54 protein-coding genes (2 of these 54 running past the window's edge) are annotated in these 56,827 nt (G+C 72.0%); 43 read left to right on the top strand and 11 right to left on the bottom strand.

Going from position 1 to position 56,827, the window contains the following annotated elements; translation table 11 throughout:
* Together ACZ3IG_RS24465 and ACZ3IG_RS24460 are read left to right on the top strand one after the other, a co-directional pair.
* Window positions 1-60: the 3' end of a tRNA (adenine-N1)-methyltransferase gene (locus ACZ3IG_RS24465; RefSeq protein ID WP_467434650.1), read on the top strand. It extends 843 nt beyond the left edge of the window; the window shows 60 of its 903 coding nt (coding positions 844-903); its start codon lies beyond the left edge, outside the window; the stop codon is at window positions 58-60.
* A 229-nt stretch (window positions 61-289) separates the two neighbouring features.
* Window positions 290-865, top strand: a complete 576-nt coding sequence (locus tag ACZ3IG_RS24460; RefSeq protein WP_467434649.1) for a hypothetical protein — start codon at window positions 290-292, stop codon at window positions 863-865.
* 73 nt (window positions 866-938) lie between these two features.
* Here the strand turns inward: ACZ3IG_RS24460 and ACZ3IG_RS24455 are convergent, their stop codons facing one another.
* Window positions 939-1,238 (bottom strand): ferredoxin, encoded by a 300-nt coding sequence (locus ACZ3IG_RS24455; RefSeq protein WP_215170744.1) that lies wholly within the window; start codon window positions 1,236-1,238, stop codon window positions 939-941.
* Window positions 1,239-1,486: 248 nt separating this feature from the next.
* Between ACZ3IG_RS24455 and arc the strand changes: the two genes are divergently transcribed.
* The 6 genes from arc to prcA all read left to right on the top strand — a co-directional run bounded on the left by arc (window position 1,487) and on the right by prcA (window position 7,658).
* Window positions 1,487-3,253 (top strand): proteasome ATPase, encoded by a 1,767-nt coding sequence (gene arc, locus ACZ3IG_RS24450; RefSeq protein ID WP_215170745.1) that lies wholly within the window; start codon window positions 1,487-1,489, stop codon window positions 3,251-3,253.
* Window positions 3,254-3,489: 236 nt separating this feature from the next.
* Window positions 3,490-5,001, top strand: a complete 1,512-nt coding sequence (gene dop / locus ACZ3IG_RS24445) for a depupylase/deamidase Dop (RefSeq protein WP_374198418.1) — start codon at window positions 3,490-3,492, stop codon at window positions 4,999-5,001.
* A gap of 211 nt (window positions 5,002-5,212) precedes the next feature.
* On the top strand, window positions 5,213-5,431 hold the full coding sequence (locus tag ACZ3IG_RS24440; RefSeq protein WP_011027899.1) for a ubiquitin-like protein Pup: 219 nt from the start codon (window positions 5,213-5,215) through the stop codon (window positions 5,429-5,431).
* Between the two features lie 33 nt (window positions 5,432-5,464).
* A complete protein-coding gene (locus ACZ3IG_RS24435; RefSeq protein ID WP_467434647.1) occupies window positions 5,465-6,058 on the top strand; it encodes an endonuclease VII domain-containing protein in 594 nt (197 codons plus the stop codon).
* Window positions 6,010-6,855: a proteasome subunit beta gene (gene prcB / locus ACZ3IG_RS24430; RefSeq protein ID WP_215170747.1), complete on the top strand. Its 846-nt coding sequence runs from the start codon at window positions 6,010-6,012 to the stop codon at window positions 6,853-6,855. Before ACZ3IG_RS24435 ends, prcB begins: the two co-directional genes overlap by 49 nt.
* A 65-nt stretch (window positions 6,856-6,920) precedes the next feature.
* Entirely contained in the window at window positions 6,921-7,658 is a 738-nt protein-coding gene (gene prcA, locus ACZ3IG_RS24425; protein ID WP_467434645.1) for a proteasome subunit alpha, read from the top strand.
* Between the two features lie 309 nt (window positions 7,659-7,967).
* Here the strand turns inward: prcA and ACZ3IG_RS24420 are convergent, their stop codons facing one another.
* The gene (locus ACZ3IG_RS24420; protein ID WP_467434644.1) at window positions 7,968-8,978 is read right to left on the bottom strand and encodes a LacI family DNA-binding transcriptional regulator; all 1,011 of its coding nucleotides are present in this window, start codon (window positions 8,976-8,978) and stop codon (window positions 7,968-7,970) included.
* Window positions 8,979-9,082: 104 nt separating this feature from the next.
* Between ACZ3IG_RS24420 and ACZ3IG_RS24415 the strand changes: the two genes are divergently transcribed.
* From ACZ3IG_RS24415 to ACZ3IG_RS24340, 16 genes are all read left to right on the top strand, one after another.
* On the top strand, window positions 9,083-10,342 hold the full coding sequence (locus ACZ3IG_RS24415) for an MFS transporter (RefSeq protein WP_467434643.1): 1,260 nt from the start codon (window positions 9,083-9,085) through the stop codon (window positions 10,340-10,342).
* Between the two features lie 9 nt (window positions 10,343-10,351).
* Window positions 10,352-11,713, top strand: coding sequence for a Pup--protein ligase (pafA, locus tag ACZ3IG_RS24410; protein WP_467434641.1), 1,362 nt, complete (start codon window positions 10,352-10,354; stop codon window positions 11,711-11,713).
* Window positions 11,714-11,836: 123 nt separating this feature from the next.
* Entirely contained in the window at window positions 11,837-12,832 is a 996-nt protein-coding gene (locus ACZ3IG_RS24405; RefSeq protein WP_467434640.1) for an FKBP-type peptidyl-prolyl cis-trans isomerase, read from the top strand.
* 60 nt (window positions 12,833-12,892) lie between these two features.
* Window positions 12,893-13,264, top strand: coding sequence for an FKBP-type peptidyl-prolyl cis-trans isomerase (locus ACZ3IG_RS24400; RefSeq protein WP_215170757.1), 372 nt, complete (start codon window positions 12,893-12,895; stop codon window positions 13,262-13,264).
* Window positions 13,265-13,418: 154 nt separating this feature from the next.
* Window positions 13,419-14,396 (top strand): helix-turn-helix transcriptional regulator, encoded by a 978-nt coding sequence (locus ACZ3IG_RS24395; protein ID WP_215170759.1) that lies wholly within the window; start codon window positions 13,419-13,421, stop codon window positions 14,394-14,396.
* Between the two features lie 18 nt (window positions 14,397-14,414).
* Window positions 14,415-15,473: a helix-turn-helix transcriptional regulator gene (locus ACZ3IG_RS24390; protein WP_467434638.1), complete on the top strand. Its 1,059-nt coding sequence runs from the start codon at window positions 14,415-14,417 to the stop codon at window positions 15,471-15,473.
* 35 nt (window positions 15,474-15,508) lie between these two features.
* The gene (locus ACZ3IG_RS24385; RefSeq protein ID WP_215170798.1) at window positions 15,509-15,769 is read left to right on the top strand and encodes a hypothetical protein; all 261 of its coding nucleotides are present in this window, start codon (window positions 15,509-15,511) and stop codon (window positions 15,767-15,769) included.
* Between the two features lie 33 nt (window positions 15,770-15,802).
* A complete protein-coding gene (locus tag ACZ3IG_RS24380; protein WP_215170763.1) occupies window positions 15,803-15,997 on the top strand; it encodes a hypothetical protein in 195 nt (64 codons plus the stop codon).
* Between the two features lie 291 nt (window positions 15,998-16,288).
* Entirely contained in the window at window positions 16,289-16,573 is a 285-nt protein-coding gene (gene tatA, locus ACZ3IG_RS24375; RefSeq protein ID WP_403541029.1) for a Sec-independent protein translocase subunit TatA, read from the top strand.
* A gap of 47 nt (window positions 16,574-16,620) precedes the next feature.
* A complete protein-coding gene (gene tatC / locus ACZ3IG_RS24370) occupies window positions 16,621-17,568 on the top strand; it encodes a twin-arginine translocase subunit TatC (protein ID WP_467434637.1) in 948 nt (315 codons plus the stop codon).
* A gap of 95 nt (window positions 17,569-17,663) precedes the next feature.
* Window positions 17,664-20,516 (top strand): DEAD/DEAH box helicase, encoded by a 2,853-nt coding sequence (locus ACZ3IG_RS24365; RefSeq protein WP_215170768.1) that lies wholly within the window; start codon window positions 17,664-17,666, stop codon window positions 20,514-20,516.
* Window positions 20,517-20,881: 365 nt separating this feature from the next.
* Window positions 20,882-22,498, top strand: coding sequence for a sensor histidine kinase (locus tag ACZ3IG_RS24360; RefSeq protein ID WP_467434636.1), 1,617 nt, complete (start codon window positions 20,882-20,884; stop codon window positions 22,496-22,498).
* A 26-nt stretch (window positions 22,499-22,524) separates the two neighbouring features.
* Complete coding sequence (locus ACZ3IG_RS24355) at window positions 22,525-22,902, top strand: roadblock/LC7 domain-containing protein (RefSeq protein WP_467434672.1); 378 nt, start codon at window positions 22,525-22,527, stop codon at window positions 22,900-22,902.
* Window positions 22,899-23,318, top strand: coding sequence for a DUF742 domain-containing protein (locus tag ACZ3IG_RS24350; RefSeq protein ID WP_467434635.1), 420 nt, complete (start codon window positions 22,899-22,901; stop codon window positions 23,316-23,318). The genes ACZ3IG_RS24355 and ACZ3IG_RS24350 overlap by 4 nt, the downstream gene beginning before the upstream one ends.
* Window positions 23,299-23,919 carry a GTP-binding protein gene (locus tag ACZ3IG_RS24345; RefSeq protein WP_215170775.1) on the top strand — a complete coding sequence of 207 codons (621 nt, stop codon included), beginning with the start codon at window positions 23,299-23,301 and terminating at the stop codon, window positions 23,917-23,919. Before ACZ3IG_RS24350 ends, ACZ3IG_RS24345 begins: the two co-directional genes overlap by 20 nt.
* A 58-nt stretch (window positions 23,920-23,977) precedes the next feature.
* Window positions 23,978-25,501, top strand: a complete 1,524-nt coding sequence (locus ACZ3IG_RS24340; protein ID WP_467434633.1) for a cytochrome P450 — start codon at window positions 23,978-23,980, stop codon at window positions 25,499-25,501.
* Here ACZ3IG_RS24340 and ACZ3IG_RS24335 read toward each other — a convergent pair.
* Window positions 25,495-26,487, bottom strand: coding sequence for an RluA family pseudouridine synthase (locus ACZ3IG_RS24335; RefSeq protein WP_467434632.1), 993 nt, complete (start codon window positions 26,485-26,487; stop codon window positions 25,495-25,497). The two genes, ACZ3IG_RS24340 and ACZ3IG_RS24335, sit on opposite strands and share 7 nt — an antisense overlap.
* 161 nt (window positions 26,488-26,648) lie before the next feature.
* Between ACZ3IG_RS24335 and ACZ3IG_RS24330 the strand changes: the two genes are divergently transcribed.
* Entirely contained in the window at window positions 26,649-27,230 is a 582-nt protein-coding gene (locus tag ACZ3IG_RS24330) for a GNAT family N-acetyltransferase (RefSeq protein WP_467434631.1), read from the top strand.
* Window positions 27,231-27,479: 249 nt separating this feature from the next.
* Here ACZ3IG_RS24330 and ACZ3IG_RS24325 read toward each other — a convergent pair whose 3' ends face one another.
* Together ACZ3IG_RS24325 and ACZ3IG_RS24320 are read right to left on the bottom strand one after the other, a co-directional pair.
* The gene (locus tag ACZ3IG_RS24325; protein WP_467434630.1) at window positions 27,480-28,331 is read right to left on the bottom strand and encodes a siderophore-interacting protein; all 852 of its coding nucleotides are present in this window, start codon (window positions 28,329-28,331) and stop codon (window positions 27,480-27,482) included.
* A gap of 142 nt (window positions 28,332-28,473) precedes the next feature.
* Window positions 28,474-29,403: a 5'-3' exonuclease gene (locus ACZ3IG_RS24320; protein ID WP_467434671.1), complete on the bottom strand. Its 930-nt coding sequence runs from the start codon at window positions 29,401-29,403 to the stop codon at window positions 28,474-28,476.
* Between the two features lie 219 nt (window positions 29,404-29,622).
* On the opposite strand from ACZ3IG_RS24320, the gene ACZ3IG_RS24315 reads away from it, so the two are divergent.
* The 3 genes from ACZ3IG_RS24315 to ACZ3IG_RS24305 all read left to right on the top strand — a co-directional run bounded on the left by ACZ3IG_RS24315 (window position 29,623) and on the right by ACZ3IG_RS24305 (window position 34,308).
* A complete protein-coding gene (locus ACZ3IG_RS24315) occupies window positions 29,623-30,711 on the top strand; it encodes a quaternary amine ABC transporter ATP-binding protein (protein WP_467434629.1) in 1,089 nt (362 codons plus the stop codon).
* Window positions 30,704-33,319: an ABC transporter permease/substrate binding protein gene (locus ACZ3IG_RS24310; RefSeq protein ID WP_467434627.1), complete on the top strand. Its 2,616-nt coding sequence runs from the start codon at window positions 30,704-30,706 to the stop codon at window positions 33,317-33,319. The genes ACZ3IG_RS24315 and ACZ3IG_RS24310 overlap by 8 nt, the downstream gene beginning before the upstream one ends.
* A 419-nt stretch (window positions 33,320-33,738) precedes the next feature.
* Window positions 33,739-34,308: a helix-turn-helix domain-containing protein gene (locus tag ACZ3IG_RS24305; protein WP_467434626.1), complete on the top strand. Its 570-nt coding sequence runs from the start codon at window positions 33,739-33,741 to the stop codon at window positions 34,306-34,308.
* Window positions 34,309-34,344: 36 nt separating this feature from the next.
* Here the strand turns inward: ACZ3IG_RS24305 and ACZ3IG_RS24300 are convergent, their stop codons facing one another.
* Window positions 34,345-35,460: a TDT family transporter gene (locus ACZ3IG_RS24300; protein WP_467434625.1), complete on the bottom strand. Its 1,116-nt coding sequence runs from the start codon at window positions 35,458-35,460 to the stop codon at window positions 34,345-34,347.
* Between the two features lie 70 nt (window positions 35,461-35,530).
* Here ACZ3IG_RS24300 and ACZ3IG_RS24295 point away from each other — a divergent pair, with 70 nt between their 5' ends.
* The gene (locus tag ACZ3IG_RS24295) at window positions 35,531-36,475 is read left to right on the top strand and encodes a LysR family transcriptional regulator (protein WP_467434624.1); all 945 of its coding nucleotides are present in this window, start codon (window positions 35,531-35,533) and stop codon (window positions 36,473-36,475) included.
* Between the two features lie 372 nt (window positions 36,476-36,847).
* Here ACZ3IG_RS24295 and ACZ3IG_RS24290 read toward each other — a convergent pair whose 3' ends face one another.
* Window positions 36,848-37,546 (bottom strand): gamma-glutamyl-gamma-aminobutyrate hydrolase family protein, encoded by a 699-nt coding sequence (locus ACZ3IG_RS24290; protein ID WP_467434622.1) that lies wholly within the window; start codon window positions 37,544-37,546, stop codon window positions 36,848-36,850.
* Between the two features lie 46 nt (window positions 37,547-37,592).
* The gene (locus ACZ3IG_RS24285) at window positions 37,593-38,342 is read right to left on the bottom strand and encodes a FadR/GntR family transcriptional regulator (RefSeq protein WP_467434621.1); all 750 of its coding nucleotides are present in this window, start codon (window positions 38,340-38,342) and stop codon (window positions 37,593-37,595) included.
* Between the two features lie 84 nt (window positions 38,343-38,426).
* Here ACZ3IG_RS24285 and ACZ3IG_RS24280 point away from each other — a divergent pair, with 84 nt between their 5' ends.
* From ACZ3IG_RS24280 to ACZ3IG_RS24270, 3 genes are read left to right on the top strand one after another with little or no spacing between them, the layout of a single operon-like run.
* The gene (locus ACZ3IG_RS24280; RefSeq protein WP_467434620.1) at window positions 38,427-39,788 is read left to right on the top strand and encodes a glutamine synthetase family protein; all 1,362 of its coding nucleotides are present in this window, start codon (window positions 38,427-38,429) and stop codon (window positions 39,786-39,788) included.
* An 8-nt stretch (window positions 39,789-39,796) separates the two neighbouring features.
* A complete protein-coding gene (locus ACZ3IG_RS24275; protein WP_467434618.1) occupies window positions 39,797-41,179 on the top strand; it encodes an aldehyde dehydrogenase family protein in 1,383 nt (460 codons plus the stop codon).
* Entirely contained in the window at window positions 41,176-41,958 is a 783-nt protein-coding gene (locus ACZ3IG_RS24270) for a 3-oxoacyl-ACP reductase (RefSeq protein ID WP_467434617.1), read from the top strand. The genes ACZ3IG_RS24275 and ACZ3IG_RS24270 overlap by 4 nt, the downstream gene beginning before the upstream one ends.
* A gap of 1 nt (window position 41,959) precedes the next feature.
* Here the strand turns inward: ACZ3IG_RS24270 and ACZ3IG_RS24265 are convergent, their stop codons facing one another.
* A complete protein-coding gene (locus ACZ3IG_RS24265) occupies window positions 41,960-43,162 on the bottom strand; it encodes an amino acid deaminase/aldolase (protein ID WP_467434616.1) in 1,203 nt (400 codons plus the stop codon).
* 864 nt (window positions 43,163-44,026) lie between these two features.
* On the opposite strand from ACZ3IG_RS24265, the gene ACZ3IG_RS24260 reads away from it, so the two are divergent.
* On the top strand, window positions 44,027-45,409 hold the full coding sequence (locus ACZ3IG_RS24260; protein ID WP_467434615.1) for a hypothetical protein: 1,383 nt from the start codon (window positions 44,027-44,029) through the stop codon (window positions 45,407-45,409).
* A gap of 11 nt (window positions 45,410-45,420) precedes the next feature.
* The gene (gene mycP / locus ACZ3IG_RS24255; protein WP_467434670.1) at window positions 45,421-46,593 is read left to right on the top strand and encodes a type VII secretion-associated serine protease mycosin; all 1,173 of its coding nucleotides are present in this window, start codon (window positions 45,421-45,423) and stop codon (window positions 46,591-46,593) included.
* Here the strand turns inward: mycP and ACZ3IG_RS24250 are convergent.
* On the bottom strand, window positions 46,578-47,543 hold the full coding sequence (locus ACZ3IG_RS24250) for a serine hydrolase (protein ID WP_467434613.1): 966 nt from the start codon (window positions 47,541-47,543) through the stop codon (window positions 46,578-46,580). The genes mycP and ACZ3IG_RS24250 overlap by 16 nt on opposite strands.
* Before the next feature lie 128 nt (window positions 47,544-47,671).
* Between ACZ3IG_RS24250 and ACZ3IG_RS24245 the strand changes: the two genes are divergently transcribed.
* Window positions 47,672-48,418, top strand: coding sequence for an SseB family protein (locus tag ACZ3IG_RS24245; RefSeq protein WP_467434612.1), 747 nt, complete (start codon window positions 47,672-47,674; stop codon window positions 48,416-48,418).
* On the opposite strand, the gene ACZ3IG_RS24240 is transcribed toward ACZ3IG_RS24245, so the two are convergent.
* Window positions 48,409-48,774, bottom strand: a complete 366-nt coding sequence (locus ACZ3IG_RS24240) for a DUF1844 domain-containing protein (protein WP_215169722.1) — start codon at window positions 48,772-48,774, stop codon at window positions 48,409-48,411. The two genes, ACZ3IG_RS24245 and ACZ3IG_RS24240, sit on opposite strands and share 10 nt — an antisense overlap.
* A 385-nt stretch (window positions 48,775-49,159) precedes the next feature.
* Here ACZ3IG_RS24240 and infC point away from each other — a divergent pair, with 385 nt between their 5' ends.
* From infC to ACZ3IG_RS24200, 8 genes are all read left to right on the top strand, one after another.
* Window positions 49,160-49,813, top strand: coding sequence for a translation initiation factor IF-3 (infC, locus tag ACZ3IG_RS24235; RefSeq protein ID WP_215169806.1), 654 nt, complete (start codon window positions 49,160-49,162; stop codon window positions 49,811-49,813).
* A gap of 110 nt (window positions 49,814-49,923) precedes the next feature.
* Window positions 49,924-50,118: a 50S ribosomal protein L35 gene (rpmI, locus tag ACZ3IG_RS24230; protein ID WP_003977225.1), complete on the top strand. Its 195-nt coding sequence runs from the start codon at window positions 49,924-49,926 to the stop codon at window positions 50,116-50,118.
* A 97-nt stretch (window positions 50,119-50,215) separates the two neighbouring features.
* Window positions 50,216-50,599, top strand: a complete 384-nt coding sequence (gene rplT, locus ACZ3IG_RS24225; protein WP_006141703.1) for a 50S ribosomal protein L20 — start codon at window positions 50,216-50,218, stop codon at window positions 50,597-50,599.
* Between the two features lie 142 nt (window positions 50,600-50,741).
* Window positions 50,742-51,587, top strand: a complete 846-nt coding sequence (locus ACZ3IG_RS24220) for a TrmH family RNA methyltransferase (RefSeq protein ID WP_467434611.1) — start codon at window positions 50,742-50,744, stop codon at window positions 51,585-51,587.
* A gap of 50 nt (window positions 51,588-51,637) precedes the next feature.
* Complete coding sequence (locus tag ACZ3IG_RS24215; RefSeq protein ID WP_467434609.1) at window positions 51,638-52,783, top strand: sensor histidine kinase; 1,146 nt, start codon at window positions 51,638-51,640, stop codon at window positions 52,781-52,783.
* Between the two features lie 138 nt (window positions 52,784-52,921).
* The gene (gene pheS / locus ACZ3IG_RS24210; protein WP_467434608.1) at window positions 52,922-54,043 is read left to right on the top strand and encodes a phenylalanine--tRNA ligase subunit alpha; all 1,122 of its coding nucleotides are present in this window, start codon (window positions 52,922-52,924) and stop codon (window positions 54,041-54,043) included.
* Entirely contained in the window at window positions 54,043-56,556 is a 2,514-nt protein-coding gene (gene pheT / locus ACZ3IG_RS24205) for a phenylalanine--tRNA ligase subunit beta (RefSeq protein ID WP_467434607.1), read from the top strand. Before pheS ends, pheT begins: the two co-directional genes overlap by 1 nt.
* Before the next feature lie 225 nt (window positions 56,557-56,781).
* Window positions 56,782-56,827: the 5' portion of a PP2C family protein-serine/threonine phosphatase gene (locus ACZ3IG_RS24200; protein ID WP_467434606.1), read on the top strand. 1,001 nt of this gene lie beyond the right edge of the window; 46 of the gene's 1,047 nt are visible here — the first part of the coding sequence; its start codon is at window positions 56,782-56,784; the stop codon falls past the right edge of the window.

Below are 56,827 nucleotides of genomic sequence, written 5' to 3'. Positions count from 1 at the left end.
AAGGGCGCCTACGGCGAGGACTACACCGGCCCCAACGCCGACGGAGGCACCGGCCGCTGACCCGGCCCCGTCACCCGTACCAACGCGACGACGCCGTGGTCCCGTTCCCGCACGAACCGGGGAACTGGACCACGGCGTCCTCGCGTTGACAGGTCACCATCACGCGCCCCGCGCGCGGCCGGCCGCGGCGGAACGAACGCGGGTACCCACCCCGCCGTTCCCCCGCACTGTGACGTGTGGCACGATGCTGGGCACCCCACCGGCACAGCCCTCACAGGAGACGCTCCTCGTGCAGCACCCCGCCGTCCCGGAACTGGCACACACGCGTACCCGCCCGATCCACTGGGTCGCCACCGCAACCGCCGTCGCCGCCGTGGTGGCCCTCTCCTCGGTCCTGCAGCCCGACGCCGCGACAGCGGCCCAGGCGGCGAGCCCCAAGGCCGAGCCGGCCCGGACCCAGGCCGCGCCGCCCGACCCCGCGAGCGTCACGTTCCCCCTGGACTGCGGCCCGGTGAAGGCCCTGGTCCAGAAGAAGGCGTCCGGCGACCTGGACGGCGACGGCCGTCCCGAGACGGTCGCCGCGGTGCACTGCGACGCCCCCATGGGCACCCCGCCCGACGGCGTCTACGTCCTGACCTCGGGCGGCGACGGCGAACCCAGGGTGGTCGCCACGCTGATCGACCCCGAGGAGCGCCGGACCGTCACCGGCCTCTCCGTCACCGACGGCGCCGTCCTCGCCACGTACCTCGGCTACTCGTCGGCCGACGTACCCAGTTGCTGCCCGGACGTCGAGGAGGACGCGAAGTGGCGCTGGAACAACGGCGCGTTCGTCCGCTCCACACCCGCGAAGGCCCACTCGGTGTGAGCGCGAACGACGCCCCGCGCATGTGAGCCATCAGACATCGGTCACGGACTGTACGCAACAGGTTGCGATTTGGTCACTCTGCGTCCGGTCCGTAGACCTCGACCCTGTCCGAAACCCGACGTACGTGGATGCACTCGCCCGGACACTCCTTCGCCGAGTCGACCACATCCGTGAGAAGCGGCAACGGCACGGGTGTTGTCGCCCCCTCGGCCTGCAGCAGCTCGTCGTCCGCCCCCTTGACGTAGGCGAGACCATCGATGTCCAGCTCGAACACCTCGGGCGCGTACTGGGCACAGATGCCGTCGCCGGTACACAGGTCCTGATCGATCCAGACCTCCAATGCCTCACCGGCGACTCCGGCCTCCTGCTGCACGATCGTGTCTCCTGCCGTTTCTGTGTCGAGCGGCGGGAATCCGGCCAGCTCTGACGGGTGTTGAACACTTCGAGCCTACCGCCGCCTGCTTTCCCGACGTGTTCCGTGGGTATTCCCCTGGCGTGAGGGAGAGCGCAAGGGTGAAGATCGGACACACCCCGACCGTCTTTGTGATCTAGGGGTTTCAATCGACACCCACCCAGGTAGGGTCTGGAAGCGTCCAGCTCCCCTTGGAGGAGGTGAGGACCGTGGCAGCCCACGACGACGACATGAACCGCGGCATCCGCCCGGGACGCGGGTCCGACGACCCGACCGGACAGATTGCCTATCTTGAGCAGGAGATCGCCGTCCTGCGACGCAAGCTCGCCGACTCTCCGCGGCACACGAGAATCCTCGAAGAGCGGATCGTCGAGCTGCAGACCAATCTGGCCGGCGTATCCGCGCAGAACGAGCGACTGGCCAATACACTCCGCGAGGCCCGCGACCAGATCGTGGCCCTCAAGGAGGAGGTCGACCGGTTGGCGCAGCCGCCGGCCGGCTTCGGTGTCTTCCTGCAGGCGAACGAGGACGGCACGGCCGACATCTTCACCGGGGGCCGCAAGCTCCGGGTGAACGTCAGCCCCAGCGTCGAGCTGGACGACCTGCGCCGCGGCCAGGAAGTCATGCTCAACGAGGCGCTCAACGTGGTCGAGGCCATGCAGTTCGAGAGCGTCGGCGACATCGTCACCCTCAAGGAAGTCCTGGAGGACGGCGAGCGCGCCCTGGTGCTGGGGCACACCGACGAGGAGCGCGTGGTCCGGCTCGCCGAGCCGCTGCGCGGCATCACCATCCGCGCCGGCGACGCCCTCCTGCTCGAACCCCGCTCCGGCTACGTCTACGAGGTCGTCCCCAAGAGCGAGGTCGAGGAACTCGTCCTCGAAGAGGTCCCCGACATCGGCTACGAGCAGATCGGCGGCCTCGGCGGGCAGATCGAGATGATCCGCGACGCGGTCGAGCTCCCGTATCTCTACCCCGACCTGTTCAAGGAGCACGAGCTGCGTCCGCCCAAGGGCGTCCTGCTCTACGGCCCGCCCGGGTGCGGCAAGACGCTCATCGCCAAGGCGGTCGCGAACTCGCTGGCCAAGAAGGTCGCCGAGGTCACCGGCCAGGCCGCGGGCAAGAGCTTCTTCCTGAACATCAAGGGCCCCGAGCTGCTGAACAAGTACGTCGGTGAGACCGAGCGGCAGATCCGCCTGGTCTTCCAGCGGGCCCGGGAGAAGGCCAGCGAGGGCACCCCCGTCATCGTCTTCTTCGACGAGATGGAGTCCCTCTTCCGCACCCGCGGCTCCGGTGTCAGCTCGGACGTGGAGAACACCATCGTCCCCCAGCTGCTCGCCGAGATCGACGGCGTGGAGGGCCTGCAGAACGTGGTCGTGATCGGTGCCTCCAACCGCGAGGACATGATCGACCCCGCCATCCTGCGGCCCGGCCGGCTCGACGTGAAGATCAAGATCGAGCGCCCGGACGCCGAGGCCGCCAAGGACATCTTCGGCAAGTACCTCACCGAGCGCCTCCCGCTCCACGAGGAAGACCTCAAGGAGCACGACAAGGACAAGGCGGCCACCGTCCAGAGCATGATCCAGACGGCGGTAGAACAGATGTACGCCGAATCCGAGGAGAACCGCTTCCTGGAGGTCACCTACGCCAATGGCGACAAGGAAGTCCTCTACTTCAAGGACTTCAATTCCGGCGCCATGATCGAGAACATCGTGGGCCGCGCCAAGAAAATGGCGATCAAGGACTTCCTGGAGAAGAACCAGAAGGGCCTGCGCGTCTCCCACCTCCTCCAGGCATGCGTGGACGAGTTCAAGGAGAACGAGGACCTGCCCAACACCACCAACCCGGACGACTGGGCCCGGATCTCCGGAAAGAAGGGCGAGCGGATCGTGTACATCCGTACGCTCGTCACCGGAAAGCAGGGCGCGGACACCGGACGCTCCATCGACACGGTGGCGAACACCGGTCAGTACCTGTAAAAAACCGGACGGCTGCGGGTGTCCCTCAGCGGGTACCCGCAGCCGACTGTTTTCCAGGGCCACGGCTGGAGCAAGGCAATGACGCAAATGATCTCCCCACCAGCGCAAAGGCGTTCTAGGCTCTTCCATACCGCCGAGTCGCGCAGTGCGGGGACGGGCACCGCACACGCACCGGAGCGCCAGCGGTACGTGAGCGGCGTCCACGACCGTGGGCACCGCCGGGCAAGGAGGGCCGCATGACCGTACGGCGAGTAATGGGCATCGAGACGGAGTACGGGATCTCCGTCCCCGGTCACCCCAACGCCAATGCCATGCTCACCTCGTCCCAGATCGTCAACGCCTACGCGGCGGCGATGCACCGGGCCCGCCGGGCCCGCTGGGACTTCGAGGAGGAGAACCCGCTGCGGGACGCGCGAGGCTTCGACCTCGCCCGGGAGGCCGCCGACTCCAGCCAGCTCACCGACGAGGACATCGGCCTGGCCAACGTGATCCTCACCAACGGTGCCCGGCTCTACGTCGACCACGCGCACCCCGAGTACAGCGCGCCCGAGGTCACCAATCCGCGGGACGCCGTGCTCTGGGACAAGGCGGGCGAGCGCATCATGGCCGAGGCGGCCGAGCGGGCCGCCCAGCTGCCCGGGGCCCAGCCGATCCACCTGTACAAGAACAACACCGACAACAAGGGCGCGTCCTACGGCACGCACGAGAACTACCTGATGAAGCGGGAGACCGCCTTCTCGGACATCGTGCGCCACCTGACGCCGTTCTTCGTGTCCCGGCAGGTCGTCACCGGCGCCGGCCGCGTCGGCATCGGCCAGGACGGCCACGAGCACGGCTTCCAGCTCAGCCAGCGGGCGGACTACTTCGAGGTCGAGGTCGGCCTGGAGACGACCCTGAAGCGCCCGATCATCAACACGCGCGACGAACCGCACGCGGACGCCGAGAAGTACCGCCGACTGCACGTGATCATCGGTGACGCGAACCTGTCGGAGATCTCGACGTACCTGAAACTGGGCACGACCGCCCTGGTGCTGTCGATGATCGAGGACGGCTTCATCGCCGTGGACCTGGCGGTCGACCAGCCGGTACGCACCCTCCACCAGGTCTCCCACGACCCCTCGCTGAAGCAGCTCGTCACGCTCCGCAGCGGACGGACGCTCACGGCGGTGCAGCTCCAGATGGAGTACTTCGAACTGTCCCGCAAGTACGTGGAGGAGCGGTACGGGGCCGACGCGGACGACCAGACCAAGGACGTCCTGACCCGCTGGGAGGACACCCTCAACCGTCTGGAGAACGACCCGATGAGCCTGGCCGGCGAGCTGGACTGGGTCGCCAAGCGGGAACTCATGGAGGGCTACCGGCGGCGCGACGGCGTGGACTGGGACGCGCCCCGGCTCCACCTGGTCGACCTCCAGTACGCGGACGTACGCCCCGAGAAGGGCCTGTACAACCGCCTGGCGGCCCGTGGCCGCATGAAGAGGCTGCTGGACGACGGGGAGGTCGAGCGGGCCCGTACGAAGCCGCCCGAGGACACCCGCGCGTACTTCCGCGGGCGCTGCCTCGAGCAGTACGCGGACGACGTGGCGGCGGCCTCCTGGGACTCGGTGATCTTCGATCTGCCGGGCCGGGACTCGCTGCAGCGCGTACCGACCCTGGAACCGCTTCGCGGAACGCGTAATCACGTCAAGGAGCTGCTGGACCGCTGCCGGACCGCGGAAGACCTGGTCAGGGTGTTGTCCGGAGGATGAACCGGGCGTGTTCCGGGCATGATCCGAGCATGATCCGGGGCCGTGGGTACCCGGCCGAAGTCAGCCGGGCCGGGGTGAAAATCCCCGGCCCGGGAATCATCGAGGTGGTCCCCGCGCGTTCTGTATTCCGCGGGGCCGATGTCAGAGCCGGCTTGTAGGGTCGGATCTTGACGAGCGAACTGTGTCGGGCGAACCGAGCGGGGTGAGGGTTATGGCGACCAAGGACACCGGCGGCGGGCAGCAGAAGGCCACGCGTTCCACCGAGGAGGTCGAGGAGCAGGCGCAGGACGCGCAGGCGTCGGAGGACCTCAAGGAACGGCAGGAGAAGCTGAGCGACGACGTCGACTCGGTGCTGGACGAGATCGACGATGTCTTGGAGGAGAACGCGGAGGATTTCGTTCGCTCGTTCGTTCAGAAGGGCGGCGAGTAGCCTTCGAAAGGAAGGTTGCAGTCGGGGGTTCGCTTGACGATCGAAGAATCTGGTAGGCGTTGCTCGCGGTGTAAGGACCACAAGCCGCGGGCAGCGTTTGCACGGAACAAGGCGATGCGTGACGGGTTGCAGGCCTATTGCCGGGAGTGTGCTGCGGCCTGTCACCAAGAACGCCAGGTGGCCAAGGGGTGCAACGTCCGTCCGCGAGTGGAGGTGCCCGACGGGCACAAGCTCTGCCGGACGTGCGGGGAGATCAAACCTCACAGTGAGTGGACCCGGAATCGCACAGCGTCCGATGGTCCGGCGACGCTCTGCAAGTCCTGCAAAGCGGCGCAGGGCCGCGCCGGTCATCTGAAGCGTCAGTACGGCATCACCGAAGCGGAACGCGACGAGCTGATCGCTTCTCAGGGAGGTGTCTGCTGCGTGTGTCTGGCGGCGCCCGCCGCACATGTGGATCACTGCCACGAGACAGGTAGGGTCCGTGGCGTACTGTGCTTCAGCTGCAACGCGGCGCTGGGGCAGTTCAAGGACAGGCCCGATGCCATAAGGCGGGCTGCCGCTTACGTGGAAGGAATCGCGTGGAAGCCAACACTCGTAGCACCGGGCGTCTACCAGCTGCCTTCCTGACGCCTGGGTCGTCCTCCTTCATGGACTTCCTGTCGGAGCACCAGCCGGAGATCCTCCCGGGCAACCGGCAGCTGCCGCCGACCCAGGGTGTCATCGAGGCCCCGCACGGCACGACGATCGTGGCCGTGACGTTCGCCGGCGGTGTCGTGCTGGCCGGTGACCGCCGGGCCACCATGGGCAACGTCATCGCGCAGCGGGACATCGAGAAGGTGTTCCCCGCCGACGAGTACTCGGCGGTGGGCATCGCCGGTACGGCGGGGCTGGCCGTGGAGATGGTGAAGCTGTTCCAGCTGGAGCTGGAGCACTTCGAGAAGGTCGAGGGCGCGCAGCTGTCCCTGGAGGGCAAGGCCAACCGGCTGTCGACGATGATCCGTTCCAACCTCGGCATGGCGATGCAGGGGCTTGCTGTCGTTCCGTTGTTCGCCGGGTACGACGTCGACCGCGGCAAGGGCCGCATCTTCTCGTACGACGTGACGGGCGGGCGGTCCGAGGAGCACAACTTCGCCGCCACGGGGTCGGGGTCGGTGTTCGCGCGCGGCGCGATGAAGAAGCTCTTCCGGGGCGACCTGAGCGAGGACGACGCCACCACGCTGGTGGTGCAGGCGCTGTACGACGCGGCCGACGACGACTCGGCGACCGGTGGGCCCGACGTCGCCCGGCGGATCTTCCCGATCGTCACCGTGATCACCGAGGACGGCTTCCGCCGGCTGACCGAGGACGAGTCGTCCGAGATCGCCCGCTCGGTGCTGGAGCGGCGGCTGGAGCAGCCCGACGGTCCGCGGGCGGCGCTGCTGTAGCGGCGGGCACGGTTGCTTTGTTGTCAGGTGATCCAGTGACTTCGACAGAAAGGGACGGTTGACCGGTGTCGACGCCGTTCTATGTCTCACCCCAGCAGGCCATGGCCGACCGGGCCGAGTACGCCCGCAAGGGCATCGCCCGTGGTCGCAGCCTGGTCGTGCTCCAGTATGCCGACGGCATCGTGTTCGTCGGTGAGAACCCGTCCCGTGCGCTGCACAAGTTCAGCGAGATCTATGACCGGATCGGTTTCGCGGCCGCCGGCAAGTACAACGAGTACGAGAACCTGCGGATCGGCGGCGTGCGCTACGCCGACCTGCGGGGTTACACCTATGACCGGGACGACGTGACGGCTCGGGGACTGGCCAACGTCTACGCCCAGACACTGGGCACGATCTTCTCGAGTGCGGCGGAGAAGCCGTACGAGGTGGAGTTGGTCGTCGCGGAGGTCGGGGAGACGCCCGAGGGCGACCAGATCTACCGGCTGCCGCACGACGGGTCGATCGTGGACGAGCACGGCTCGGTGGCGGTCGGCGGCAACGCGGAGCAGATCAGCTCGTACCTGGACCAGCGGCACCGGGACGGGATGACGCTGGCGGAGGCGCTGCGGCTGGCGGTGCAGGCGCTGTCGCGGGACACCAACGGCAGCGAGCGGGAGATTCCGGCGGAGCGGCTGGAAGTGGCGGTGCTGGACCGTACGCGGCCGCAGAAGCGGAAGTTCCGGCGCATTGTGGGGGGTCAGCTGTCGAGGCTGCTGGAGGCGTCTTCGACGTCCGAGGGGGCTGGGGCCGCCGAGGAAGAGTAGCGGTTGAGCGGGCGCGGGGTGCCTGCGGCGCCTGTGCGGGTTCGGTGGGGGTGCGCGTAGCGCCCACTCCGGTGCGGTGTGTGGGTCGGGGCCGGGGTGGGGGGTGTCCGTCCTCGGAACGGCGCGGAATCGGTCGCTTACGGGGGTGCGGCGGGTTGACGCGCCAACCGCTGCGGGCGGACACCCCCCACCCCGCCCCCTTCCCGCCGTACGCGACTGCGGGTACGGGCGCGTGACCACGGGCAGTCGTGCCGCCTGGGGCGATGGGGGAGGGTGGGCGCGGCGGCGCTCCGTCGGCGCCTGTGCCGTTCAGCGGGGCGGTGCCGTCGAGCCTCGTACGATCAGCTGTACGGGGATGTCGCCGCCTTGGGGCGCCCGGCCGTCCAGGACGTCCAGTAGCGCCCGCATGCCCCGTTCGCCGAAGAGTTCCGCGTCCAGGCGGACCGTCGTCAGCTCGGGGTCGATCGCCGTGGCGAGGGCGAGGTCGTCCAGGCCGGTGACGGAGAGGTCCTCGGGGACGCGCAGGCCCAGGCGGCGCAGCGCCTTGTAGGCACCGGCGGCGAGTTTGTCGTCGTCGCAGACCAGGGCGGTGGGGCGTGGACCGGGGCCGGTGAGGGCCGCCTCCGTGGCGGTCAGGGCGTCCTCGATGGAGAGGGGCGCGCGGGCCGTGCGGAGTTCGGTGCCGGGGACGGTGTCCAGGCGTGCCGCCAGTTCCCGGGCCCGTACCTCGAACGTCCAGGAGGCCACGTCCGCGGCGAGGTGCAGGAAGCGGCGGTGGCCCAGGGCCAGCAGGTGGTCCGCGACCTGGCGGACGCCGTCGGCGATGTCCAGGTTGACTGTCGCCGTGCCCGTGCTGCTCTCCGGGTCGCTGTCCAGCATCACGAGGGGCAGTTGGTCGCCGCGAATGGCGGTGAGGGCGTCGGCGGCCATGGAGGAGGCGATGACGCCGTCCAGGGCCGCCTGGGCGGAGGCGAACGGGTCTCTTGCCGGGCCGATGCCCTCCGGGGAGGGGTAGAGGACGACTCCGAAGCCGTGTTCCGCGGCGACGCGGGCGGCGCCCGTATAGACGCCCGCGAAGAACTCCGTGGTCAGAGCCGGTACGACGAGGAGGACCGTGCGGGTGCGGCCGAGGCGGAGGTTGCGGGCGGCCAGGTTGGGGCGGTAGCCGAGGTCGTGGGCGGCCCGGCGTACGCGTTCGGCCGTCGTCTCCGATACGCGTCCGCGCCATTTGTCGCCCATGACCAGGGAGACCGCGGCCTGGGAGACGCCGGCGGCCCGGGCGACGTCCCGGCTCGTCGGACGTGTGCTGCCTCGTGCCACCGTGGGCCCGCTCCTTCGTCTGGACTCCCGAACAGCGGTCATGGTACGTATGGGCGCGCATTAGTTATACGTAAAACGTCCGGTAGGGACGAGAGGAGTCGGTCGTGGGCGCGGGGTATCTGGAGATTCTGCGTGCGCGGCATGCCGTGCGGCTGCTGGCCGGCACGCTCGTGGGGCGGCTGCCCAACGCCACCGCGGCGATCGCCATCGTGCTGTTCGTGCGGGCCGAGGGCGGGTCCTACAGCCTGGCGGGGGCGCTCGCGGCCGTGTACGGGGTCGCCAACGCCGTGGGGCAGCCCGTGCTGGGGCGGCTCGTGGACCTGTTCGGGCAGCCGCGGGTGCAGCTTCCGGCGGCCGTGGTGTCGGGTCTGGCGATGGCCGTCTTCGCCTTCGCCGGCACCGACGCGGTCGTCGTCGCCTACGCGGCGGTGGCGGGCGCGGGGCTGTTCACGCCGCCGCTGGAGGGCGGGCTGCGGGCCCTGTGGCCCAGTGTGCTGGGCAAAGAAGGGCAGGTGCACACGGCGTACGCGATGGACGCCGTGGCGCAGGAGGTGATGTTCACCGTCGGGCCGCTGCTGGTGACGCTGTGCGCGTCCCTGTGGTCGGCGCAGGCCGCGCTGCTCGTGCTCAACGTGATCGGGGTGCTCGGAGCGCTGTCGGTCGTCGTGTCGCCGCCCTCGCGCGCGTGGCGGTCGGCTCCGCGCGAGGCGCACTGGCTGGGCGCCCTGCGCTCGCCGGGGCTGCTGGCGCTGCTCGCCGCCTTCCTGTTCGTCGGGATGGCGCTCGGGTCGATCACGGTGGCGGCCGTGTCGTACGCGGACGAGCACGGCGGCGACGCCGTGTACGGCTGGCTGATGGCCGCGCTGGGGCTCGGGGCGCTGGTGGGCGGTGCCGTGTACGGGGCGCGGCAGTGGGCCGGGGAACCGGCGCGGAGGCTGCGGATGCTCGTGGCGCTGCTGGCGGTGTGTTACCTGCCGTTGATGTCGATGCCGGGCGCGGTCGGCATGGTGCTGCTCACCGTGGTGGCCGGGATCTTCCTGGCGCCGGCCATCGCCTGTGCTTTCGTGCTCGTCGACCGGCACGCTCCCAGGGGTACCGTCACCGAAGCGTTCTCCTGGCTGGTGACGACGTTCACCGTGGGCGCGTCGGTCGGCACGGGGCTCGCCGGGCCGGTCGTCGAGGCGGGCGGGGCGCTGTGGGGCTTCGCCCTGCCCGGCGCCGCGGGGGCGGTCTCCCTGCTGGTGCTGACGGCTACCGGGCGGCTCCTCGCAGTTCCCGCCGGGCAGGCGGTGGTCGCGGCTTCATCGGAAAATGATCCAAACCGTGCCGTCGAACCCCGTTTCAGTTCAGGGGATCGGGCGTAATGTTCAGTCATGGACCGCCGCATTTTCGGGCTGGAGAACGAGTACGGCGTCACGTGCACGTTCAGGGGACAGCGCCGCCTGTCGCCTGACGAGGTGGCGCGGTACCTCTTCCGCCGTGTCGTGTCATGGGGCCGCAGCAGCAATGTGTTTCTGCGCAACGGCGCCCGCCTCTATCTCGATGTCGGGTCGCATCCGGAATACGCGACACCCGAATGTGACAACGTCACCGAGCTCGTCACGCATGACAAGGCGGGCGAGCGCATTCTCGAGGGACTGCTGGTGGACGCCGAACGACGCCTGCACGAGGAGGGAATCGCGGGCGACGTCTACCTCTTCAAGAACAACACCGATTCGGCGGGCAACTCCTACGGCTGTCACGAGAACTATCTGGTGGCCCGGCACGGGGAGTTCTCCCGGCTCGCGGACATCCTCATCCCGTTCCTGGTGACGAGGCAGCTGCTGTGCGGCGCGGGCAAGGTGCTGCAGACGCCGCGCGGTGCCGTGTACTGCGTCAGCCAGCGCGCCGAGCACATCTGGGAAGGCGTCTCCTCGGCGACGACCAGGTCCCGGCCGATCATCAACACCCGCGACGAGCCGCACGCCGACGCCGAGCGCTACCGCCGGCTGCACGTCATCGTGGGCGACTCGAACATGTCGGAGACGACCATGCTGCTCAAGGTCGGCGCCACCGACCTGGTGCTGCGCATGATCGAGGCCGGCACGGTGATGCGGGACCTGACCCTGGAGAACCCCATCCGGGCGATCCGCGAGGTCAGCCACGACATCACCGGACGGCGGAAGGTGCGCCTGGCCAGCGGCCGGGAGGCGTCCGCGCTGGAGGTGCAGCGGGAGTACTACGAGAAGGCCGTGGACTTCTGCGAGCGGCGCGGCATCCGCACCGGGACCGTCGAGCGGGTCCTGGAGCTGTGGGGCCGCACCCTGGACGCGATCGAGACCGAGGACCTCGACCGCATCGACACCGAGATCGACTGGGTCATGAAGTACAAGCTCATCGAGCGGTACCGGACCAAGCACAACATGACCATGTCGCATCCGCGGGTCGCGCAGATAGACCTCGCCTATCACGACATCCACCGCCGTCGTGGCCTGTACTACCTGCTGGAGAAGAAGGGCCAGGCCACCCGGGTCTGCAACGACTTGAAGATCTTCGAGGGCAAGTCCGTTCCCCCGCAGACGACTCGGGCCCGGCTGCGCGGCGACTTCATCCGGCGGGCCCAGGAACAGCGCCGTGATTTCACGGTCGACTGGGTCCACCTCAAGCTCAACGACCAGGCGCAGCGCACCGTGTTGTGCAAGGACCCGTTCCGTTCCGTCGACGACCGGGTGGAGAAGCTGATCGCGGGCATGTAGCGCTCCGCGTACACGGTCGGAACGCCACACGGGCGCCGTACGTTTCCCGTACGGCGCCCTTCTCACGCCGTAGAGTTGCGCGCACGCCATCAACCATGATCGACCGATTACGAGGCCCTCACCGTGCGCCGACGCTCACTTCTCATCGCCGTACCCGTTGGACTGACCACCCTCGCCGCGTGCGGCGACGACGGGGGCGAATCGAGCGACGCCGGTGAGACGCCCTCGGCGTCGGCCACGTCGGCGGCACCGGCCCCGAAGATCGTCGACGGTCCGCTGCCGGCGATCACGGCGGGTACGGAGTTCGGCGAGAAGCCGACGGTCGCCAAGGGCAGCGGCGACCCGTCCGAGCAGCTCGCGGTGAAGACGGCCGTCGCGGGCAGCGGCAGGACGGTCGCCGAGAACGACTTCGTGGTCGCGGACTACCTGGGCCAGATCTGGTCCTCCGCCAAGGTGCTCGGCAACTCCTACGACACCAAGAGCCCGCTGGTCTTCCAGCTCGCCCAGGGCAGCGTCATCGACGGCTGGCGGTACGCCCTCACGGGCAAGAAGACCGGCAGCCGCGTCCTCTTCGCCGTCCCGCCGGCCTGGGCCTACGGCGACCAGGGCAACGAGCAGCTCGGGGTGAAGAAGGACGACACCCTGGTGTTCGTCTTCGACCTCAAGGACAGCTACAACGCCAAGTCGTCGGCCAAGGGCGAGGAGGTCGCCCAGGACGACGCCGCGCTGCCCGAGGTCGGTACCAACACCGACGGCAAGGCGCCCTCCATCGAGGTGCCCGACGCCGAGGCGCCGAAGAAGCTCGTGGCGAACTACGTCATCGAGGGCGACGGCGCCGAGGTCGCGGCCGAGGACAGCGTCCTGGTGCAGTACAAGGGCGTGCTGTGGGACGGGGGCAAGGAGTTCGACTCGACGTACAAGCGGGGGCAGCTGACGTCCTTCGGCCTCCAGCAGGTCGTCAAGGGCTGGTCGCAGGGGCTGACCGGCAAGAAGGTCGGCAGCCGCGTCCTCATCGTCGTCCCGCCGAACCTGGGGTACGGCGACAGCCCCCCGGAGGGCAGCGGCATCAAGAAGGACTCGACGCTGGTCTTCTCGGTCGACATCCTCGCGAAGCTCTGACGCGGCGGGGATGAAACACTGGGACCGTTGCCTTTCCGCAGACAAGCAGGAGCTAGAGACGTGAGCATCGACAAGCCCGAGATCGACTTCCCCGGCGGCGAGCCCCCGGCGGACCTCGAGATCAAGGACATCTGGGAGGGCGACGGACCCGTTGCGCAGGCGGGCCAGACCGTCACCGTGCACTACGTGGGTGTCGCCTTCTCCACCGGCGAGGAGTTCGACGCCAGCTGGAACCGTGGCGCCCCGTTCCGCTTCCCGCTGGGCGGCGGCCGGGTCATCAAGGGCTGGGACCAGGGCGTGCAGGGCATGAAGGTCGGCGGCCGCCGCCAGCTGACCATCCCGGCCCACCTCGCCTACGGCAACCAGAGCCCGACCCCGCTGATCAAGCCCGGCGAGACGCTGATCTTCGTCGTCGACCTGCTCGGCGTCTGATCCGACCTCGTCGGGGCCCGATCGGTACGGATCCGACCGGACGCGACCGGCTCGGGGCCCATGCCCGTGGGGGCATGGGCCCTCGGCTTTTGCCAGGCCACCGCGGGGCGGTACGGTCATCGGCGTAGGCATCACAAGGAGGCGAAGGGCGTCGATGGCCATTGCCAAGGCCGAGCGGCTGATGAACCTGGCGCTGTGTCTGCTCGGCACCCGCCGGCCGCTCAGCAAGCGCGAGCTGCGCGAGTCCATCGAGGCCTATGTCGAGGCGTTCGGACCCGAGCACACCACGCCGGGCTCCGACGATGCCTTCAACCGCATGTTCGAGCGGGACAAGGACGACCTGCGCGAGCTGGGGCTGGTCATCGAGACCGTGGAGAGCCTGGACGGCGAGATCGGCTACCTCGCCCGCCGCGACAGCAACCGCCTGCCGGCCATCACCCTGGACGCCGAGGAGGCCGCCGCCCTGGGGCTGGCCGCCAAGGTCTGGCAGCAGGCCCGGCTGGCCGGCGCGGCCAGCGGCGCCCTGCAGAAGCTGCGCGCCGCCGGGCTGCCGGAGGACGTCGACCCCTACGAGGCGCACAGCGCGCTGGAGCCGCGCATCCCCGTCCACGAGGCCGCGTTCGAGCCGCTGATGCTGGCCTGCCGGGACCGCCGTCCGGTCGTCTTCGACTACCGCAAGGCCACCGCCGCCCGTCCCGAGACCCGGCACGTCGAGCCGTGGGCGCTGGAGTGCTGGCGCGGCCACTGGTACCTGGCGGGCTTCGACCGCGACCGCGGTGCCGAGCGGGTCTTCCGGCTCTCCCGGATCACCGGCAAGGTCCGCTCGCGCGGGGCGCGTTTCACCGCTCCCGTGCCGGACGTCGTCACCGTCCGCGAGACCGTCGCGAGCTGGGCGGGGGAGACCGCCGACCGCTCCGCGCTCATCCGGCTGCGTTCGGACGCCGGGTACCCCCTTCGGGCGAAGGCCACGGCGGTCCGGGAACTCGGGGACGGCTGGGACGAGTTGGAGATTCCGTACGGGCACGGCCTGGACGCCTGGCTGGTGGAGTTCGGACCGGACGTGGTGGTGCTGGAGCCGGCCGAGCTGCGGGCCGACGTGGTGGACCGGCTGCGCGCCGTCGCCAAGGGCTGAGGGGGAGCGGACAACACAGTGGCAGGCAAACCGGTCAGGCCCGTCAACGCCATCGACCAGACTCGGCGGATGCTGTCGTTGGTGACGTATCTGCGCGAGCGCCCCGGCGCCCGGGTCGAGGACGTGGCCCGCGCCTTCGGCATCACCGAGGACGAGCTGGTCTCCGACCTCGACGTGCTCCCCATGTGCGGCACCAGCTTCCGCGGCGGCGATCTGCTCGACATCGACACCGACGGCGAGCGCATCTGGTGGCACAACCCGGCCGCGCTGGGCGCGGACGCCGCCGAGCCGCTGCGCCTGGCCGCCGACGAGGCCACCGCGCTGCTGGTCGCCGCCCGCGCGGTGGCGACCCTGCCCGGGCTGCGCGAGAGCGACCGGCAGGCGCTGCTGCGGGCCACCGCCAAGGTGGAGGCCGCGGCCGGCGAGGCGGCCGGCGCCAGCTCCCGGCTGTCGGTCACCTTCGAGTCCGAGGGCGGCGTCTTCGCCGACGTCGACCGGGCCATCTCCGAGCGCCGCCGCCTGTGGATCCGCTACTACTCACCGGCCCGCGACGAGGTCACCGAGCGCGAGATCGACCCGATCCGCCTGGTCAGCGTCGGCCACACCTATGTCGAGGCGTGGTGCCGGCGCTCCGAGGCGCGGCGCACCTTCCGGCTGGACCGGGTCGCCGAGATCAAGATCCTGGACGAGCCGTCCGCGCCGCCCGAGATCGAGCCGCGCGACCTGTCCCAGGCGCTGGTGCAGCCGGCCGCCGAGGACCCCGAGGTGGTGGTGGAGGTCGGCCCCGGCGGACGCTGGGTCGCCGAGTACTACCCGCACGACAGCGCCGAGGAGCTGCCGGACGGCGGCCTGCGCATCACCCTGCGCACCCCCGACCCGGCGTCGCTCAGACGCCTGGCGCTGCGCCTCGGGCGGGACGGCCGGATCGTCGCGCCGAGTGAACTGGCCGACAGCGCCCGGCAGGCGGCGCGCGACGCGCTGGCGGCGTACGACGGGACCGGGACGGCCGACGCGTACGGGCCGTCTGCCGAGCGGGCGGCGGACGCGGTGCACGACGGGCAGGAGCGAGGACGTTGAGCGAGAGCGAGTCGGCGGGGTCCGGTGCGGTGGGCATGACGGTGGCGTCCGCGTTCGCCGGCATGAGAAGTGTGGCGCCGGTGGTGTTCCGGGCGGGCTGCCCGGACTGCCGGGGCCGCTTCGAGCTGACCGCGAGCGCCCTGCGCCTGGCCATCGGTGCCAGCAGCCGTACCACCTTCTACTCGTTCACCTGCCCGGACTGCGGGGTCACCGTCCGCAAGCCGGCGGGGGAGCGGATCGTGGAGCTGCTGACCGGCGGCGGGGTGCGGACCCTGCGCCTGCACTCCACCGTTTAGGACCAGGTCGCGGGACGGTTTAGGGTCGACGGCATGTTCTGGCCGATGTTCGCGGTTGCCATGGGGTTCCTGGGTCTCGCCGTCCTCGGGGTGCTCGCCGTACGGGTGTTCGTGGAGGCGCAGCGGCTGGGTCGGCAGGTGGCCGAGTCGGCCCGCCGGATCGGTGCGGCGGCGGAGGATCTGGAGCACGCCGCGGAGCGCGCGGGCCGTTCCGCGCAGGCGCTGTGAGAAGTACGCAAGGCACTTGTCGGGGTTTGTGAAGCGCCTGTACGTGAGGCAGCGGTCTCCTGTGACTTGCGTTCCGGGCCGCTTCGCCCTGTCGTCCGGCTCATGGGGACAGGTACGCTGCTGGTCGCGGTCCGGAAAACGAGGCCCGGCCGCGGACGGGAGTACGCACAGGGATTGCCTCGCGTTTACCCCTGAGCGTTACGATCGCTGCACAACACGGCCGATCAGACGCATGTCCGACCGGTCGGACAGCACCCCCACCCAGCCGCCTCGGTGAGAAGGTAAAGACTTATGTTCGGAAGGCTCGGCGCCCCCGAGATCATTCTCATCCTCGTCGTCATCATTCTGCTGTTCGGCGCGAAGAAGCTTCCCGACATGGCGCGTTCGCTCGGCAAGTCCGCGCGCATCCTCAAGAGCGAGGCCAAGGCGATGAAGGACGACAACAAGTCCGCCGCCCCCGCCGACCCGCCCACCACCGGCGAGCAGTCCGCGTCGCAGCGCACCATCCAGGCCGCCCCGGGCGACGTGACCAGTTCCCGCCCGGTCGCCGAGCCGACGGACACGACCAAGCGCTGACGCGGGCCTGTGACCTCCGGCCCGCCCGCACGAGATGGGAACGTGGGTTGCTGAAGTCTGCCCGCAAACAGGAGAGGGATCCCGAGGGGCGGATGCCCCTCGCGGAGCACCTGCGTGAGCTCCGCAACCGGCTCGCGAAGGCACTGCTGGCGATCGTCGCCGTCACCGTCGTCGCCGCCTTCTTCTACAACGACATCATCAATCTCCTCACCCGGCCGATCCTCGACTCGGTCGGATGCGACCAGACGTTCGAGCAGCTGGCGAAGTCGACGTCGGGCAAGCCGTGCGCGCAGATCACCATCAACGGTCTGCTCACCCCCTTCACCCTGGCGCTGAAGGTGTCGCTGATGGCCGGCGTCGTGCTGGCCTCCCCGGTCTGGCTGTACCAGCTGTGGGCCTTCGTCGCCCCCGGGCTGCACCGGCACGAGAAGAAGTACGCCTACGCCTTCGTCGGCACCGGTGCCCCGCTCTTCCTCGGCGGCGCCTACTTCGCGTACAACGTCCTGCCCACCACGGCGGAGGTGCTGCTCGACTTCACCCCGAGCAGCACGACGAACCTGCTGCCGCTGGACGACCTGCTCGACCTCGTCCTGCGCATGGTGCTCGTCTTCGGCCTCTCGTTCGAGCTTCCGCTGCTCCTGGTCTTCCTCAACCTCACGGGCGCGCTCACCGGCAAGCGCATGCTCGGCTGGTGGCGCGCGATGATCATGGGCATCACCCTCTTCGCGGCCCTCGCCACGCCCAGCACCGACCCGCTGACCATGCTCATGCTGGCCGGGCCGATCTGGGTGCTGTACTTCGCGGCCGTCCTCTTCTCGCTGCTGAACGACCACCGCCGTCGCAGGCGCGACGCGCTGGGCCCCGCCGACGACGAGGCGTCCGACCTCGACCTCACCCCCGAGGACATCGGCGAGATCGAGCCCGTGACGACCAGCCCCGCCCTGCCCGAGCAGTCCCGCACGGACCGGGTCAACGGGTACGACGACGTGACGTGAGCCAGGGACCGTGCCGCGCCCGGTCCGGGCGCGGCCGCCCTGGCGGGTGCCCGTGAACCGGTAGGGCCCGGGTCCGCCGGACTGTGATCCGGATAATGATCGTCCTGTTGTCGGTGCGGCCCGGTACGCTCGAAAGCACGATGACAGAGGACCTCTCACCGGCCGAGCGGTACGCGGCGGCCCGTAGGCGCGCCGTCGAGCAGGCCACGGCGCTCGCCTCCTTCCGCGAGATGTACGACTTCGGCCTCGACCCCTTCCAGACAGAGGCCTGCCAGGCGCTGGAGGCGGGCAAGGGCGTACTGGTGGCCGCGCCCACCGGCTCGGGCAAGACGATCGTCGGCGAGTTCGCCGTCCACCTCGCCCTGGAGCAGGGCAGGAAGTGCTTCTACACGACGCCCATCAAGGCGTTGTCGAACCAGAAGTACGCCGATCTGTGCCGCCGCTACGGCACGGACCGGGTGGGCCTGCTCACCGGCGACAACAGCGTGAACTCGGGCGCCCCGGTGGTCGTGATGACCACCGAGGTGCTGCGGAACATGCTGTACGCGGGCTCCCAGACCCTCACCGGCCTCGGCTATGTGGTCATGGACGAGGTGCACTACCTCTCCGACCGCTTCCGCGGCGCCGTCTGGGAGGAAGTGATCATCCACCTCCCCGAATCGGTGACGCTCGTCTCACTGTCGGCGACGGTGTCCAACGCCGAGGAGTTCGGCGACTGGCTCGACACCGTCCGCGGTTCCACCGAGGTGATCGTCTCCGAGCACCGGCCCGTGCCGCTGTTCCAGCACGTGCTGGCCGGGCGCCGGATGTACGACCTGTTCGAGGAGGCCGAGGGCCACAAGCGGGCCGTCAACCCGGACCTGACGCGCATGGCGCGCATGGAGGCCAGCCGGCCGTCCTACCAGGACCGCAGGCGCGGTCGGCACATGCGCGAGGCGGACCGGGAGCGGGAGCGCAGACAGCGTTCCCGGATCTGGACACCGGGCCGGCCGGAGGTCATCGAGCGGCTGGACAGCGAGGGCCTGCTGCCCGCGATCACCTTCATTTTCAGCCGGGCCGGCTGCGAGTCCGCGGTCCAGCAGTGCCTGTACGCCGGACTGCGGCTCAACGACGAGGAGGCGCGGGAGCAGGTGCGCGCCCTGGTCGAGGAGCGCACGGCCTCCATCCCCACCGAGGACCTGCACGTCCTGGGGTACTACGAGTGGCTGGAGGGCCTGGAGCGCGGTATCGCCGCCCACCACGCGGGCATGCTGCCGACCTTCAAGGAGGTCGTCGAGGAACTGTTCGTACGCGGGCTGGTCAAGGCCGTCTTCGCCACCGAGACCCTCGCCCTCGGGATCAACATGCCCGCCCGCTCGGTGGTGCTGGAGAAGCTCGTCAAGTGGAACGGCGAGCAGCACGCCGACATCACCCCCGGTGAGTTCACCCAGCTCACCGGCCGGGCAGGCCGCCGCGGCATCGACGTCGAGGGTCACGCGGTGGTGCTGTGGCAGCGTGGCATGAACCCCGAGCACCTCGCGGGGCTGGCGGGCACGCGCACGTACCCGCTGCGCTCCAGCTTCAAGCCGTCGTACAACATGGCGGTCAACCTGGTCGAGCAGTTCGGCCGGCACCGCTCGCGGGAGCTGCTGGAGACCTCCTTCGCCCAGTTCCAGGCCGACAAGTCGGTCGTGGGGATCTCCCGGCAGGTGCAGCGCAACGAGGAGGGACTGGAGGGCTACAAGGCCTCCATGACCTGTCACCTCGGTGACTTCGAGGAGTACGCGCGGCTGCGCCGCGAGCTGAAGGACCGGGAGACCGAGCTGGCCCGGCAGGGCGTGGCGCAGCGGCGTGCCGAGGCCGCCGTCGCGCTGGAGAAGCTCAAGCCCGGTGACGTCATCCACGTACCCACCGGGAAGTACGCCGGGCTGGCCCTGGTGCTGGACCCCGGCCTGCCCGCCGGGCGGTCCAACGGGCACCGCGGCTTCGAGCACCACGACGGGCCGCGTCCGCTGGTGCTGACCGCCGAGCGGCAGGTCAAGCGGCTGGCGTCGATGGACTTCCCGGTGCCCGTGGAGGCGCTGGAGCGGATGCGGATCCCCAAGTCGTTCAACCCGCGCTCGCCCCAGTCCCGCCGGGACCTGGCGTCCGCGCTGCGTACCAAGGCGGGGCACATCCCGCCGGAGCGGGCCCGCAAGAAGCGGTCCCAGGCGGCCGACGACCGGGAGATCGCCCGGCTGCGCAAGGCGATCCGCGCCCATCCCTGCCACGGCTGCGACGACCGCGAGGACCACGCCCGCTGGGCGGAGCGCTACCACCGGCTGCGGCGCGACACCGCGCAGCTGGAGCACCGGATCGAGGGGCGTACCAACACCATCGCCCGCACCTTCGACCGGATCGTGGCGCTGCTGACCGAGCTGGACTACCTGCGCGGCGACGAGGTCACCGAGCACGGCAAGCGGCTCGCGCGGCTCTACGGGGAGCTGGACCTGCTGGCCAGTGAGTGCCTGCGGGAAGGCGTCTGGGAGGGCCTCGGACCGGCCGAGCTGGCCGCCTGTGTCTCTGCCCTGGTGTTCGAGTCCCGGGCCGCCGACGACGCGATGGCGCCCAAGGTGCCCTCGGGGAAGGCCAAGGCCGCGCTCGGCGAGACGGTCCGCATCTGGGGCCGGCTCGACGCCCTGGAGGAGGAGTTCCGGATCAGTCAGACCGAGGGGGTCGGCCAGCGCGAGCCGGATCTCGGTTTCGCCTGGGCGGCCTACATGTGGGCGTCCGGCAAGGGGCTCGACGAGGTGCTGCGCGAGGCGGAGATGCCGGCCGGTGACTTCGTGCGCTGGTGCAAGCAGGTCATCGACGTCCTCGGCCAGATCGCCGCCGCCGCACCCGCCGACGGTTCCACCGTGCCGAAGAACGCGCGCCGGGCGGTCGAGGGGCTGCTGCGCGGAGTGGTCGCCTACTCGTCGGTGGGATAGGCACCGGCGGTACGGAGCCTCTGGGCGCCCGAGCGTTTCGCTCGGGCGCCTTCGTCATATCCCGACCCATCGGTTCACCCGTTACGGTGAGTGACAATCGCACGCTCGTGCGTCGATACTTTATGTGTTCGAACGGATCCGCAGCGTGCAAATGGAACCGAGGCTACTCCTGCCCCGGTGCCCGTTTCAGGTGCTTGCCGAAGGTGACACGGCGTTGATCCGCTCGGACTAAGCTCGCCCGCAGCGCGCCGAGTTGAGGTGTATTGGCGCGTTTGTTCCACAAGTGACGAAGTAGCCGACAACTCCATGACATACCCCCCTGCACGCTTCCCCATCCCCACCGACTCGCTTTTCAGAGGGCCTACATGGTGAGTGTTGAATCCCCTCCCGGTCACCGCGAACTTCCCTACGCGCGCGTCCTGTTGCTGCCCGCCATACTGATGGCGGCGGCGACCGGGGCAGCCGTCGCCATGGTGACGGAGCCGGCCCGGACCGCGGTCGCCCTGTGCGGTGGCCTGGCCACCTTCCTGGTGATCATGACGGGCGCCGAAGCAGTCCGCCGCGGCCGCACCCTGCGCGCCCTGCGCACCGAGCACACCCGTCACACCGCGTATCTGGAACGGCGGATCGCCGGCCACGACGAGGAGATGGCCCGCCTCGTCGACGAGGTCCTGCCGGCCGCCCTCCACTACATGCGGCGCGGGAACACCCCGCGCGAGGTGATGCTCCACCTCGGCGACCTCGACCCGTCCTACGCCAACCTGCACGAGCCGCAGCGGAAGCTGATCCGCACGGTGGTCGAGATCATCGACCACGAGGAGGCCCTGCGGGACTCCGCCGCGCGCTCCTTCGTCGACGTCGCCCGGCGCGTCCAGGCCATCGTCCACCAGCAGAACAAGGAACTGCGGGAGATGGAGGAGGACCACGGCCGCAACCCCGAGGTCTTCGACGACCTCCTGCGCATCGACCACGGCACCGCGCTGATCGGGCGCCTCGCCGACTCCATCTCCGTCCTCGGCGGCGGCCGGCCCGGACGCCAGTGGCCCCAGCCGGTCGCGCTCTACAGCGTGCTGCGCGGCGCCATGTCCCGGATCCTGGAGTACCGCCGTATCCACCTGGCCTCCATCGCCAAGGTCAACATCAAGGGCACCGCGGTCGAGCCGGTCATCCACGCCGCGGCGGAACTGCTCGACAACGCCACCCGCTACTCCCCGCCGAACACCAAGGTCAACGTCACCGCGACCGAGGTGCAGACCGGCGTCTGCATCGAGATCGAGGACGCCGGCGTCAACCTCAGCGAGGAGTCCCGGCTGCGCATCGAGGGCATGCTGGAGGCCGCCAAGCGCGGCACCGACCTCCAGGACCTCGGGGGCAACCCGCGCCTCGGCCTGTCGGTCGTCGGCCGCCTGTGCACGACGTACAACATGCAGGTCTCGCTGCGCGCCTCCGCCTACGGCGGTGTCCGCGCCATCCTGGTCGTGCCGAGCAACATGATGACCACCGAGCCCGGCGTCGGACTCGCCCACGGCATCGGCGCGACCTCGATCCCGCTGCCCGGTCCGGACGCGCTCCCCGGTCCCAACCGCAAGCCCAAGAAGCGCCGCCCCACCAGCCCGCGGATCCCGGCCACGGTCTCCCTGGAGGACGACGTCCCCGAGGTCACCGAGTGGACGGCGGGCGGCCTGCCGCAGCGCCGCAGCCGGGTGAAGATGCCGCTCAGCCAGCGCCTCGCCGAGCAGGCCGCCTTCGAGCGGGCCGAGGCCGAGCGCGAGGCCCGCGAGGCCGCCGAGCGCGCCCGCAACGCCCGCTGGACCACCCCCGAGCCGGAGCCGGAGCAGAAGCCGGACGAGGAGCCACTGCCGGGGCAGTGGGTCGAGGCCTTCTGGGAGGGCCTCAAGAGCTCCCCGGACCCCGACGCGTTCACCCAGCCGCCCCATGAGCCGGCCCACGCCCCGGCCGACGACGAGGGAGACCTCAAGTGATCGAGCAGCAAGGCAAGTTCGACTGGATGCTCAGGGATCTCTACGACGGCGTCCCGGGCATCGAGATGATCGTGGTGCTCTCCGCCGACGGACTGCGCATCGCCCGCTACTCCGGTGACCCGGACGCCGCCGACCGGGTGGCCGCCGCCTGCGCGGGACTGCAGAGCCTGGCCGGCGCGGTGGCCCACGAGATCCCGGACAGCGACGGCCGGATGAAGCTGGTCGTCATCGAGATCAACGGCGGCTACTTCTACCTCATGGCCGCCGGACCCAACGCCTACCTGGCGGTGCTCTCCGACATCACCTGCGAGCCCGGCCGGATGAGCAACCGCATGCAGGACCTGGTCGCCCGCATCGGACCCCATCTGACCAGTCCCGCCCGGCGCAATGGGCAGACCGTATGACTCCTCCCCAGCGCCAGAGGCGATTCCCCGCACAAGATCCGTCCGCCCGGCCTCCCTCGGAGGGCGGCGCCCCCGCGGCGGGGAACGTCACGGGCAACCCCGAGCGGCTGTTCGTCATCGGCGGTGACGGGGGCGGTGAGCGCGCGGACATAGACCTGGTGACCCTGATCGTGGCGCGCACCGACCCGCCGGCGTCGGCGACGCCCGAGCAGGCCGCCCTGCTCCGGTTGTGCGTCGCACCCCTGTCCGTGGCGGAACTCTCGGCCTACCTGAGCCTGCCGTTCAGCGTGGTGACCGTCCTGCTCACCGAGATGCTGGCAGCGGAACTGGTACAGGCCCGCGCCCCGATCGTCCGGCAGAAGGTCGCCGACCGGTCCCTCCTCGAAGCGGTGATGCATGGACTTCAAAAACTCTGACACCATTCCCGGCCCCCGGACGGAGGACCGGCTGCCGCACACGGCCGAGGCCGCCGTGAAGATCGTCATCGTGGGAGGCTTCGGCGTCGGCAAGACCACCATGGTCGGATCGGTCAGCGAGATCAGACCGCTGACCACCGAAGAGACCATGACCCAGGCCGGCATCGGGGTCGACGACAACTACGGGTCCCCGTCCAAGACGGCGACCACCGTCGCGATGGACTTCGGCCGGATCAGCATCACCGACCAGTTGGTCCTCTACCTCTTCGGCACACCCGGCCAGGAGCGGTTCTGGTTCCTGTGGAACGGACTGTTCGAGGGCGCGCTCGGCGCGGTCGTGCTGGTGGACACCCGCCGGCTGGAGGTCAGCTTCGACGTCATGGGGCGGCTGGAGGAGCGCGGCGTGCCGTTCGTGGTCGCCGTCAACTCCTTCCCGGACGCCCCCCGTTACCCGCTGGACGAACTGCGCACGGCCCTCGATCTGTCCGAGGAGATCCCGATCATGGAGTGCGACGTGCGCCGCAGGGCCTCCAGCCGGGACGTCCTGATGACCCTGATGCGCTTCCTGCACTCCCTCGCCATGACGGGGGCGCTCACCTGACCGCCGTCCGCCGTCCACCCCAGACATCCGACTGACCATCAGCTCCGGAGCGACCACTGTGACGTTCGAAACCCACCCCCTGTCCGGACCGGGCGGCCCCACGCCCGGACCGCCCCCCGGCTGTCCCGCGCACGGCCTGGGACCCGGCGGGCTGCACCGGCTCCACGAGGCCGAGGACCTGGAAGAGCTGTACGAACAGCTGCGGGAGCAGCACGGGCCGGTGGCGCCCGCGCTGATCCATGACGACGTGCCCGTGTGGGTGGTCCTCGGGCACTCCGAGAACCTGCACATGGTGAGCACGCCGGCACAGTTCTGCCGGGACAGCCGTATCTGGACCCCGCTGAAGGAGGGGATGGTCAAGCCCGACCATCCCCTCATGCCGCACATCGCCTGGCAGCCCATCGCCTCGCACGTCGAAGGCGATGAGCACAAGCGGCTGCGCGGCGCCGTCTCCGGGGCCATGTCCACGATCGACTACCGCAGCCTGCGCCGCCACATCAGGCGGCACACCCAGCGGTTGGTCAACCGCTTCTGCGAGGAGGGCCGGGCCGACCTGGTCAGCCAGTTCGCCGAACACCTGCCGATGGCGGTGATGTGCGAGCTGCTCGGCATGGCGGACGAGTACGACGACCGGCTGGTGGAGGCCGCCCGGGACGCCCTCAAGGGCACCGACACGGCGATCGCCAGTCACGACCACGTCGTGGAGGTACTGCGCCGCCTCACCGAGCGCCGCCGCGCCGAACCCGGCGAGGACTTCGCCACCCACCTGATCAACCACCCGGCGAACCTCACCGACGTCGAGGTCAGGGAACACCTGCGGCTCATCCTCTTCGCCGCCTACGAGAACACGGCGAACCTGATCTCCAACGTGCTGCGCGTGGTCCTCACCGACCCGGGGTTCCGCGCCCAGCTCAGCGGCGGCCAGATGACGGTGCCCGAGGCGGTCGAGCAGTCCCTGTGGGACGAGCCGCCGTTCAGCACGATCTTCGCCTACTTCGCCAAGCAGGAGACGGAGCTGGGCGGCCAGCGGATCCGGGCCGGCGACGGACTGCTGCTCGGTATCGCGCCGGGCAACGTGGACCCGCGCGTCCGGCCCGACCTGTCCGCCAACATGCAGGGCAACCGCTCCCACCTCGCCTTCGGCGGCGGCCCGCACGAGTGTCCCGGCCAGGACATCGGCCGTGCCATCGCCGACTCCGGCGTCGACGCCCTGCTGATGCGGCTGCCGGACGTCCAGCTCGACTGCGACGAGAACGAGCTGCGCTGGCGGTCCTCGATCGCGTCACGGCATCTGATGGAACTGCCGGTGCGGTTCGAGCCCAAGCCGCCGCAGGACGTGACGCAGGCACCCAGTCACGCCCCGGTCCCGCCGCAGCGGGCCCCCTGGCACGTGGGCGCGCCGCTGCCCCGGCAGGTGGGCGAGTCGGGCGCCTCGCCCGTGCTGACCCGGCCGGAACCGTCGGCCGCAGACCGGACCGCGCCGGACGCGCCGGACACGTCGGACGCGTCGGCGGCGTCCGTGGAACCGGCGCGTCCCCTCGGCGCGTGGCAGCGCTTCGTGCGCTGGTGGCGTGGTTACTGACCGGCGGCCCAGTCCTCGTAGGAGGTCCAGGCGGTGAGGGCGCGGGAGCTGCGGAAGCGGTGCTCCCGTCCGGTGAGCGGATCGGTGAAGGCCAGCTCGCGGGCGAGCAGTTGCAGCGGGCGCCGGAAGTCGTCCGCGGGGACGGGAGCGGTCACCTCCGGGTAGAGAGGGTCGCCGAGGATCGGGACGCCGAGCGCGGTCATGTGGACGCGCAGCTGGTGGGTCTGGCCGGTGGTGGGGGTGAGGCGGTAGCGGGCCAGGCCCGTGGTTGCCGCCGTTCCCGTCCCCGGTTCGGTCACCGTTTCGGGGTGCCGGGCGATCAGTTCGATGTGGCTGACCGCGTTCGGCTCGCCCTCGGTCTCCCGGGCGGTCAGCACCCCGCGTTCCTTCACAATCCGGCTCCGTACGGTCCGGGGGAGGGAGAGCGCGGGGGCGTGGGGAGCGACGGCCTCGTACGTCTTGCGGACCCGCCGGTCCCGGAACAGGGTCTGGTAGGCGCCGCGTTCCTCGGGGCGCACGGTGAACAGCACCAGTCCGGCGGTGAGGCGGTCGAGGCGGTGGGCCGCGGTGAGCGTGGGGACGTCCAGTTCCCGGCGCAGGCGGGCCAGGGCGGTCTCGGCGACGTGACTGCCGCGTGGGGTGGTGGCCAGGAAGTGCGGCTTGTCGGCGACCACGATGTGCTCGTCGCGGTAGTGGACGAGGAGGGGGAAGGGAACCGGTACCTCGGGGGAGAGCCGGCGGTGGAACCACACGTACATGCCCGGCCGGTACGGGGCGTCGGCCGCCACCGGCCGTCCGTCGGCGCCGACCACCAGACCCGCGTCGAGCATCTCGGCGACGAGGCCGGGGGCCGCGCCGGAGAGGCGTTCGACGAGGTGGTCGCGGACCGTGACCCACGGGCCCTCGGCGGGCAGCCGCAGCCGCACCGGGTCGACCCCGTCGCGCTGGGGGAGCGGGGAGGGCGGGGGAGGGGTGCGGCGTCTCATCGTCAGCAAGGGTAGAAGAGGCGGCGGGAGCGAGGGATGGACGGAGGCAGCGGAGAAGTGTTGTGTGGACAGCGGCACCAGGGGCACCAGCGGGCACCCACGGCAACAGCGGCAGCGGAAAGTGCTGTCCGTGAGGGGTGTGCCTTGGGAGGATGCGGATCATGCCCTATCTGACGCCCCCGGTTCTGCCTGCCGGCACCCTGTCCCGCACCGTCCAGCCCACGATCGCCAGTGGCGACGGACTCCTGTTGCGTCCCTGGCGGGAGGGGGACGCGCCGGCGGTCTTCGAGGCGTTCCAGGACCCGTTGATGCACCAGTGGCACATCAGGGCCGCCGACTCCGTGGAGGAGGTGCGCGGCTGGATCGCCGCGTGGCAGGCGGAATGGGCCGGTGAGCGGAACGCGCAGTGGGCGGTCGCCGACGCGGCCAGTGGCCGGCTGCTCGGCCGGGTGGCGCTGCGTGATGTGCTGCTCGCCGACGGTGTGGCCGAGGTGGCGTACTGGACCGTGGCGGCGGCCCGTGGACAGGGAGTCGCCGCGCGGGCCACGGCGGCGCTCGCCCGCTGGGCCTTCGACGAGGTCGGCCTGCACCGCCTCGAGCTGACCCACGCCGTCGCCAACACGGCGTCCTGCCGGGTCGCGGAACGGACCGGGTTCCTGCTGGAGGGGGTCAAGCGCAGCGCGCTGCGGCACGCTGACGGCTGGCACGACATGCATCTGCACGCCCGGCTGAGCGGTGACTGAGCCGGCGGGGCGCGGGATGCGGGCGGGTGCGGGCGGCTGCCGACGGGCGCCGAAGACTGCCGACGGCTTCGGCAAGCACTGACGACTGCCGACGACGTCGGCGGTGCCGACCCGCGCATCGACGGACACCGACCGGCGCCCACAGGACTACGGACGTCGGCCGCACCCCGGACGGCGGCAAGTGCCGACAAGCGCCCCGAGCTGCCGTGGCCGCGGTGGCCGTCGTGGCTGTCGTGATCGCCGTGGTCGTCACGCGGCCGATGCCGCGGCGCCGCCCTCCTGCTCCGCCTCGACCTGGGCGTTCCACTCCCGCTTGGACGACTGCCAGCCGTCCTCGTTGTGACCGAGCCGCCAGTAGCCGGAGATGGACAGGTCCTCGCGGGGGAGCTGCCGCTCGACCCGCAGCAGTTTGCGCAGTTCCTTCACGCAGCCCGCCTCGCCGTGCACGAACGCGTGCACCCGGCCCGCGGGGAACTCCAGCGCGCGGACGGCCTCGACGAGGGCCTCGCCGACAGGGCGGTCCCCGCGGTGCAGCCAGACCACTTCCACGTCGGAGTCGATCTTCTGCTCCTCCTCCGGACCGGCGACCTCCACGAAGGCGAAGGCGCGCGCACCGTCCGGCAGCGCCTCCAGCGAGCGGGCGATCGCGGGCAGCGCGCTCTCGTCACCGGCCAGCAGGTGCCAGTCGGCGGCGGGATCGGGAGCGTAGGCGCCGCCGGGGCCCATGAAGAGGATGGTCTCGCCGGGCTGGACGTCGCGCGCCCAGGGCCCGGCCAGTCCCTCGTCGCCGTGGATGACGAAGTCCACGGTCAGTTCCCGCAGGGTGGCGTCCCAGTGCCGCACCGTGTAGGTCCGCGTGACCGGCCACTGCTCGCGGGGGAACTCCGCGCGGATCCGCTCCATGTCGAACGGCTCGGGGTAGGTCGCGCCGCCGGAGGGGAAGAGCAGTTTGACGTAGTGGTCGGTGCAGGTGTCCGCGGAGAAGTCGGCGAGCCCTTCGCCGCCGAGTACCACCCGCTGCATGTGCGGGGTCAGCCGCTCCGTGCGGACGACCTGTGCCGAGTGCGGCTTCCGCGGCTTGCGCGCCGGACGGTCTGCCATGACGGCCTCCCAAAGCATAGTTAGGTTTGCCTAAGTTAGCATCCCTCCTCTGTTCGGCGCCTCATGGACGAGAGGTCCATCAGCCCCCGAGTGTCCCCGCCGCTCCGTCCGGAACCCCCGGTGGCCCGGGCGCCCGGCGCGGTCATGCGCCGAGCGTGGTCAAGAGCCGCTGCAGCGATCCGCCCAGGCCCCAGCGGGTCGCCAGTTCGTCCAGGGCCCGGGGGTCGCGGGGGCCGTGCGGCAGCGCGGTGGGGACGTCGGGCAGCGGGACGTCGTCCGCGACCCGGACCACCTTCGGGGCCACCGCCAGATACGGCCGGGCCTCGTCGAGCCGCCTGCGCTGGGCGGGGGTGAGCTTGGCGCCGGGGTCGTCGACCGCGGCGAGGATGCCGGCCACGTCGCCGAACTGGGCGAGCAGCTTGGCCGCGGTCTTCTCGCCCACGCCCGGCACCCCGGGCAGGCCGTCGCTCGGGTCACCGCGCAGCAGGGCCAGATCGGCGTAACCGCGGCCGTCGACGCCGTACTTCTCGCGCAGCAGCGCCTCGTCGGTGAGCTGGAGGGTGCCGACGCCCTTGAGCGGGTACAGCACGCGCACGCCGCGGGCGTCGTCGACGAGCTGGTAGAGGTCGCGGTCGCCGGTGACGATGTCGACCGGGCCGTCCGCCCGTGCGGTGAAGGTGCCGATCACGTCGTCCGCCTCGTACTCCGGGACGCCGACGCGGGCGATGCCGAGGGCGTCGAGGACCGCCTCGATCACCGGGACCTGCGGGGAGAGCGTGTCGGGCACCTCCTCCACGTCCGGTCCCGCCGGGCGCTCGGCGGCGACGCGGTGGGCCTTGTAGGAGGGGATCAGCTCCACCCGCCACGCCGGGCGCCAGTCGGCGTCCATGCAGGCCACCAGGTGATCCGGCCGGTGGTCCCTCACCAGCCGGTCGATGAAGTCGAGCAGTCCGCGCACGGCGTTCACCGGCGAGCCGTCGGGGGCCTTAACGGAGTCCGGGACGCCGAAGTAGGCCCGGAAGTAGAGGGAGGCGGTGTCGAGGAGCATGAGTCGTCCGGTCACGCCCCGCATCATGCCGCAGGGCCGGGCGGGAGCACTCGGAGGCCGCCCCGGAGGGGAGCGGGGGTGTACGCAGTGTGACTGACGCGTGCCCTGGAAGTGAAGCAGATCACACTTGTGTTTGGCCGATAAGGATCGGGGCAGGTGCGCAGCCGAACCCAAGCTGGTTGAAAAAAGCAACTGTTAGCCAGTCTTCGGATTCCGTCCCTGTTCCCGAGGCAAGAGGTAAGCGTGTCAGCCAGGCTTGAGGCCGAGCACCTTTACAAGGTGTTCGGCAGAAAACCCGACCAGGCAGTCGAACGACTGCGCCAGGGAGCGGAACGGGAGGAACTGCGGGCCGACGGCACCACGGCCGCCGTCATCGACGCGTCCTTCACCGTCGAACCGGGCGAGATCTTCGTCGTCATGGGCCTGTCCGGGTCCGGCAAGTCCACGCTGCTGCGCATGCTCAACGGCCTGTTGGAGCCGACCGACGGACACGTCCGCTTCGGCGGTGACGACCTGACCGAGCTGGGCGACCGGAGGCTGCGCGAGGTCCGCTCCAAGAAGATCAGCATGGTCTTCCAGCACTTCGCGCTCTTCCCGCACCGCAGTGTCCGCGACAACGCCGCCTACGGTCTGGAAGTGCAGGGCGTGCCCCGCGCCGAGCGCGAACGCCGCGCCGACGAGGCGCTCGCCCTGTGCGGCCTGGCCGGCTGGGAGAAGTCCTGGCCCGACGAGCTGTCCGGCGGTATGCAGCAGCGCGTGGGCCTGGCCCGCGCGCTCGCCACCGACGCCGACCTGCTGCTGATGGACGAGTCGTTCAGCGCCCTCGACCCGCTGATCCGGCGCGACATGCAGGACCAGCTCCTGGAACTGCAGAAGACGCTGAAGAAGACCATCGTCTTCATCACCCACGACCTCAACGAGGCCATGCGCCTGGGCGACCGCATCGCCGTGATGCGCGACGGCCGCATCGTGCAGATCGGCACCGCGCAGGACATCCTGATCCGCCCGGCCAACGACTACGTCGCCTCCTTCACCCAGGACGTCGACCGTTCCCGGGTGCTCACCGCCGGCGCGGTCATGGAGACCGAGACGCGCGGCGACGAGGCCGACTGCGGCTGCGAGACCGCCACCCCCGACACGTCGTTCACCGACCTGTGCGCGATCAGCGCGCGGGTGCCGCACCCCGTGGCCGTGCTGAACGGCGACGGAGTGCTCGTCGGTGTCGTGCCCCGGCAGCGCCTCATCGGCTTCCTCGGGGACGAGGAGGCCGACCCCGGGGTCTGCGACTCCCCGCGGGACAAGGGCGGCGAGAAGGTGATGGCCCGTGCCTAGGATCCCGCTCGGCACCTGGGTCAACGACGCGGTCGACTGGCTGCTCGACCACGTGGCCTGGCTCTTCGACTTCTTCAAGACCGTCTTCACCGGCACCTACGACGGTATCGACGCCGTCCTCCAGGCGCCCGAGCCGCTGCTGCTCGCCGGTATCTTCGCGGTGATCGCGTTCTGGCTGCGCGGCACGCTCGCCGGTGTCCTCACGTTCGCCGGGTTCGCGTTCATCGACTCCCTCGAACTGTGGGAGAACGCGATGATCACCCTGTCGCTGGTGCTCGTCGCCACCATCATCGCGCTGGTCGTCGCCGTGCCCGTGGGCATCTGGGCGGCCCGTTCGGACCGGGTCAGCGCGGTGGTGCGGCCGGTCCTCGACTTCATGCAGACGCTGCCCGCGATGATCTACCTCATCCCGGCGATCCTGTTCTTCGGCACCGGCGCCTCCGCGGGCATCGTGGCCACCCTGATCTTCGCGCTCGCCCCCGGCGTGCGCATGACCGAGCTGGGCATCCGGCAGGTCGACAGGGAACTGGTCGAGGCGGCCGAGGCGTTCGGCACCACGCCCCGCAACACCCTGCTGCGCGTCCAGCTCCCCCTCGCCCTGCCCACCGTGATGGCGGGCGTCAACCAGGTCATCATGCTCGGCCTGTCGATGGCCGCGATCGCCGGCATGGTCGGCACCGGCGGCCTCGGCGGCGACGTCAACGAGGCCATCGGCCAGCTCAACGTGGGCCTCGGCTCCGAGGCCGGTGTCGCCATCGTGATCCTGGCGATCTACCTCGACCGCATGACCAGCGCCCTGGGCACCCAGGTCTCCCCGCTGGGCCGGCGGGCCGCCGCCCGGGCCCGCGCGCTGCACGGTCTGAAGATCTGGTCCTACCGGCCCCGCCCGCAGGTCGCCGTCGTCGGTGTCGTGATCCTGGCCCTGGTGGCCGGCGGCATGGGCATGTTCGGCGGCTCCGGCGACTCCGAGACCGTCGCGGACGGCAAGAACGTCGGCCAGGGCAAGAAGGTCACCCTCGGCTACGTCCCCTGGGACGAGGGCGTCGCCTCCACCTTCCTGTGGAAGGAGATCCTGGAGGAGCGCGGCTACCAGGTGGAGGCCCAGCAGTTCGACGCCGGGCCGCTCTACACCTCCCTCGCGCAGGGCGACATCGACATCGTCACCAACGCCTGGCTGCCGACCACCCACGCGCAGTACTGGAAGAAGTACGGCAGCAGGCTCGACGACCTCGGCGCCTGGTACGACAAGACGTCGCTGGAGCTGACCGTTCCGGCGTACATGGACGACATCGACACCCTCGCCGACCTCAAGGGCAAGGGCGACCTCTTCGGCGGCGAGATCACCGGCATCGAGTCCAGCGCCGGTGAGACGGCCATGCTGAAGAGCACGGTCCTCAAGGCGTACGGCCTGGACAGGGAGTACAAGGTCGTCGACAGCTCCACCCCGGCGATGCTGGCCGAGCTGAAGCGGGCCATCAGCAAGAAGGAGCCGATCGTGGTTCCGCTGTGGTCGCCGCACTGGGCGTACAACGACTACGACCTCAAGAAGCTCAAGGACCCGAAGGGCGCCTGGGGCAAGGGAGACGGCGTGCACACGCTCTCCCGCAAGGGCTTCGCCGGCGACGACCCGACGGTCGCCGGGTGGCTGAAGGACTTCGAGCTGACGGAGGACCAGCTCACCAGCCTCGAAGCCGAGATCAACAAGTCCGGCAAGGGCAAGCAGCAGGACGCCGTGAAGACCTGGCTGAAGGACAACCCCGGCCTGGTCGACGAGCTGGCCCCGGTCGCCTCCGGCGCCGGCTCCACCCCGGCGGAGGCCGAGCGCGCGCTGGACGTGGCCTGGTTCCCGTGGGAAGAGGACGTGGCCATCACCTACCTCTGGAAGAACGTCCTGGAGAAGCGCGGCTACCAGATCAACACCAAGCAGATGGACGTCGGCCCGGTCTACACCGGTCTGGCCTCCGGTGACCTGGACCTCAACTTCGACGCGTGGCTGCCGCACGCCCAGGCCAACTTCTGGGAGAAGAGCAAGGACGACCTGACCGATCTGGGCACCTGGTACGAACCGACCTCGCTGGAGGTCGCGGTGCCCAGCTACGTCAAGGACGTCGAGTCCATGGCGGACCTCAAGGGCAAGGCCGACCTCTTCGACGGGAAGATCATCGGCATCGAGCCGGGCACCGGCGAGATGAACCTGCTCAAGAACGACGTCCTGCCCGGCTACGGCCTCGACGACGAGTACGAGGTCGTCGACGGCTCCACCCCGGCGATGCTGGCCGAGCTGAAGCGGGCCATCGCCAAGGAGGAGCCCGTCGCGGTCGTCCTGTGGTCGCCGCACTGGGCGTACAGCGACTACGAGCTGACCAAGCTCAAGGACCCGGAGAAGCTCTGGGGCGAGAACAACACGATCCACACGATCGCCAGCAAGGAGTTCCCCGAGCAGTACCCGCAGCTCACGAAGTGGATCAAGAACTTCAGGATGAGCGAGGACGAGCTCGGCAGCCTGGAGAGCGAGATCAAGGACCGGGGCCAGGGCCACGAGGAGGAAGCGGTGGCCGCCTGGATCAAGGAGAACCCCCAGGTCGCGGAGCGCATGACCGCCGCATGACCGTCGCGTGTCCCCCACCGTGACCGCCACCGGAAGGGGCGGGCCGCCCACGCGCCGACCGGCGCGGGCGGCCCGCCCCTCCCGGTCGTCCCGGACCCCGGGATGGTGACACGGTAAGGATTCGGACAACCACAAAGCGCTACGCACCCGCCCGGACCACACCCCCGGCCGGGCCCGGGGCCGGGAATACGGGGCGCAACCCCGCCAGGAGAACGGGGAGAACGGCCCGTACCGGGGACCCGGTTCCTGGCGCGAACCGATGGGTCACTGCCACCCGGACGTGACATCGATGTGACGGCCGCATGAAACGGTTTGCCGAACATGCGTAGGGTGCAGAGAACTCATCAAAGGGACCGTGCCCGGGAAACGGCACCGGGGCGGCACGATGGATGCGACGGGTGAAGGAGGGAGCCGGAGCGATGGGCGACCACAAAGAGCAGCCCCTACGGGTGGGCGCGGCCGTCCGGCGGCGGCGCCGCGCGCTGGACCTCACTCTCGCCGTCGTGGCCGAGCGCAGCGGCCTGTCGGTGCCCTTCCTCAGCCAGATCGAGAACGACCGGGCCCGGCCGAGCACCGCCTCCCTGGAGAAGGTCGCCGACGCGCTGCGCACCACCGCCGTGGAGCTGCTCGCCGCCGCCGACCCGGCGTGCAGCGTGGACGTGGTCCGGGCCGAGGAAGGGGAACCGGGGTCCGGGCCCCGGGTGCGCTCGCTGGTGCGCGGACGCCATCAGATGCACGCCTCGGAGTTCACCGGCGACCACGACGCCGGCCGGGAACTGCAGTACCGCAACGACCAGTTGATGTACGTCGCCGAGGGTGCCGTCGAGATCGAGGCGGAGGGCCGCGCCTACCGGCTGGGCCGCGGCGACACGCTCTACCTCACCGGAGGCGTCCGGCACCGCTGGCGGGCCACGGTCCCCGACACCCGGCTGCTCGTCGTGGCGGTCGCGGAGCACATCGAGGCGGTACGGGGCCGGTCGCGCCGGTGAGCGGCCCGGCGCCGTGGTGGAGCCGCCGCGGCGGTGTCACCGGGGCGCCGCGAGCAGCCGGCCGCTGGCCACCCCGCGCGCCGTCCCCACGGCCGCCACGGCCCAGGCGGTGACCAGAACCCCGTAGAGGAGCAGGGCGAGACCCTCGTAGACGGCGAGCCCGGTGTGCCGGGACAGGGACGTGGCGCCGGTGACGCAGGTGCCGACCGGGAAGGTGAACGACCACCAGGTCATCGAGAACCGCAGGCCGTGCCGCCGGGCCCGGACCACGTGCGCCGCGGCCAGGGCCAGCCACAGCAGGGCGAAGCCCATGACCGGGACGCCGTAGAGGACGGCCGGCACGGTCAAGCCCTCGGCGTACGGGGCGGGGAGGACGCCGGGGGCGACGTCCGCGACATTGCCGACGGCGGTGGTGGACTGGCCCAGCGGGCCGAGGACCAGGAACAGGGTCGGGGTCAGGGCGGGCGGCAGCGGGTCGCCGGTGAGCAGTCGGGCGAAGACCAGCGGCAGCATCAGCAGGGTCGCGAGCAGACTCGCCCCGAACAGCGCCAGACAGCCCAGCAGGAGGGTCTCACGCGGCTGCCCGGCCGGCAGGTACGGCACCAGCGCCGGCCCCAGCGCGGCCGACACCATCGGCGCGACGAGCGGCAGCAGCCACGCGGGGGCGGCCTGTCCCGGCGCGATCTCGTGGCGTACGGCCATCAGGTACGGGACGACGACGGCCGCCGCCAGCCCGACGGCCGTACCGGCGGTGAACAGCACGGCGTCCAGCGCCACCGCCGCCGGTACGCCGATCCAGTCCCGGCCGACGGCGAGCGCGCCGCCGCCGACCGACAGCAGCGCCATCGCCAGGCAGCCGTAGAACGGGGCCGCCGCCGGGTCGAGGAGGTGGGCGCGGGCCTGGTCGGGGTGGTGGCGCCAGTGCAGCGCCCGGGCGGCGAGCAGGGTCACCAGCAGGAGCAGGGAGAGCGCCCAGACGGCGGCGCAGGCGGCGCGCAGTCCCGGCGGCCGCCAGGGGAGCCCGGCCCCGGCGGAGGCGACGACGGCGGTGCCCATGACGCAGGCGTACCAGTTGGGGCCGAGGTGGCGCAGGGCCGGGCGGCGGGGAGCGGGCGCGAGGGGCCGGGGGCGCGGGCGGACTGCGGTGACCATGTCCCCACGGTCCTTTCCGGGGACCGTGCTGACCAGGGAGCATGTTCCTATGAGGGCATAAGCTGGAGTTATGAGCGGTACGGAGAATCAGGGTTCCGGTGACGCGTCCGGGCCGACGCGCGCGGCGCCGCTGGCGCACCGGGTGCCGGACCTGGGCGCCCTGGAACTGCTGCTGGCGGTGGCCCGGCTGGGCAGCCTCGGCGGAGCGGCGCGGGAGCTGGGCATCAGCCAGCCGGCCGCCAGCAGCCGCGTCCGGTCGATGGAGCGCCAGCTGGGCGTCGCCCTGGTGGACCGGTCGCCGCGTGGCTCCCGGCTCACCGACGCCGGCGCGCTGGTCACCGACTGGGCGCGGCGGATCGTGGAGGCGGCGGAGGCGTTCGACGCGGGGGCGCAGGCGCTGCGGGACCGGCGCGACTCCCGGCTGCGGGTGGCGGCGAGCATGACCATCGCGGAGTACCTGCTGCCCGGCTGGCTGGTCGCGCTGCGCGCACAGCGTCCGGACACGGCGGTGTCGCTGCTCGCCGGGAACTCGTCGGCGGTGGCGCGGCGGCTGCTGGCCGGTGAGGTCGACCTCGGGTTCGTGGAGGGGGTGAGTGTGCCGGCCGGGCTGGACTCGGCGGTCATCGCCCACGACCGGCTGATCGTGGTCACCGCGCCAGGTCACCCCTGGGCACGCCGCCGCCGTCCGCTGGCCGCCCGCGAGCTGGCCGCGACGCCGCTGATCCTGCGGGAGAGGGGGTCCGGTACCCGGCAGGTGCTGGACGCCGCGCTGGGCGGACTGGCCCCCGCGCTGATCGAGCTGTCGTCCACCACGGCGGTGAAGGCCGCCGCGGTCGGCGGCGCCGGTCCGGCGGTCCTGAGCGAACTGGCCCTGGGCGAAGAGCTGGCGATGCGGCGCCTGGTCCGGGTACCGGTCGAGGACGTCTCCCTCGCCCGCGACCTGCGGGCCGTGTGGCCGACGGGGCACCGGCCGACGGGGCCGGCGCGGCAGCTGCTGTCGCTGACGCGGGGGTGAGCGCGGGGGCGCGGCCGTGCGGCCGTGTACGGGGGGGCGGCGTTCCTGTACGGCGACGGCGTCGGGCCGACGGGTATCGGCCGACGAGGACATCATCGGCGTGATCGTGCGGCGGATCCGGGCGTCGGCCGGGAGGAGCCACTGAAGGGCGCGGGGTGTGGCCGGGGACGCCGAGCGCCGGGGCGTGGCCTGCCGGCCTCGGCCGCCCTCTCCTGCCGGGTGCCCTCTCGCAGGTCACTCCCCGCCTACGGCCCCCTCCTGCCGGACGGTCTCCCGCACGTCACCCCTCGCCTACGGCCCCCTCCTGCCGGACGGTCTCCCGCACGTCACCCCTCGCCTACGGCCCCCTCCTGCCGGACGGTCTCCCGCACGTCACCCCCCCCGCTGCCCGGCGGCCTCCACCAGGGCCCGCATGACCCGTACGTCCTCGCCCATCTCCGGATGCCACTGCACCCCCAGCACCCACCCGTCGGCGGCCGGCAGCTCCACCGCCTCCACCGTGCCGTCGGCCGCGTGCGCCGACGGGATCAGGCCGGCGCCGAGCCGGTCCACCGCCTGGTGGTGGTACGTCGGCACGGACGTCGCCTCCGGCACGAGGCCGGCGTACCGCGTGCCCGGCACCGGCTCCACCGGGTGGCCGCCGAACACGCCCAGCACCTCGGCGTGCCCGTCGAGGTGCTGGACGAGCGTGCCGCCGAGGGCCACGTTCAGCAGCTGCATGCCGCGGCAGATGCCCAGCAGCGGCAGGCGGGCGGCGAGGGCCGCCTCGATCAGGGCCAGTTCCCAGGCGTCCCGGGCCCGGGCGGGCGGGCCGGTGCGCGGATGGCGCTCGGCGCCGTAGCGGGCCGGTTCCACGTCCGGGCCGCCCGCGATCACCAGGCCGTCCAGCCGGGCGACGGCCGCCGCGGCGTGCTCCGGCGCGTCCGGCGGCAGCATCGCCGCCAGCCCGCCCGCCCGCTGCACCAGCCGCGGATACCCGCTCGGCAGCAGCGCCGCCGCCATCTCCCACACTCCCCAGCGCACCTGCTGCTCCAGGTACGTACTGACACCGATCAGCGGCCTGTCCGGCATCCGCCCTCCCGTCAATGGACCCATATCGAACCTTTGCGCGGCGCGCTCACGCCAGGAACCCCCGCAGCAGCGCCGCCGTCCCCGCGCAGTGCTCCCGCATCGCCGCCCGTGCCCCGTCCGCGTCCCCGTCCAGCACGGCCGTCACCAGCGCGGCGTGCTGCTGCTGCGAGTGCTCCAGGTTGCGCACCAGCAGCGGGATGCAGTCCAGCAGCCCGTTCACGCTCGCCCGCACCGCCGCGTACTGCCCGGCCAGCGACGGCGACCCGGACAGCTCGGCGAGGGTGAGGTGGAGCAGCGTGTCCACCCGGCGGTACTCGGCGAGCGGCGCGTCGCGGGTGCGGGCCAGCGCCGCCCGCAGCCGCTCCGCCCGCTCCCCGGCCAGCCCGTGCGCCGCGCACAGCCCGGCCGCGCCCACCTCCAGCACCTCCCGGAAGCGCAGTACGTCCTCGATGTCGACCTCGGCGACCCGGCGCCGCAGCTCGTCCTCGCCGCCGGTGTCCGGACGCGGCAGCACGAACGTCCCGCCGTACCGCCCCCGCCGCGCCTCCACCAGCCCCTGGTCGTGCAGCACCCGCAGCACCTCGCGCAGCGTCACCCGGCTGATCCCGAGCCGCTCCGCCAGCTCCCGCTCGGCCGGCAGCCGTCCGCCCGCCGGCACCAGCCCCAGCCGCACGACCTGGAGGATCTGCTCCAGCGCCTCCTCGAAGCCGTTGCCCGTCCGCACCGGCCGGAGCACCGCCGCCAGCCGGCCCGCCACCGCGCCCCCGGCGCCGGCTCCGCTCCCCTCCTCCGGCATACGGCCCGTGCCCCCTTCCCAACCAATGGTCCTGCGCAATACCTTATGGCTCCCGGCCCGACAAGGAAGCCCGAGGAGCCCTCCGTGGCAGACCGCACACCCCCGCTCGGTGTCGAGGAACTGCACGTCCTCGTCGCCGGCGGCGAGATCGACACCGTCGTCCTGGCCTTCCCGGACATGCAGGGGCGGCTCCAGGGCAAGCGGTTCGCCGCCCGCTTCTTCCTCGACGAGGTACTGCACCACGGCACCGAGGGCTGCAACTACCTCCTCGCCGTCGACGCCGAGATGAACACCGTCGACGGCTACGCCATGTCCTCCTGGGACCGCGGCTACGGCGACTTCGCCCTGCGCCCCGACCTGGCCACCCTGCGCCGCCTCCCCTGGCACCCCGGCACCGCGTTCGTCACCGCCGACCTCGCCTGGGAGGACGGCTCCCCGGTGGTGGCCGCCCCGCGCCAGATCCTGCGCCGCCAGCTCGCCCGCCTCGCCGAGCACGGCCTGACCGCCCAGGTCGGCACCGAGCTGGAGTTCATCGTCTTCAAGGACACCTACGAGTCGGCCTGGGACGCCGGCTACCGCGGCCTCACCCCGGCCAACCAGTACAACGTCGACTACTCCGTCCTCGGCACCGGCCGCGTCGAGCCCCTGCTGCGCCGCATCCGCAACGAGATGGCCGGCGCCGGTCTCACCGTCGAGTCCGCCAAGGGCGAGTGCAACCCCGGCCAGCACGAGATCGCCTTCCGCTACGACGAGGCCCTGGTCACCTGCGACCAGCACGCCCTCTACAAGACCGGCGCCAAGGAGATCGCCGCCCAGGAGGGCGTCTCCCTCACCTTCATGGCCAAGTACGACGAGCGCGAGGGCAACTCCTGCCACATCCACCTCTCGCTCACCGGCGAGGACGGCGCCAGCGCCATGCCGGGACCCGACGGCGGCATGTCCCCGCTCATGCGGCACTTCCTCGCCGGACAGCTGGCAGCCCTGCGCGACTTCTCCCTCCTCTACGCCCCCCACATCAACTCCTACAAGCGGTTCCAGCCCGGCTCCTTCGCCCCGACCGCCGTCGCCTGGGGCCACGACAACCGCACCTGCGCGCTGCGCGTGGTCGGCCACGGCCGCTCCCTGCGCTTCGAGAACCGCCTCCCCGGCGGCGACGTCAACCCCTACCTCGCCGTCGCCGGCATGGTCGCCGCGGGCCTGTACGGCGTGGAACGGGAACTGGAACTGCCCGACCCCTGCCCCGGCAACGCCTACACCGCGGGCTTCGCCCACGTCCCGACCACCCTGCGCGAGGCCGCCGCACTCTGGGCGGACAGCCCCCTCGCCCGCGCCGCCTTCGGCGACGAGGTCGTCGACCACTACCGCAACATGGCGCGCGTCGAACTGGACGCCTTCGACGCCGCGGTCACCGACTGGGAGCTGCGCCGCTCCTTCGAACGCATGTGAGGTCCCCGTTGTCCGAACCGCCCGACGCACTGCGCGTACTGAACCCGGCGACCGAGGAGACCGTCGCCACCGTCCCCGCCGCCTCCGCCGCCGACGTCGACGCCGCCGTCGCCCGCGCCGTGCGGGCCCAGGAACGCTGGGCCGCCCTCGTCCCCGGGGACCGGGCCCGGCTGCTGCGCCGGTTCGCCGTCACGGTCGACGAGCACCTGGAGGAACTGGCCCGCCTGGAGGTCCGCGAGGCCGGGCACACGCTCGCGGGCGCCCGCTGGGAGGCGGGCAACGTCCGTGACCTGCTCGACTACGCGGCCGGGGGAGTGGAGCGGCTGACGGGACGGCAGATCCCGGTCGCGGGCGGCCTCGACGTCACGATCCTCGAACCGCTCGGCGTGGTCGGCGTCATCGCCCCCTGGAACTTCCCGATGCCGATCGCCGCCTGGGGCACCGCCCCCGCGCTCGCCGCCGGCAACGCGGTCCTCCTCAAGCCCGCCGAGACTACCCCGCTGACCGCCCTGCGCCTGGCCGAACTCGCCCTGGACGCCGGCCTGCCCGAGCACCTCTTCCAGGTCCTGCCCGGCCGCGGCCCGATCGCCGGACACGCTCTCGTCGAACACCCGGACGTGGCGAAGATCGTTTTCACCGGGTCGACGGCCGTGGGCAAGGCGGTACTGGCCCGCAGCGCGGCCCGCCTCAAGCGCGTCACCCTCGAACTCGGCGGCAAGAGCCCCAACATCGTCTTCGCCGACGCCGACGTCGAAGCGGCCGCGGCGGCCGCCCCGATGTCCTTCCTCGACAACGCCGGCCAGGACTGCTGCGCCCGCACCCGCATCCTCGTCCAACGCCGCGTGTACGACCGCTTCCTGGACCTCCTCGCCCCCGCCGTCGAGTCGGTCGTCGTCGGCGACCCGGCCGACGAACGCACCGACATGGGCCCGCTGATCTCCGCCGCCCAGCTGGACCGCGTCCGCTCCTACGTCCCCGAGGACGCCGACGGCATCCGCGGCAAGGCCCCCGACGGCCCCGGCTACTGGTACCCGCCCACCGTCCTCACCGGCGTCGACCCGCACGCGCGGGTGGCCGTCGAGGAGGTCTTCGGGCCCGTCGCCGTCGTCCTGCCCTTCGAGGACGAGGCCGAGGCCGTGGCGCTCGCCAACGACATCGACCACGGCTTGTCCGGCTCCGTCTGGACCCGCGACGTCGGCCGCGCCCTGCGCGTGTCGTCCGCCGTGCGGGCCGGGAACCTGTCCGTCAACTCGCACTCCAGCGTCCGCTACTGGACCCCGTTCGGCGGCTTCAAACAGTCCGGCATCGGCCGCGAGCTGGGCCCGGACGCGCTGACCGCCTTCACCGAGACCAAGAACGTCTTCATCAGCACGGAGGGTTCCCCGCAGTGACCGACACCCCTGTCTGCCGCCGCCTGGTCGGCCGTACCGCCGTCGTCACCGGAGCCGGCAGCGGCATCGGCCTGGCCACCGCCCGCCGGCTCGCCTCGGAGGGCGCCCACGTGGTCTGCGCCGACGTCGACGAGACCCGCGGCAAGGCGGCGGCCGAGGAGACCGGCGGCCTCTTCGCCCAGGTCGACGTCACCGACCCCGAGCAGGTCGAGGCGCTGTTCAAGACGGCGTACGACACCTACGGCAGCGTCGACGTCGCCTTCAACAACGCCGGGATCTCACCGCCCGACGACGACTCCATCCTGGAGACGGGTCTGGAGGCGTGGCGGCGCGTCCAGGAGGTCAACCTGACCTCCGTCTACCTGTGCTGCAAGGCCGCCATCCCCTACATGCGGCGCCAGGGCAGGGGCTCCATCATCAACACCGCGTCCTTCGTGGCCCGGATGGGCGCGGCCACCTCGCAGATCTCGTACACCGCCTCCAAGGGCGGGGTGCTGGCCATGTCCCGGGAACTGGGCGTGCAGTTCGCTCGGGAGGGCATCAGGGTCAACGCCCTGTGCCCCGGTCCGGTCAACACCCCGCTCCTCCAGGAGCTGTTCGCCAAGGACCCCGAGCGGGCCGCGCGCCGCCTGGTGCACATCCCCGTCGGCCGGTTCGCCGAGGCCGAGGAGATCGCCGCCGCCGTGGCCTTCCTGGCCAGCGACGACTCCTCCTTCGTCAACGCCACCGACTTCCTGGTGGACGGCGGGATCTCGGGCGCGTACGTCACCCCCCTGTAGCTCACAGGAAGGCGTGCCCCTCGCCCCGGTACGTCGGCACGGTCGCCGTCACCGCGTCCCCCTCGACGAGGTGCAGCGCGTCGAACCGCTCGCACAGCTCCCCGGCCTTGGCGTGCCGGAACCACACCTTGTCGCCGATCAGCAGATCGTCGGCCGGGGAGCCGAGCAGCGGAGTCTGCACCTCACCGGCGCCCTCCTGGACGTCGTAGCGCAGCCCCTCGGGCAGGTACGGCACCGGCAGCCGGTCGGCACCGGCCGCGCCGGAGGCCGGATAGCCGCCGCCGAGCACCGTCACCACGCCCACCCCGGGCCGCCGCACGACGGGCAGGGCGAACAGCGCCGCCGGACGGCCCCGGAACGACGTGTAGTTGTCGAACAGGTGCGGTACGTACAGCCCCGACCCGGCGGCTATCTCGGTGACCGCGTCCTCCGCCGCCGTGTGCTGCACGCTGCCCGTGCCGCCGCCGTTGACGAACTCCAGGTCCGGCACGACGGCCCGGACCGCGCGCACCGCCTCCGCGCGGCGCTCGGCCAGCTCCCGGCGGGCGGCGGCCTGCATCAGCCGCACCGCCCGCGACCGCAGCGGACGCCCGGCGACCGCGTCCCCGACCCCGGCGACATGACCCTCGTACGCCATGATCCCCACCACCCGGAACCCGGGCCGCCGGGCCACCGCCCGCGCCAGATCGGCGAGCCGGGCGGGGGAGGGCAGCGGGGAGCGCCGGGCGCCGATCCGCACCCGCCCGCCGAACAGCCGCAGCGAGGTGTCCAACTCCAGGCAGACCCGCACGACTTCACCACCGCCGTCGCGCGCCGCGTCGATGAGGTCCAGCTGTGCCGGATCGTCGATCATCACGGTCACCGCGGCGGCGAGCTTCGGATCGGCGGTCAACTCGGCGTAACCGGCGCGGTCCGCCGACGGATAGGCGAGCAGCACGTCCTCGAAACCGGAGCGCGCCAGCCACAGCGACTCGTCCAGCGTGAAGGACATCAGGCCCGCGAAACCGTCCCGGGCCAGGACGCGTTCGAGCAGCGCGCGGCAGCGTACGGACTTGCTGGCGACCCGCACGGGCTTCCCGCCGGCCCGGCGCAGCAGATCGTCCGCGTTGGCGTCGAACGCCTCCAGGTCGACGATCGCCACCGGGGCGTCGAGTTGGGCGGTGGCCCGGTCGTAGCGGGCCCGGTCGGCGGGGCGAGCGGTCATGGAGGCAGCCTGCCAGACCGGATTACCGCAGGGTAGGGGGACGTTCCGGGCCAATGCCGCGGGCGCGTGTACTGGTTCCCCGCGGTAGGGGGTCACGCCGTAGAGTGACGCGCACGCACGTCGGAGGCGTTCGGGCACGGGTCCGGCGCCGGCACCGGGATGGTGTTCCGGCCGTGCGGGTAAGTGCCCGGGGCGGACATGACCGCGCCGGGCCGGGCAGCAGGACACGGCCCGCCGACGAGGACGGCACGGGCACGAGGAAACGGGGGGTGCATGAGCACGGAAGCGCGACGTGCCTCCGTCCCCCCGCCCCACCCGCCTGTCCCGCCCCACCCACCTGCCCCGCCACGGCCTCCCGTCCCGCCGGACTCGCGGACGACCGGGCAGCCGGGCGTGGGGACGCCGGGGCAGCCGGACCCTCGTACGCCGGGGCAGCCGGGTGCGGGGACGCCGGGGCAGCCGGACCCCCGTACGCCAGGACAGCCGGACCCGCGGACGACCGGGCAGCCGGGCGTGGGGACGCCGGGGCAGCCGGACGTCCGTCCGGGGCAGCCGGACCCCCGTACGCCGGGGCAGCCGACCCCCCGTACGCCGGGCCGGCCGGACCCGCGGACGCCGGGGCGGCCCGGTCCCCTCCCGCCCGCCGATTCCCCGACCAGCGCCGGAACCGTGCCGCCCCATCCCCCCACCCCACCGCACCCCGGTTCTCCGGCACACCAGGCCGGCCCCGCACCCGCGCCGCGCCCCCGGCCGGCGGGACAGCCGGGCACGGGCACCCCGGCGGACGCCGGGTCCCCGGGCGGCCCCGGCCGCGCCGCGGGCGTACCGCCGCGCCCGCACGCGTCGGCGGCGGACGAACGCGGCGTGCCGCGGGACGGCCGCGCGGCGGACCGGCATGCCGACGGCGAGGCCGCCGGGACGCCCCGCCCTGCCGCCGGCCCGGACGCACAGCCCTCCGCCGCCCGCCCCGGTCCCGCCGCGCCGCCCCCGCCGCCGCCCTCCGCCCGCTTCCCGGACACGCCGCTGACGGTGGGCCGCGACCCGCGCGACACCGACGGCACGACAGGCCCCCGGGACGGCCGCCCCGCCCAGCCGCCGGCCCAGGGATCCCGGGCACGGCAGGCTCGGCCGTCCTCGGCCGGGACACCTCCGCGCACGGCCCAGCCCCTCCCCGCCGAGGTCCCCCCGCGCCCGGCCGCCCCGGCCGAGGTCCCCGCGGAGACGACCCGGCGCCTGCGCCCCGTCCCGCCGGACCCCGCCCCGGAAGCCACCCGACGCGCCCCCGGCCCCGCCGCCCCCGCCGAGGTCCCCGCCGAGACGACGCGCCGCCTGCGCCCCGTCCCCCCGCCCCCCGGCCGCTTCAGCGCCCCCGCCCCCACCCCGGCCCCGGCCTGGAGCGCCACCGCCCCCGGCGGCGCCCCGCGGCCCTTCGTGACCCTCGGGGAACCGGAAGGCTACGACGACGAGCGCGCCCGGCCCCGCCCGCTCGGGCGGCGGCCGCGTTCCCAGATCGTCGCCGCGGCCGTCTGTCTCGTACTCGGCGCGGGCCTGCTCACCGGTGCCGTCACCGGCAGCTGGCTCGCGGACGACTCCGGGGACGGCGCCCGCCAGAACGCCTACGACGCCGCCGGCGACCTGTGGCACAACGCCCCGGTCGACGACCTCTTCCCGCCCACCGTGCGAGGCCAGGGCGCCGGTCCCGGCGGCGCCGACCGCACCTGGACCCGCGTCGCCGTCGCCCCCGACAGCGGCTGCGGGCGCGCCTTCGACACCCTCCTGCGCAAGGCGCTCGCCCCGGTCGGCTGCGCCCGCCTGCTGCGCGCCACCTACACCGACGCCACCCGCAGCCACGTCACCACCGTCGGACTCCTCTTCACCAAGGGCGACGCCGCCGCGATGACCTCGCTGGCCGCCCGGTTCGAGGAAGAGGGCCTGGACCGCCGTACCGACCTGATGCCCCTGCCGTACGCCGCGAAGAACACCGTCGCCGCCGGCTTCGGCGCGGCCCAGCGGGCCTCCTGGACGGTCTCCGTGCTCACCGACGCCCCGGTCGTCGTCTACGCCGTCTCCGGCTGGGCCGACGGCCGCGCCGTCGACGACCCGCAGCCCGCCGAGGCGGCCATGGAGACCGGCGCCACCAGCGCCCCGGCACAGGCCGGCCTCGGCCACGAGGCGCGGGGCCTCGCCGACCGCGTCGAACGCCGCCTGCGCAAGAACGTCGGACCGGCCACGGAGCAGCCCTCGTGACGCACGCCGTGATGAACGCCCGCCGCCGCACCGCCGCCCTCGGCCTCCTCCTCGCGGCCTCCCTGGCCCTGGTGCCCTCCACCGCCGCCCACGCCGACGGCATACGGGCCAAGCAGTGGTCCCTGGAGGCCCTGCACCTCGACGAGGTGTGGCGGACCACCAAGGGCGCCGGTACCACCGTCGCCGTCCTGGACACCGGCGTCGAGGCCGACCACCCCGACCTGGCCGGCAACGTCCTGGCCGGCACGGACCTGGTCGGCTTCGGGGCCGAGGACGGCGACCGGGCCTGGGCCCGGCACGGCACCGCCATGGCCGGGATCATCGCGGGCCACGGACACGGCGCAGGCAACGGGGACGGCGTCATGGGCGTCGCCCCCGAGGCCAAGGTGCTGCCCGTCCGCGTCATCCTGGAGGACGGCGACCCGGCCCGCGCCAAGGCCCGCAAGTCCCGCGGCGGCGCCCTCGCCGAGGGCATCCGCTGGGCCGCCGACCACGGCGCCGACGTCATCAACCTCTCCCTCGGCGACGACTCCTCCTCCGCCCACCCGGAACCCGCCGAGGACGAGGCCATCCAGTACGCCCTGAAGAAGAACGTCGTCGTCGTCGCCTCGGCCGGCAACGGCGGCGAGAAGGGCGACCACATCTCCTACCCGGCCGCCTACCCCGGCGTGATCGCCGCGACCGCCGTCGACCGCTACGGCACCCGCGCCTCCTTCTCCACCCGCCGCTGGTACGCCACGGTCGCCGCCCCCGGCGTCGACGTGATCATCGCCGACCCCGACCACCAGTACTACGAGGGCTGGGGCACCAGCGCCGCCGCCGCCTTCGTCTCCGGCTCCGTCGCCCTGATCCGGGCCGCCCACCCCGGCCTGACCCCGGCACAGATCAAGAGCCTCCTGGAGGACACCGCCGACAACGCCCCCGCCGACGGCCGCGACGACTCCCGCGGCTACGGCTTCATCGACCCGGCCGCCGCGATCGAGGCCGCCGGCCGGCTGAAGCCCCAGGGCCTGGAACCGGCGGCGTACGGCGAGAAGTACTTCGGTGACGGCCCCGACGACGAGACCTCACCCGGCTCCACCTCCGCCTGGGTGGCCCCCCTCGCGGGCGGCGCCGGCGGCGTGCTGCTGGTCGCGGCGGTGGTGCTGTGGCGGGGCCGCCGCACCCGCTACGACGACTTCTGAGCGAGCCCCGGTCCGGCGGAGGCGGTCGCGCCGTCCGCACCGCACACCGACACCGCCGCCCTCGCCGCCGCCTCGACCAGCGAGATCCCCGCCGCCTTGGTGGTGTTGCCCTGCGACAGCGCGGCCACCAGGAGGTCACGGCCGTCGACCGTCACCCGCCCGATGCTGTTGATCACCCACAACCCCGTCGCACTGCGGGGCAGCCAGCCGTTCTTCAGCGCCGCCGACGAGCCCGCCGCCGACACCCCCCAGGCCTGGTCGTCCGCTATCTGTTCCATCAGCTCCATGAGATACGTCCGGGACGCCGGCGTCAGGACCGAGTCACCCCCGAACACCTGCTGGAGCAGCGCCAGTTGGTCCGCCGCCGTGGTCGTGGTCAGCCCCCACAGGTCGCCGTCCCCGCCCGCCGTCCCGGCGAGTCCGAAGCGCTCGTTCGCGGCGTCCAGCCCGTCGGCCCCGCCGATCGCCCGCCACAGCGCCGTCGCGGAGGCGTTGTCGCTGTTCTCGATCATGGCGGTGGCGTACGCGTGCTCCGCCGGGGTCAGCGAACGCCCCGCGTCCTGGGCCTGGAGCAGCAGCGTCGCCAGGATGTCGACCTTGACGATGCTCGCGGTGTCGAAGGTGCCGTCGCCGTACGCGGCGCTCTCGCCGGTCTCCGGGTCCAGCACCGCCACCGACATGAGCGTGCCGTCCGCCACCGGCACCGCCGTCATGGCCTTCGCCAGCAGCGCGTCCCGGTCCACGGCGGGTTGTGCCGAAGGTTCCACCGATGCCTCCCCGTCCCCGTCCCCGTCCGTCGGTGCCGGGGACGACGCCGGCCCCGACGCGGGCGACGATACGGCGGCTGCGCCCGCGTGCGCGCGCAGGTACACCGTCCCCGCCGTCGTACCGCCGCTGACGACGGCACAGGCGAGGGCCGCGTACAGCAGCCTGGATCTGAGGGAGGCCATGCCCGCGATGGTCTCGACGGTGCCTGAGCGCCCCGTATGACGCGCGTTAAATGTGGGTCAGGGATTCCTGAGAAGTCCGTGAGGGGTGTGACGAGCGCGTTTCACAGCCCCCGATAAGGTCGGGGACCGTGGCGAACAAGAACATTCCCGACCCCGGCTACTCCGACGACGACGGCTCCGCCGACCCCCGGCTGAGCGCGGCGCTCGCCGCCTGGGCCGAGGACCGCACCGCCCTCGCACCGGTCCTGGCGGCCCTCAAGGGCGCCCGGCTGCTGGTCCCCGTCGTCGCCGTCCTCGGAGAGGCCGAGGAGGACGAGAACGGGCTGCGCCGCGAGAAGAGCAGCGACATGGCCGTACCGACGCTGAAGGCCGGCGGCCGGACCGCGCTGCCCGCGTTCACCTCCACCGGCTCGCTGGCCCGCTGGGACCCGGTGGCCCGCCCCGTCGCCGTACCGCTGCACCAGGCGCTCCAGGCCGCCGCGCACGAGAAGGCGGACACCGTCGTGCTGGACCTGGCCGGACCGGTGCCGTTCGAGCTGACCGGCCCGGCGCTGCTGGCCCTCGCGGAGGGCCGCACCAGCACCGACCCGCTCACCGACCCGGCCGTCCTGGACGCCGTGCGCGGTGCCGTGGCCGCCGAGCCCGCCGTCCTCAGCGCCCACCTCGGGCCGGGACCGGCGGACGGCACCCTCGCCCTGGTCCTGGACCCCGCCGCCGCGCCCGCCGACGCCGCCCGGACCGTCGCCGAGCGGCTGGCCGCCGACGAGACACTGCGGGCCCGCCTGGTGCGCGGCCTCGACCTGGCACTGCTGCCGGCCGGGGCGACGCCGCCGGGCGAGCCCTTGTACGTCCGTACGGCGGCGGGTCAGCCGTAGACCGCTCCCGTGTACTTCTCGCCCGGGCCCTGGCCCGGGTCGTCGGGCACGAGCGACGCCTCGCGGAACGCGAGCTGGAGCGACTTCAGGCCGTCGCGCAGCGGCGCGGCGTGGAAGGAGCTGATCTCCGTCGCGCTCGCGTCCAGCAGCCCGGCCAGCGCGTGCACCAGCTTGCGGGCCTCGTCCAGGTCCTTGTGCGCGTCGCCGTCCTCCGTCAGCCCGAGCTTCACGGCCGCGGCGCTCATCAGGTTGACGGCGACCGTGACGATCACCTCGACCGCCGGGACCTCGGCGATGTCGCGGGTCATGGCGTCGAAGTCGGGATTCACGGAAGAACCGGCAGGCGTGTCACTCATGCCGCACACGATAGGCGCAGGACGGCAGGGGCCCCCACCCGGTCTCGGTTGGCACGTTCCGAGAGGGAGCTGCTAACCTTGTGTAACGACCGGTCGGACACGTATGCCTCACGGCGACGCGACCGACCTCAAGTGGAGGCCGTTCGAACTCCCACCTGACCGTCCCCCGGGACGGCGGGTCACCGGTCAGGCGGTCCCGTCCACGACGGGTACCAGCCCGAAAGCGCGCCCCGCGATCATCGCGGCGGTGCTCCGGTAGCAGTTCGAGGAGCCCCGCCTGTGATCGTCCGGGGCATTTTTCATGCGTCGGCGCGGTTAGGTCTATCGAAACAGACGTAACGCGGCTGTCCGCCAGACGGTCGCGTGGTGCTACCGAGGAGGATCCATCAGCGCCGAGCCCCGCATCAACGACCGGATTCGCGTTCCCGAGGTGCGACTTGTCGGTCCCAGCGGCGAGCAGGTCGGGATTGTCCCGCTTGCCAAGGCCCTGGAGCTTGCGCAGGAGTACGACCTCGATCTCGTCGAGGTCGCGGCGAACGCCCGTCCGCCCGTGTGCAAGCTCATGGACTACGGGAAGTTCAAGTACGAGTCGGCCATGAAGGCCCGTGAGGCGCGCAAGAACCAGGCGCACACGGTCATCAAGGAGATGAAGCTCCGGCCGAAGATCGACCCGCACGACTATGACACCAAGAAGGGTCACGTCGTCCGGTTCCTCAAGCAGGGCGACAAGGTCAAGATCACGATCATGTTCCGCGGTCGCGAGCAGTCCCGGCCCGAGCTGGGCTACCGGCTGCTGCAGCGCCTCGCGGAGGACGTGGCCGACCTCGGGTTCGTGGAGTCGAACCCGAAGCAGGACGGCCGCAACATGATCATGGTCCTCGGTCCGCACAAGAAGAAGACCGAGGCGATGGCCGAGGCCCGCCAGGCGCAGGAAGCCCGCAAGGCCGAAGCGAAGGCCAACCCCGGCCGTTCGATGAACGCCGCGGACCCCGACGCCGCCAACGCCGAGGCCCAGGCCGAGGCATCCGCCGAGGCGTGACCTCCCGGGACGCGAGTCCCAGGACGTAACCGATACAAGAGCGACGCTCCACCGTGCCCGGTTTCCACGACCGGGCATCGGAGCGCCACCCACGAGGAGAGAACGGCGCTATGCCGAAGAACAAGTCGCACAGCGGTGCCAGCAAGCGCTTCAAGATCACCGGCTCCGGCAAGGTGCTCCGCGAGCGCGCCGGCAAGCGCCACCTGCTCGAGCACAAGTCGTCCCGCGTGACGCGTCGCCTCACCGGCAACGCCGAGATGGCCCCGGGCGACGCCGCGAAGATCAAGAAGCTTCTCGGCAAGTGACGTACGGGCGCCACTGAGCGCCGTACGGCAGGACCGGGACCCCATCGATACCGGGCCGTGTGCAGACCACCGCGGCCCCGCTACAAGGAGTTAAAAAGTGGCACGCGTCAAGCGGGCAGTCAACGCCCACAAGAAGCGCCGGGCGATCCTCGAGCAGGCCTCCGGCTACCGCGGTCAGCGTTCGCGCCTGTACCGCAAGGCCAAGGAGCAGGTCACCCACTCGCTGGTCTACAACTACAACGACCGCAAGAAGCGCAAGGGTGACTTCCGCCAGCTGTGGATCCAGCGCATCAACGCCGCCGCCCGCGCCAACGGCATCACGTACAACCGCTTCATCCAGGGTCTGAAGGCCGCCAACGTCGAGGTGGACCGCAAGATCCTCGCCGAGCTGGCCGTCAACGACGCGAACGCGTTCGCCGCGCTCGTCGAGGTCGCCCAGAAGGCGCTGCCGAGCGACGTCAACGCGCCGAAGGCCGCGTGACGCTGCGCTGGCTTTAGGCCGACGTGAGTGTATGGGCCCGCAGGCTTCGGTCTGCGGGTCCTGTTGTGTGTCGTCTGCGGGTTCGCTGTGGCTGGTCGCGCAGTTCCCCGCGCCCCTAGGGCACTCCCGTGAAGGAAGTCGAATGGTTGCCCCTCCTGAGCTGATCTCGCCCCGCTCGTCCCGCGTCTCGGCCGCCCGGCGGCTGGCCAAGCGGAACTTCCGGAGCAAGGAGCGGCTGTTCCTCGCCGAGGGGCCGCAGGCCGTGCGGGAGGCGGCGGGGTACGCGCAGACGCTCACGGAGCTGTTCGCGACCGTGGAGGCCGCCGAGCGGTACGCCGACATCGTCGGGGAGGCCCGCGCCGCCGGGGCCCGCGTCCACCTCGCCGACGAGCAGGTGATCGCCGACATCTCCACCACCGTCACCCCGCAGGGCCTGGTCGGGGTCTGCCGGTTCGTGGACACCCCCTTCGACGACGTACTCGCCGCCCGCCCCAAGCTGGTCGCCGTCCTCGCCCACGTCCGCGACCCCGGCAACGCCGGCACCGTGCTGCGGTGCGCGGACGCCGCCGGCGCCGAGGCCGTCGTCCTCACCGACGCCTCCGTCGACCTGTACAACCCCAAGGCCGTACGGGCCTCCGTCGGCTCCCTGTTCCACCTGCCGGTCGCCGTCGGCGTCCCCGTCGAGCGCGCCGTCGCCGGGCTGCGAGAGACCGGCGTGCGGGTGCTCGCCGCCGACGGGGCGGGCCAGGACGACCTCGACGCCGAGCTGGACGCCGGCACCATGGGCGGGCCCACCGCCTGGGTGTTCGGCAACGAGGCGTGGGGACTCCCGGAGGAGACCCGCGCCCTCACGGACGCCGTCGTGCGCGTCCCCATCCACGGAAAGGCCGAGAGCCTGAACCTCGCCACCGCCGCCGCCGTATGTCTCTACGCGTCGGCGCGTGCACAGCGCGCCGCCGGAGGGTGCCGCTCCGTCACCGAGAGCTAGTAGGGTGACCCACTCGGGACCCCGGCGCGGCGGAGAGGTGGGGTACGGGGATGGTCGGCACGAGCAGCGCACCGGGCGCACGTCGGGCCGTGCGCCCGCCCGCGCCCCGGCCCGGTGAACCCGCCGGCACCGGCCTCGACACCGGCCTCGACCCCGACGAACTGCCCGACGGCCTCGTCGTCGCCGACGAGCACGGACGGGTGATCCGCTTCAACGCCGCCGCCGAGCGCGTCACCGCCCGCCGCGCCGCCGAGGCACTCGGCGAGAGCCTGGAGAAGGCCCTCCCCCTGGAGGACCTCGAAGGCCGCCGCTGGTGGCAGCTGACCGACCCCTACGGCGGCCTCGCCATCCGCACCCGCCAGCCCGAACGCAACCTGCTGCTGCCCGGCGGCCGGGAGGTCCTGGTCTCCGCCCGGTACGTGCGCACCCGCCCCACCGGCCCCGTCCGCCGCGTCGTCGTCACCCTGCGCGACACCGAGGCCCGCCGCCGCACCGAGCGCAGCCACGCCGAGCTGATCGCCACCGTCGCCCACGAACTGCGCTCCCCGCTCACCTCGGTGAAGGGCTTCACGGCCACGCTGCTCGCCAAGTGGGACCGCTTCACCGACGACCAGAAACGGCTGATGCTGGAGACCGTCGACGCCGACGCCGACCGCGTCACCCGGCTCATCGCCGAACTGCTCGACATCTCCCGCATCGACTCCGGCCGCCTGGAGCTGCGCCGCCAGCCCGTCGACATCGGCGCCGCCGTCGGCCGCCACATCCAGGCGTACGTCGCCGCCGGCCAGAGCGCCGACAGGTTCCTGCTCCGGCTCGCGCAGCCGCTGCCCGACCTGTGGGCCGACCCCGACAAGGTCGACCAGGTGCTCAGCAACCTCATCGAAAATGCCGTGCGCCACGGCGACGGAACCGTCACCATCGACATCACGCCCGCGCCGTCCCCCCGCGAAGGGGAGGACACCGCTACGTCGGTCACGGTGAGCGACGAGGGCCCCGGCATCCCGGAGGAGTCCATGAACCGCGTCTTCACCCGCTTCTGGCGGGGCAGCAAGCGCGGCGGCACCGGCCTCGGGCTCTACATCGTCAAGGGCATCGTGGAGGCCCACGGCGGCACCATCACCGTCGGCCGGGGCCCGCGGGGCGGCGCCGAGTTCCGATTTACGCTGCCCGTGAGCGCTCCGGCCTATCTGGCCTGAGCCGCCCGCGGGCGCCATCGCGTTCCTCCACCCCGTTAGACTCGGCCTTTGGCACCTTTGCGTCCCCGTACCAGGGACGACACGTCCCCCGAGTCGGGACGGGGACCATCCGCCAGCCAATCGGAAGCACGGGAAGAGATGTCGGCACCGAATAAGTCGTACGACCCTGTCGAGGTCGAGGCGTTGAAACCGGAAGAGATCGAGCGCATGCGGGACGAGGCGCTCGCCGCCTTCGCAGCCGCGGACTCCCTCGACGCGCTCCAGGAGGCGAAGGTCGCCCACACCGGCGGCGCCTCGCCGCTGGCGCTGGCCAACCGCGAGATCGGCGCCCTGCCCCCGCACGCCAAGGCCGAGGCCGGCAAGCGCGTCGGCCAGGCCCGAGGTGCCGTCAACAAGGGCCTCGCCGCCCGCCAGGCGGAGCTGGAGGCCGAGCGCGACGCCCGGGTGCTGGTCGAGGAGGCGGTCGACGTCACGCTGCCGTACGACCGCGTACCGGCCGGCGCCCGCCACCCGCTCACCACGCTCTCCGAGCGCATCGAGGACATCTTCGTCGCCATGGGCTACGAGGTCGCCGAGGGCCCCGAGGCCGAGGCCGAGTGGTTCAACTTCGACGCCCTCAACATCGGCCCGGACCACCCGGCCCGCGGCGAGGCCGACACCTTCTTCGTGCAGGGCCCCCAGGGCGGCACCGAGTCCGGCGTCGTGCTGCGCACCCACACCTCGCCCGTGCAGGTCCGTTCCCTGCTCGGCCGCGGCACCCCGGTCTACGTGATCTGCCCCGGCCGCGTCTACCGCACCGACGAGCTGGACGCCACCCACACCCCGGTCTTCCACCAGGTCGAGCTGCTCGCCGTCGACGAGGGCCTGACCATGGCGGACCTCAAGGGCACCCTCGACCACATGGTGCAGTCGCTGTTCGGCGCGGAGATGAAGACCCGGCTGCGGCCCAACTTCTTCCCCTTCACCGAGCCGTCCGCCGAGATGGACATGGTCTGCTACGTCTGCAAGGGCGCCTCCGTCGGCAACCCCGACCGCCCCTGCCGCACCTGTTCCAGCGAGGGCTGGATCGAGCTGGGCGGCTGCGGCATGGTCAACCCCCGGGTGCTGGCCGCCTGCGGCGTGGACCCGGAGAAGTACAGCGGCTTCGCCTTCGGGTTCGGTATCGAGCGCCTGGCGATGTTCCGCCACAACGTCGAAGACATGCGAGACATGGTCGAGGGTGACGTCCGGTTCACCCGGCCGTTCGGGATGGAGATCTGATGCGGGTCCCGCTTTCCTGGCTGCGGGAGTACGTCGACCTGCCGGCCACCGAGACCGGCCGCGACGTGCAGGCCAAGCTGATTTCGGTCGGCCTGGAGGTCGAGACCGTCGAGCACCTCGGCGCCGACCTCAAGGGCCCGCTGGTGGTCGGCCAGGTGCTGACCATCGAGGAGCTGGAGGGCTTCAAGAAGCCGATCCGCTTCTGCACCGTCGACGTCGGACAGGCCAACGGCACCGGTGAGCCCCAGGAGATCGTCTGCGGCGCCCGGAACTTCACCGTCGGCGACAAGGTCGTCGTGGTCCTCCCCGGCGCCACCCTGCCCGGCGGCTTCTCGATCGCCGCCCGCAAGACCTACGGCAAGGTCTCGCACGGCATGATCTGCTCCGGCGACGAGCTGGGCATGGGCGACGACGGCAGCCACGGCATCATCGTGCTGCCGCCGGAGACCGAGGTCGGCCGGGACGCCATCGAGCTGCTGGAACTGGTCGACGAGGTCCTCGACATCGCCGTCACCGCCAACCGCGGCGACTGCCTGTCCATCCGCGGCGTCGCCCGCGAGGCCGCCATCGCCTACGGCCTGCCGCTGCGCGACCCGGCCCTGCTCGACGTACCCGGTCCGAACGCCTACGGCTACCCGGTGAAGATCGCCGACCCCACCGGCTGCGACCGCTTCACCGCCCGCACGGTGACCGGCCTCAGCCCCGAGGCGCGCTCCCCGCTCTGGCTCCAGCGCCGGCTCCAGAAGGTCGGCATGCGCCCGGTCTCGCTCGCCGTCGACGTCACCAACTACGTGATGATGGAGCTGGGCCAGCCCCTGCACGCCTACGACCGTTCCCTGGTCCAGGGCACCATCGGCGTGCGCCGGGCCACGGAGGGCGAGAGGATCGTCACCCTCGACGGCACCGAGCGCGTCCTGCACGCCGAGGACCTGGTCATCACCGACGACCGCGGCCCGATCGGGCTGGCCGGCGTCATGGGCGGCGCCAACACCGAGATCGCCGACCACGACGCCGACTCGAACGCGACGAGTGACGTGGTCATCGAGGCCGCCCACTTCGACGCGGTGGCCATCGCGCGCACCGCCCGCCGCCACAAGCTGTCCTCCGAGGCGTCCCGCCGCTTCGAGCGCGGCGTCGACCCGCAGGCCGCCGCCGCTGCCGCGCAGCGCACCGTCGACCTGCTGGTGCTGCTCGCGGGAGGCACCGCCGAGGCCGGCGTCACCGAGATCAGCGCCCCGCACGCGCCCCGCACCATCACCCTCCCGGCCGACCACCCCGACAAGGTCGCGGGCGTCACCTACGGCCGCGAGACCGTCGTACGCCGCCTCCAGGAGGTCGGCTGCGACGTCTACGGGCAGGACGAGCTGCTGGTCACCGTGCCGTCCTGGCGGCCCGACCTGACCGACCCCAACGACCTGGCCGAAGAGGTCATCCGGCTGGAGGGCTACGAGAACCTGCCCTCCACCCTGCCGAAGCCGCCCGCCGGGCGCGGCCTGACCCCCCGGCAGCGGCTGCACCGCCGCGTCGGCCGGGTGCTGGCCGGCGCCGGCTACGTCGAGGCGCTCAGCTACCCGTTCGTCAGCGAGAAGGTCTTCGACCAGCTCGGCCTGGCCGCCGACGACCCGGCGCGCCGGGTCGTGAAGCTGGTCAACCCGCTCAGCGACGAGGAGCCCGCGCTGCGGACCTCGCTGCTGCCGGGCCTGCTCGGCGCGCTGCGCCGCAACGTCGGCCGGGGCACGCACGACCTCGCGCTCTACGAGACCGGCCTGGTCTTCCAGCCGCGCCAGGAGCAGCCGGCCGCCGCCGCCCTGCCCGTCGACCGGCGGCCCTCCGACGAGGACCTCGCCGCGCTGGACGCCGCGCTGCCCGACCAGCCGCGGCACGTCGCCGTCGTGCTCGCCGGCGCCCGTGAGCAGGCCGGCTGGTGGGGCGCGGGCCGCCCGGCCGAGTGGGCCGACGCCGTCGAGGCCGCCCGGACCGTCGCCCGGGAGGCGGGCGCCGAACTGATCGTCCGCAAGGGGCAGTACGGGCCGTGGCACCCGGGCCGCTGCGCCGAACTGGCGGTGAGCCTGGACGGCACCGAGCGGGTCATCGGCCACGCGGGCGAGCTGCACCCGCGCGTGGTGAAGGCGCTCGGGCTGCCCGCGCGCACCTGCGCGATGGAGCTGGACCTCGACGTCCTGCGGCGGGCCGGGGACGACACACCGCGGGCACCGGGCATCTCCACGTTCCCGGTGGCCACGCAGGACGTCGCCCTCGTCGTCGACACGGTGGTCCCGGCGGCCGACGTCGAGGCGGCGCTGCGCGAGGGCGCGGGTGAACTGCTGGAGTCCATCCGGCTGTTCGACGTGTACGACAACGCGGAGCAGCTCGGCGAGGGACGGCGGTCGCTGGCGTACGCGCTGCGCTTCCGGGCGGCGGACCGGACGCTGACGGTCGACGAGGCGTCGGCGGCCAGGGACGCGGCGGTGGCTCTCGCCGGAGAGCGGACCGGGGCGGTGCTGCGCGGCTGATCGCGTGGCGGGACCGGACAGCCGGGCCGGGCACCCGCCCGGTCCGGCTTGTCGCGCGTTTCCCCGCGCTGTTCCCCGCCCCCTGACCGGGCAATTTCAGCCCCGTCACTCATATGGGTGATGAACCCGGATGATATGGCCCTTCTCGGCCATGTCGTCGACAGAATCGGACCGGTCCTTCGGGGCCGGTCCGCGCTGTCTGGGCCTGACTGGGGGACCCACGGCATGATCTGCATCCGGACCTTGACCGGTCCGTCCGCCCGCCCGCGCC

This window comes from Streptomyces sp. NPDC016677 (assembly GCF_055562815.1).
This window is presented reverse-complemented; position numbering and strand designations above follow the sequence as displayed.

What these genes read in the sequence shown, in the direction of transcription:
- mycP (WP_467434670.1), top strand. Translation starts at nt 45,421, where the DNA reads ATGAACGCCCGCCGCCGCACCGCCGCCCTCGGCCTCCTCCTCGCGGCC.
- ACZ3IG_RS24325 (WP_467434630.1), bottom strand. Translation starts at nt 28,331, where the DNA reads ATGGCAGACCGTCCGGCGCGCAAGCCGCGGAAGCCGCACTCGGCACAG.
- ACZ3IG_RS24290 (WP_467434622.1), bottom strand. Translation starts at nt 37,546, where the DNA reads ATGCCGGACAGGCCGCTGATCGGTGTCAGTACGTACCTGGAGCAGCAG.
- ACZ3IG_RS24285 (WP_467434621.1), bottom strand. Translation starts at nt 38,342, where the DNA reads ATGCCGGAGGAGGGGAGCGGAGCCGGCGCCGGGGGCGCGGTGGCGGGC.
- ACZ3IG_RS24250 (WP_467434613.1), bottom strand. Translation starts at nt 47,543, where the DNA reads ATGGCCTCCCTCAGATCCAGGCTGCTGTACGCGGCCCTCGCCTGTGCC.
- ACZ3IG_RS24345 (WP_215170775.1), top strand. Translation starts at nt 23,299, where the DNA reads ATGGACTTCAAAAACTCTGACACCATTCCCGGCCCCCGGACGGAGGAC.
- ACZ3IG_RS24215 (WP_467434609.1), top strand. Translation starts at nt 51,638, where the DNA reads ATGGTCGGCACGAGCAGCGCACCGGGCGCACGTCGGGCCGTGCGCCCG.
- ACZ3IG_RS24350 (WP_467434635.1), top strand. Translation starts at nt 22,899, where the DNA reads ATGACTCCTCCCCAGCGCCAGAGGCGATTCCCCGCACAAGATCCGTCC.
- ACZ3IG_RS24365 (WP_215170768.1), top strand. Translation starts at nt 17,664, where the DNA reads ATGATCGTCCTGTTGTCGGTGCGGCCCGGTACGCTCGAAAGCACGATG.
- ACZ3IG_RS24305 (WP_467434626.1), top strand. Translation starts at nt 33,739, where the DNA reads ATGGGCGACCACAAAGAGCAGCCCCTACGGGTGGGCGCGGCCGTCCGG.
- ACZ3IG_RS24240 (WP_215169722.1), bottom strand. Translation starts at nt 48,774, where the DNA reads ATGAGTGACACGCCTGCCGGTTCTTCCGTGAATCCCGACTTCGACGCC.
- ACZ3IG_RS24355 (WP_467434672.1), top strand. Translation starts at nt 22,525, where the DNA reads ATGCTCAGGGATCTCTACGACGGCGTCCCGGGCATCGAGATGATCGTG.
- pheT (WP_467434607.1), top strand. Translation starts at nt 54,043, where the DNA reads ATGCGGGTCCCGCTTTCCTGGCTGCGGGAGTACGTCGACCTGCCGGCC.
- ACZ3IG_RS24220 (WP_467434611.1), top strand. Translation starts at nt 50,742, where the DNA reads ATGGTTGCCCCTCCTGAGCTGATCTCGCCCCGCTCGTCCCGCGTCTCG.
- ACZ3IG_RS24330 (WP_467434631.1), top strand. Translation starts at nt 26,649, where the DNA reads ATGCCCTATCTGACGCCCCCGGTTCTGCCTGCCGGCACCCTGTCCCGC.
- ACZ3IG_RS24295 (WP_467434624.1), top strand. Translation starts at nt 35,531, where the DNA reads ATGAGCGGTACGGAGAATCAGGGTTCCGGTGACGCGTCCGGGCCGACG.
- ACZ3IG_RS24395 (WP_215170759.1), top strand. Translation starts at nt 13,419, where the DNA reads ATGGCCATTGCCAAGGCCGAGCGGCTGATGAACCTGGCGCTGTGTCTG.
- pheS (WP_467434608.1), top strand. Translation starts at nt 52,922, where the DNA reads ATGTCGGCACCGAATAAGTCGTACGACCCTGTCGAGGTCGAGGCGTTG.
- ACZ3IG_RS24385 (WP_215170798.1), top strand. Translation starts at nt 15,509, where the DNA reads ATGACGGTGGCGTCCGCGTTCGCCGGCATGAGAAGTGTGGCGCCGGTG.
- ACZ3IG_RS24320 (WP_467434671.1), bottom strand. Translation starts at nt 29,403, where the DNA reads ATGCGGGGCGTGACCGGACGACTCATGCTCCTCGACACCGCCTCCCTC.
- tatA (WP_403541029.1), top strand. Translation starts at nt 16,289, where the DNA reads ATGTTCGGAAGGCTCGGCGCCCCCGAGATCATTCTCATCCTCGTCGTC.
- dop (WP_374198418.1), top strand. Translation starts at nt 3,490, where the DNA reads ATGACCGTACGGCGAGTAATGGGCATCGAGACGGAGTACGGGATCTCC.
- ACZ3IG_RS24360 (WP_467434636.1), top strand. Translation starts at nt 20,882, where the DNA reads ATGGTGAGTGTTGAATCCCCTCCCGGTCACCGCGAACTTCCCTACGCG.
- ACZ3IG_RS24380 (WP_215170763.1), top strand. Translation starts at nt 15,803, where the DNA reads ATGTTCTGGCCGATGTTCGCGGTTGCCATGGGGTTCCTGGGTCTCGCC.
- ACZ3IG_RS24300 (WP_467434625.1), bottom strand. Translation starts at nt 35,460, where the DNA reads ATGGTCACCGCAGTCCGCCCGCGCCCCCGGCCCCTCGCGCCCGCTCCC.
- ACZ3IG_RS24440 (WP_011027899.1), top strand. Translation starts at nt 5,213, where the DNA reads ATGGCGACCAAGGACACCGGCGGCGGGCAGCAGAAGGCCACGCGTTCC.
- ACZ3IG_RS24335 (WP_467434632.1), bottom strand. Translation starts at nt 26,487, where the DNA reads ATGAGACGCCGCACCCCTCCCCCGCCCTCCCCGCTCCCCCAGCGCGAC.
- ACZ3IG_RS24265 (WP_467434616.1), bottom strand. Translation starts at nt 43,162, where the DNA reads ATGACCGCTCGCCCCGCCGACCGGGCCCGCTACGACCGGGCCACCGCC.
- rpmI (WP_003977225.1), top strand. Translation starts at nt 49,924, where the DNA reads ATGCCGAAGAACAAGTCGCACAGCGGTGCCAGCAAGCGCTTCAAGATC.
- pafA (WP_467434641.1), top strand. Translation starts at nt 10,352, where the DNA reads ATGGACCGCCGCATTTTCGGGCTGGAGAACGAGTACGGCGTCACGTGC.